Annotated in this window: 46 protein-coding genes and 2 tRNA genes; 24 read left to right on the plus strand and 24 right to left on the minus strand. The window is 64.4% G+C overall.

Annotated features, from left to right (window positions below):
- A partial coding sequence (gene secA, locus B3E91_RS11750; RefSeq protein ID WP_287029575.1) for a preprotein translocase subunit SecA occupies nucleotides 1-2,426 on the minus strand: 2,426 nt, incomplete at its 3' end.
- 223 nt (nucleotides 2,427-2,649) lie between these two features.
- On the opposite strand from secA, the gene B3E91_RS11755 reads away from it, so the two are divergent.
- Nucleotides 2,650-3,105 carry a DciA family protein gene (locus B3E91_RS11755; protein ID WP_287029577.1) on the plus strand — a complete coding sequence of 152 codons (456 nt, stop codon included), beginning with the start codon at nucleotides 2,650-2,652 and terminating at the stop codon, nucleotides 3,103-3,105.
- Nucleotides 3,106-3,222: 117 nt separating this feature from the next.
- Here the strand turns inward: B3E91_RS11755 and B3E91_RS11760 are convergent, their stop codons facing one another.
- From B3E91_RS11760 to hemA, 6 genes are all read right to left on the minus strand, one after another.
- Nucleotides 3,223-3,741, minus strand: a complete 519-nt coding sequence (locus tag B3E91_RS11760; RefSeq protein WP_273233580.1) for an acyloxyacyl hydrolase — start codon at nucleotides 3,739-3,741, stop codon at nucleotides 3,223-3,225.
- A 94-nt stretch (nucleotides 3,742-3,835) separates the two neighbouring features.
- Nucleotides 3,836-4,627, minus strand: a complete 792-nt coding sequence (gene murI, locus B3E91_RS11765) for a glutamate racemase (protein ID WP_287029578.1) — start codon at nucleotides 4,625-4,627, stop codon at nucleotides 3,836-3,838.
- Nucleotides 4,620-5,375, minus strand: coding sequence for a molybdopterin-synthase adenylyltransferase MoeB (locus tag B3E91_RS11770; RefSeq protein WP_287029579.1), 756 nt, complete (start codon nucleotides 5,373-5,375; stop codon nucleotides 4,620-4,622). Before B3E91_RS11770 ends, murI begins: the two co-directional genes overlap by 8 nt.
- Before the next feature lie 15 nt (nucleotides 5,376-5,390).
- Nucleotides 5,391-6,218: a peptide chain release factor N(5)-glutamine methyltransferase gene (prmC, locus tag B3E91_RS11775; protein ID WP_287029580.1), complete on the minus strand. Its 828-nt coding sequence runs from the start codon at nucleotides 6,216-6,218 to the stop codon at nucleotides 5,391-5,393.
- Nucleotides 6,219-6,270: 52 nt separating this feature from the next.
- On the minus strand, nucleotides 6,271-7,353 hold the full coding sequence (prfA, locus tag B3E91_RS11780) for a peptide chain release factor 1 (RefSeq protein ID WP_287029581.1): 1,083 nt from the start codon (nucleotides 7,351-7,353) through the stop codon (nucleotides 6,271-6,273).
- Nucleotides 7,350-8,627: a glutamyl-tRNA reductase gene (gene hemA / locus B3E91_RS11785; RefSeq protein ID WP_273233588.1), complete on the minus strand. Its 1,278-nt coding sequence runs from the start codon at nucleotides 8,625-8,627 to the stop codon at nucleotides 7,350-7,352. Before hemA ends, prfA begins: the two co-directional genes overlap by 4 nt.
- Nucleotides 8,628-8,836: 209 nt before the next feature.
- Between hemA and B3E91_RS11790 the strand changes: the two genes are divergently transcribed.
- The 8 genes from B3E91_RS11790 to ychF all read left to right on the plus strand — a co-directional run bounded on the left by B3E91_RS11790 (nucleotide 8,837) and on the right by ychF (nucleotide 15,687).
- Nucleotides 8,837-10,567, plus strand: a complete 1,731-nt coding sequence (locus B3E91_RS11790) for a tetratricopeptide repeat protein (protein WP_287029582.1) — start codon at nucleotides 8,837-8,839, stop codon at nucleotides 10,565-10,567.
- Between the two features lie 3 nt (nucleotides 10,568-10,570).
- Complete coding sequence (gene lolB, locus B3E91_RS11795) at nucleotides 10,571-11,206, plus strand: lipoprotein insertase outer membrane protein LolB (protein WP_287029583.1); 636 nt, start codon at nucleotides 10,571-10,573, stop codon at nucleotides 11,204-11,206.
- Nucleotides 11,206-12,054 carry a 4-(cytidine 5'-diphospho)-2-C-methyl-D-erythritol kinase gene (gene ispE / locus B3E91_RS11800; protein ID WP_287029584.1) on the plus strand — a complete coding sequence of 283 codons (849 nt, stop codon included), beginning with the start codon at nucleotides 11,206-11,208 and terminating at the stop codon, nucleotides 12,052-12,054. The genes lolB and ispE overlap by 1 nt, the downstream gene beginning before the upstream one ends.
- 11 nt (nucleotides 12,055-12,065) lie before the next feature.
- Nucleotides 12,066-12,140: transfer RNA gene (locus tag B3E91_RS11805), tRNA-Gln, on the plus strand.
- A 96-nt stretch (nucleotides 12,141-12,236) separates the two neighbouring features.
- Nucleotides 12,237-13,178, plus strand: a complete 942-nt coding sequence (locus B3E91_RS11810; protein WP_090228905.1) for a ribose-phosphate pyrophosphokinase — start codon at nucleotides 12,237-12,239, stop codon at nucleotides 13,176-13,178.
- A 126-nt stretch (nucleotides 13,179-13,304) separates the two neighbouring features.
- Nucleotides 13,305-13,928 (plus strand): 50S ribosomal protein L25/general stress protein Ctc, encoded by a 624-nt coding sequence (locus B3E91_RS11815; protein WP_273233597.1) that lies wholly within the window; start codon nucleotides 13,305-13,307, stop codon nucleotides 13,926-13,928.
- Nucleotides 13,929-13,961: 33 nt separating this feature from the next.
- Nucleotides 13,962-14,546, plus strand: coding sequence for an aminoacyl-tRNA hydrolase (gene pth / locus B3E91_RS11820; protein ID WP_287029586.1), 585 nt, complete (start codon nucleotides 13,962-13,964; stop codon nucleotides 14,544-14,546).
- A 40-nt stretch (nucleotides 14,547-14,586) separates the two neighbouring features.
- A complete protein-coding gene (gene ychF, locus B3E91_RS11825) occupies nucleotides 14,587-15,687 on the plus strand; it encodes a redox-regulated ATPase YchF (RefSeq protein ID WP_090228913.1) in 1,101 nt (366 codons plus the stop codon).
- Between the two features lie 93 nt (nucleotides 15,688-15,780).
- Here the strand turns inward: ychF and B3E91_RS11830 are convergent, their stop codons facing one another.
- Nucleotides 15,781-16,479 (minus strand): hypothetical protein, encoded by a 699-nt coding sequence (locus B3E91_RS11830; protein WP_287029587.1) that lies wholly within the window; start codon nucleotides 16,477-16,479, stop codon nucleotides 15,781-15,783.
- Between the two features lie 347 nt (nucleotides 16,480-16,826).
- Between B3E91_RS11830 and B3E91_RS11835 the strand changes: the two genes are divergently transcribed.
- Nucleotides 16,827-16,903: transfer RNA gene (locus B3E91_RS11835), tRNA-Met, on the plus strand.
- Nucleotides 16,904-16,984: 81 nt separating this feature from the next.
- Here the strand turns inward: B3E91_RS11835 and B3E91_RS11840 are convergent.
- Both B3E91_RS11840 and B3E91_RS11845 read right to left on the minus strand, forming a co-directional pair.
- On the minus strand, nucleotides 16,985-17,290 hold the full coding sequence (locus B3E91_RS11840; RefSeq protein ID WP_273234790.1) for a HigA family addiction module antitoxin: 306 nt from the start codon (nucleotides 17,288-17,290) through the stop codon (nucleotides 16,985-16,987).
- 12 nt (nucleotides 17,291-17,302) lie between these two features.
- On the minus strand, nucleotides 17,303-17,581 hold the full coding sequence (locus tag B3E91_RS11845; RefSeq protein ID WP_287029588.1) for a type II toxin-antitoxin system RelE/ParE family toxin: 279 nt from the start codon (nucleotides 17,579-17,581) through the stop codon (nucleotides 17,303-17,305).
- 246 nt (nucleotides 17,582-17,827) lie between these two features.
- On the opposite strand from B3E91_RS11845, the gene B3E91_RS11850 reads away from it, so the two are divergent.
- Genes B3E91_RS11850 through B3E91_RS11860 form a run of 3 tightly spaced genes read left to right on the plus strand, consistent with a single transcriptional unit; the run spans nucleotide 17,828 to nucleotide 19,161 of the window.
- Nucleotides 17,828-18,163 carry a hypothetical protein gene (locus tag B3E91_RS11850; protein WP_287029589.1) on the plus strand — a complete coding sequence of 112 codons (336 nt, stop codon included), beginning with the start codon at nucleotides 17,828-17,830 and terminating at the stop codon, nucleotides 18,161-18,163.
- Between the two features lie 15 nt (nucleotides 18,164-18,178).
- Entirely contained in the window at nucleotides 18,179-18,820 is a 642-nt protein-coding gene (locus B3E91_RS11855) for a BRCT domain-containing protein (RefSeq protein WP_287029590.1), read from the plus strand.
- A 14-nt stretch (nucleotides 18,821-18,834) separates the two neighbouring features.
- Nucleotides 18,835-19,161, plus strand: a complete 327-nt coding sequence (locus B3E91_RS11860; protein WP_287029591.1) for a hypothetical protein — start codon at nucleotides 18,835-18,837, stop codon at nucleotides 19,159-19,161.
- Nucleotides 19,162-19,310: 149 nt separating this feature from the next.
- Here B3E91_RS11860 and B3E91_RS11865 read toward each other — a convergent pair whose 3' ends face one another.
- The 5 genes from B3E91_RS11865 to B3E91_RS11885 all read right to left on the minus strand — a co-directional run bounded on the left by B3E91_RS11865 (nucleotide 19,311) and on the right by B3E91_RS11885 (nucleotide 22,036).
- The gene (locus B3E91_RS11865; protein ID WP_273234796.1) at nucleotides 19,311-19,718 is read right to left on the minus strand and encodes an ASCH domain-containing protein; all 408 of its coding nucleotides are present in this window, start codon (nucleotides 19,716-19,718) and stop codon (nucleotides 19,311-19,313) included.
- Nucleotides 19,696-20,748 (minus strand): N-acetyltransferase, encoded by a 1,053-nt coding sequence (locus tag B3E91_RS11870; protein WP_287029592.1) that lies wholly within the window; start codon nucleotides 20,746-20,748, stop codon nucleotides 19,696-19,698. The genes B3E91_RS11865 and B3E91_RS11870 overlap by 23 nt, the downstream gene beginning before the upstream one ends.
- A 9-nt stretch (nucleotides 20,749-20,757) precedes the next feature.
- Nucleotides 20,758-21,288 (minus strand): ATP-binding protein, encoded by a 531-nt coding sequence (locus tag B3E91_RS11875; RefSeq protein ID WP_287029593.1) that lies wholly within the window; start codon nucleotides 21,286-21,288, stop codon nucleotides 20,758-20,760.
- 180 nt (nucleotides 21,289-21,468) lie between these two features.
- Complete coding sequence (locus B3E91_RS11880) at nucleotides 21,469-21,738, minus strand: type II toxin-antitoxin system RelE family toxin (RefSeq protein WP_414708250.1); 270 nt, start codon at nucleotides 21,736-21,738, stop codon at nucleotides 21,469-21,471.
- Nucleotides 21,739-21,757: 19 nt separating this feature from the next.
- Nucleotides 21,758-22,036 carry a type II toxin-antitoxin system Phd/YefM family antitoxin gene (locus B3E91_RS11885; RefSeq protein WP_287029595.1) on the minus strand — a complete coding sequence of 93 codons (279 nt, stop codon included), beginning with the start codon at nucleotides 22,034-22,036 and terminating at the stop codon, nucleotides 21,758-21,760.
- A 348-nt stretch (nucleotides 22,037-22,384) separates the two neighbouring features.
- On the opposite strand from B3E91_RS11885, the gene B3E91_RS11890 reads away from it, so the two are divergent.
- From B3E91_RS11890 to B3E91_RS11905, 4 genes are all read left to right on the plus strand, one after another.
- On the plus strand, nucleotides 22,385-23,320 hold the full coding sequence (locus B3E91_RS11890) for a LysR family transcriptional regulator (RefSeq protein ID WP_287029596.1): 936 nt from the start codon (nucleotides 22,385-22,387) through the stop codon (nucleotides 23,318-23,320).
- Between the two features lie 160 nt (nucleotides 23,321-23,480).
- Nucleotides 23,481-24,935: an FAD-dependent tricarballylate dehydrogenase TcuA gene (gene tcuA / locus B3E91_RS11895; RefSeq protein WP_287029597.1), complete on the plus strand. Its 1,455-nt coding sequence runs from the start codon at nucleotides 23,481-23,483 to the stop codon at nucleotides 24,933-24,935.
- Complete coding sequence (gene tcuB / locus B3E91_RS11900) at nucleotides 24,922-26,079, plus strand: tricarballylate utilization 4Fe-4S protein TcuB (RefSeq protein ID WP_090228964.1); 1,158 nt, start codon at nucleotides 24,922-24,924, stop codon at nucleotides 26,077-26,079. Before tcuA ends, tcuB begins: the two co-directional genes overlap by 14 nt.
- A 45-nt stretch (nucleotides 26,080-26,124) precedes the next feature.
- Nucleotides 26,125-27,426, plus strand: coding sequence for an MFS transporter (locus tag B3E91_RS11905; protein ID WP_287029598.1), 1,302 nt, complete (start codon nucleotides 26,125-26,127; stop codon nucleotides 27,424-27,426).
- 122 nt (nucleotides 27,427-27,548) lie between these two features.
- Here the strand turns inward: B3E91_RS11905 and B3E91_RS11910 are convergent, their stop codons facing one another.
- Nucleotides 27,549-27,833 (minus strand): BrnA antitoxin family protein, encoded by a 285-nt coding sequence (locus B3E91_RS11910; protein WP_090228969.1) that lies wholly within the window; start codon nucleotides 27,831-27,833, stop codon nucleotides 27,549-27,551.
- 353 nt (nucleotides 27,834-28,186) lie between these two features.
- On the opposite strand from B3E91_RS11910, the gene B3E91_RS11915 reads away from it, so the two are divergent.
- The 3 genes from B3E91_RS11915 to B3E91_RS11925 all read left to right on the plus strand — a co-directional run bounded on the left by B3E91_RS11915 (nucleotide 28,187) and on the right by B3E91_RS11925 (nucleotide 30,464).
- Entirely contained in the window at nucleotides 28,187-28,528 is a 342-nt protein-coding gene (locus tag B3E91_RS11915) for a hypothetical protein (RefSeq protein WP_139210726.1), read from the plus strand.
- Nucleotides 28,529-28,729: 201 nt separating this feature from the next.
- Complete coding sequence (locus tag B3E91_RS11920) at nucleotides 28,730-29,383, plus strand: DJ-1/PfpI family protein (RefSeq protein WP_090228975.1); 654 nt, start codon at nucleotides 28,730-28,732, stop codon at nucleotides 29,381-29,383.
- Nucleotides 29,384-29,471: 88 nt separating this feature from the next.
- Complete coding sequence (locus tag B3E91_RS11925; protein ID WP_287029600.1) at nucleotides 29,472-30,464, plus strand: GlxA family transcriptional regulator; 993 nt, start codon at nucleotides 29,472-29,474, stop codon at nucleotides 30,462-30,464.
- 3 nt (nucleotides 30,465-30,467) lie between these two features.
- Here B3E91_RS11925 and can read toward each other — a convergent pair whose 3' ends face one another.
- The 3 genes from can to otsB form a co-directional block, all read right to left on the minus strand.
- A complete protein-coding gene (gene can, locus B3E91_RS11930) occupies nucleotides 30,468-31,106 on the minus strand; it encodes a carbonate dehydratase (RefSeq protein WP_090228980.1) in 639 nt (212 codons plus the stop codon).
- Nucleotides 31,107-31,183: 77 nt separating this feature from the next.
- A complete protein-coding gene (gene otsA, locus B3E91_RS11935; protein ID WP_090228984.1) occupies nucleotides 31,184-32,593 on the minus strand; it encodes an alpha,alpha-trehalose-phosphate synthase (UDP-forming) in 1,410 nt (469 codons plus the stop codon).
- Nucleotides 32,590-33,372: a trehalose-phosphatase gene (otsB, locus tag B3E91_RS11940; RefSeq protein WP_287029601.1), complete on the minus strand. Its 783-nt coding sequence runs from the start codon at nucleotides 33,370-33,372 to the stop codon at nucleotides 32,590-32,592. Before otsB ends, otsA begins: the two co-directional genes overlap by 4 nt.
- Before the next feature lie 118 nt (nucleotides 33,373-33,490).
- Here otsB and B3E91_RS11945 point away from each other — a divergent pair, with 118 nt between their 5' ends.
- Nucleotides 33,491-34,024, plus strand: coding sequence for a phosphotransferase system, HPr-related protein (locus B3E91_RS11945; protein WP_287029602.1), 534 nt, complete (start codon nucleotides 33,491-33,493; stop codon nucleotides 34,022-34,024).
- Nucleotides 34,025-34,103: 79 nt separating this feature from the next.
- On the opposite strand, the gene rimI is transcribed toward B3E91_RS11945, so the two are convergent.
- Nucleotides 34,104-34,559, minus strand: a complete 456-nt coding sequence (gene rimI / locus B3E91_RS11950) for a ribosomal protein S18-alanine N-acetyltransferase (RefSeq protein WP_287029603.1) — start codon at nucleotides 34,557-34,559, stop codon at nucleotides 34,104-34,106.
- Nucleotides 34,560-34,566: 7 nt separating this feature from the next.
- Nucleotides 34,567-35,361: an energy transducer TonB gene (locus B3E91_RS11955; RefSeq protein WP_287029604.1), complete on the minus strand. Its 795-nt coding sequence runs from the start codon at nucleotides 35,359-35,361 to the stop codon at nucleotides 34,567-34,569.
- Between the two features lie 233 nt (nucleotides 35,362-35,594).
- Here B3E91_RS11955 and mksB point away from each other — a divergent pair, with 233 nt between their 5' ends.
- The 3 genes from mksB to mksF all read left to right on the plus strand — a co-directional run bounded on the left by mksB (nucleotide 35,595) and on the right by mksF (nucleotide 40,469).
- A complete protein-coding gene (gene mksB, locus B3E91_RS11960) occupies nucleotides 35,595-36,833 on the plus strand; it encodes an Mks condensin complex protein MksB (protein WP_090228998.1) in 1,239 nt (412 codons plus the stop codon).
- 154 nt (nucleotides 36,834-36,987) lie between these two features.
- Entirely contained in the window at nucleotides 36,988-37,665 is a 678-nt protein-coding gene (gene mksE / locus B3E91_RS11965) for an Mks condensin complex protein MksE (RefSeq protein WP_287029605.1), read from the plus strand.
- A complete protein-coding gene (gene mksF, locus B3E91_RS11970; protein ID WP_287029606.1) occupies nucleotides 37,662-40,469 on the plus strand; it encodes an Mks condensin complex protein MksF in 2,808 nt (935 codons plus the stop codon). Before mksE ends, mksF begins: the two co-directional genes overlap by 4 nt.
- 141 nt (nucleotides 40,470-40,610) lie before the next feature.
- Here mksF and B3E91_RS11975 read toward each other — a convergent pair whose 3' ends face one another.
- The 3 genes from B3E91_RS11975 to B3E91_RS11985 all read right to left on the minus strand — a co-directional run.
- Nucleotides 40,611-42,902: an intermembrane transport protein PqiB gene (locus tag B3E91_RS11975; RefSeq protein ID WP_287029607.1), complete on the minus strand. Its 2,292-nt coding sequence runs from the start codon at nucleotides 42,900-42,902 to the stop codon at nucleotides 40,611-40,613.
- Nucleotides 42,895-43,518 (minus strand): paraquat-inducible protein A, encoded by a 624-nt coding sequence (locus B3E91_RS11980; protein ID WP_287029608.1) that lies wholly within the window; start codon nucleotides 43,516-43,518, stop codon nucleotides 42,895-42,897. Before B3E91_RS11980 ends, B3E91_RS11975 begins: the two co-directional genes overlap by 8 nt.
- Nucleotides 43,505-44,019, minus strand: a 515-nt coding sequence (locus B3E91_RS11985) for a paraquat-inducible protein A (protein WP_287029609.1), incomplete at its 5' end; no start/stop codon positions are given. The genes B3E91_RS11985 and B3E91_RS11980, both read right to left, overlap by 14 nt.

Below are 44,019 nucleotides of genomic sequence, written 5' to 3' on the forward strand. Positions count from 1 at the left end.
GTGAACGACTCGCGCTTGTACTCCTGCTTCGGGTTCTTCTGCGCGTAGCCACGCAGGTGGATGCCGTGGCGCAGGTGGTCCATGGTCGACAGGTGGTCCTTCCACAGGTCGTCCAGCACGCGCAGGACGATCTGCTTCTCGAAGCTGCGCAGCGCGTCGGCGCCGGCCATTTCTTCCTTCTCGCGGTAAGCGACCAGCAGATGCTCCTGGATCTTCTCGCGCAGGTTCTCTTCGTGCAGGTGATCGTCTTCGTCGAGCCACTGCTGAACCGGCAGCTGGATGCCGAAATCGCTGTTCAGCGCAGCTTCCAGGCCGGCGACGTCCCACTGCTCGGGAAGCGATTGCGGCGGAATGTGCTGGGCGACGGTGGCGGCCAGCGCTTCCTCGCGGAATTCGGCGATGGTGTCGCCGATGTTGTCCGCGGCCAGCAGGCTGTTGCGCATGTGGTAGATCACCTTGCGCTGTTCGTTGGCCACGTCGTCGAACTCGAGGAGCTGCTTGCGGATGTCGAAGTTGCGACCCTCGACCTTGCGCTGCGCCTTCTCGATGGCGTTGGTCACCATGCGGTGCTCGATCGCCTCGCCGGGCTGCATGCCCAGGGCCTTCATGAAGTTCTTCACGCGGTCGGAGGCGAAGATGCGCATCAGGCTGTCTTCCAGCGACAGGTAGAAGCGGCTGGAGCCGGCGTCACCCTGGCGACCGGCACGGCCACGCAGCTGGTTGTCGATACGGCGGGACTCGTGGCGCTCGGAGGCGATCACGTGCAGGCCGCCGGATTCCAGCACCTGCGTGTGACGCTTCTGCCAGTCGGCCTTGATCTGCGCGATCTGCTCTTCGGTGGGGTTCTCCAGCGCCGCGACCTCGACCTCCCAGTTGCCGCCGAGCAGGATATCGGTACCCCGACCGGCCATGTTGGTGGCGATGGTCAGCGCGCCGGGACGGCCCGCCTGGGCGATGATCTCAGCTTCCTTCTCGTGGAACTTGGCGTTGAGGACCTTGTGCTCGATGCCTTCCTGGGTGAGCAGGCGGGACATGTGCTCGGAGGTTTCGATGGTGGCCGTACCGACCAGCACCGGACGCCCCTGGGCCAGGCTTTCCTTGATGTCGGTGATGATCGCCGCGTACTTCTCTTCCTGGGTCAGGTAGACCAGGTCGTTGAAGTCCTGGCGCGCCAGCGGACGGTTGGTCGGGATCACCACCACGGCCAGGCCGTAGATCTGGTGGAACTCGAAGGCCTCGGTGTCGGCGGTGCCGGTCATGCCGGCCAGCTTGGTGTAGAGGCGGAAGTAGTTCTGGAAGGTGGTCGAGGCCAGCGTCTGGCTTTCTGCCTGGATGTTCACCCCTTCCTTGGCCTCGATGGCCTGGTGCAGGCCCTCCGACAGGCGACGGCCCTGCATGGTGCGGCCGGTGTGCTCGTCGATCAAGACGACCTGGCCATTCTGCACGATGTACTCGACGTTGCGCTGGAACAGCGTGTGCGCACGCAGGGCCGCATAGACGTGGGTCAGCAGGCCGAGGTTGTGCGCCGAGTACAGGCTCTCGCCCTCGGCCAGAAGGCCCACCTGGGTGAGCATGTCCTCGATGTACTGGTGGCCCTGTTCGTTGAGCTCGACCTGGCGGCTCTTCTCGTCGACCTTGTAGTGGCCTTCCTGGGTGACGACGCCCTCTTCTTCCTCGATGTGCTGCTTGAGGCGCGGAATCAGCTTGTTGATCTCGATGTACAGCTTGGAGCTGTCTTCGGCCTGGCCAGAGATGATCAGCGGGGTACGCGCTTCGTCGATGAGGATGGAGTCGACTTCGTCGATCACGGCGAAGTTGAGTTCGCGCTGGAACTTGTCCTCGACGCTGAACGCCATGTTGTCGCGCAGGTAGTCGAAGCCGAATTCGTTGTTGGTGCCGTAGGTGATGTCGCACGCGTAGGCGGCGCGCTTTTCTTCCGGCGGCTGAAACGGGCTGACGATGCCCACGCTAAGGCCGAGGAATTCGTACAGCGGGCGCATCCAGTTGGCATCGCGGCGGGCCAGGTAGTCGTTCACCGTGACCACGTGGACGCCCTTGCCTTCCAGGGCGTTGAGGTACACCGCCAGGGTGCCGACCAGGGTCTTGCCCTCGCCGGTACGCATCTCGGCGATCTTGCCTTCGTGAAGGGTCATGCCGCCGATCAGCTGGACGTCGAAGTGGCGCATGCCCATGACGCGCTTGCCGGCCTCGCGGGCCACGGCAAAGGCTTCCGGAAGCAACTGGTCGAGGGTTTCGCCTTTGCTCAGACGAGCCTTGAACTCCTCGGTCTTGGCCCGCAGTTGCTCGTCGGTGAGAGCCAGCATCTGCTCTTCGAACCCGTTGGCAACCTGTACCGTCTTGAGCATGCGTTTGACTTCACGCTCATTCTTGCTTCCGAAAAGTTTTTTCAACAAAGGCGCAAACATATCGACAGGATCTTCCACGCGTATGGATTGAGGACGCCCTGAACAGGACGCCCGGGCAGCCTCATGGCTGCATGCGAAAGGACGCATTCTACTCGGAAACGAACATGAGGAAAGCGGCGTCGTTTCGCGGTGCCATCATGGCCCGACGCCAGCGACAGGCCGTCGGCGCTGCGCATATCGGGGTTCTGCTACTATCGCCCACCCACCCTGCCGACGACCCGCCATGTCCTTTCGCCCACTGCCAGGTCGCACGCCCGCCGCGCTGTTGCGCGAGGCGAAGCCGCTCAGAGCGCTGCTCGGTGCGGCGCTTCGTCTCGACCAGTTGCAGCGCCTGCTGGAAAGCCAGCTGCAGCCGGCGGCACGCGAGCACTGCAAGGTGGCGAGCTGGCGCGAGGGCTGCCTGCTGCTGATCGTCACCGATGGCCACTGGGCGACGCGCCTGCGTTACCAGCAGCGCCGCCTGCAGCGCCAGTTGCAGACCTACGAGGCGTTCGCCGGGCTGACCCGCATCCTGTTCAAGGTGCAGCCACCGGCCAGCGCCACCCCGCCGCGGCGCAACAGCATGGTGCTCTCCACTGCCGCCGCCGAGAGCATCCAGGCGACTGCCGACAACGTCAGCGACCCGAACCTGCGCGCCGCCCTCGAACGCCTGGCCAGCCACGTTCAAACCAAGCGCTGAGCTCCGCGCAGGCATGAAAAAACCGGGCACATGGCCCGGTTTTTTTTCGCTCGCCCAATGCGGCGACCTGCTCAGGATATCGCGTGCCGGAGCCCGCGAGAGAGCCTGAGCGGACGCTTAGAAGGACATGCGGTAGTACAGCGAGTACGCCTCCACGCCATCGTTGGGCTGGCTGATGCCGGCGTTGGAATAGTGGATGGCGCGCACGCCGACGTCGTGGCCGCCCGCGAAGCGCAGGCCGGCGCCGATGCGGTCCTCGAACTGGAACGAGGAACCCAGGTCGTTGCTTTCCAGCTCGGTGCTGGCGAACGCGGCGACGCCGATGCCGGCTTCCACGTAGGGCTTCACCGTATCGCCGGCGAACTCGTAGACGAACACCGGGGCGAAGGAAAGGCTGTGGTTGCTGGCGGTATCGTCGCCTTCCCAGTAGGAGTAGGCGGCGTCCCAGTATCCGGTGAGGCGACCGACGTCGCTCTGGAACCAGCTTTTGCCGAAATCGAACTGGGTGCCCAGGCGGTAAACCATGGTCGAGTCCCCGGTCACACCGACCGACAACGTGACGTCGGCCGCCTGCGCGGTCATGGCCTGCCCCAGGGAGAGAGCCACGGCAGCCGCCAGGGAGAGCATTTTCTTCATCAGGAACGTCCTTAAAAGGTCTTGGAAATTATTAGTTAGCACGGCGTATAAATACTCGCGACGCCGACAAGAATCCAGCGCCAATCGAGACTTCTTAGGCAAATGTTTCAACGTCGCTACGTTCGCCCCACAGCACGGGCAACAAAGCCTCCAGCGCCGTCGGGTCGCCGCTGGTGAAGAACCTGGCGCTCGCCGGCCCTTCGGCGCGGCGCAAGCCATGCTCGTCCAGCAGGTGCTCCAGTCGCCGCGCCACCGCCTCGCCGGTATCCACCAGCGCCACCGAAGGCGGCAGCAACTGCGCCAGCAGCGGGCGCAGGAAGGGATAGTGGGTGCACCCGAGGATCAGCGTGTCGCAACCCTCGGCCAGCAGCGGCTCGACGTAGCGCGACAACAGCGCGCGGGTCGCCTCACCCTGCAATTCGCCAGCCTCGATCAGCTCGACCAGCCCGGGACAAGGCTGCGTGACCACCCGCACGTCGGTGGCGAAGCGGTCGAGCAGCGCGGCGAACTTGGCGCTCTTCAGTGTGCCACTGGTCGCCAGCACACCGACCACGCCGCTGCGCGTCGCCCGCGCCGCCGGCTTGACCGCCGGCTCCATGCCGACGATGGGCAGCCCTGGATAGCGCTCGCGCAGATCGGCCACCGCCGCCACGGTGGCGGTGTTGCACGCCAGCACCAGGGCCTTGGCGCCGCGGGCGAGCAGAAACTCGGTGATCCGCCGGCTGCGCTCGCGGATGAACTCCGGGGTCTTTTCGCCGTAGGGCACGTGGCCGCTGTCGGCGACGTAGAGCAGCGACTCGGCCGGCAGGCGCGCGCGAATCTCGCGCAGCACGGAAATCCCGCCGACGCCGGAATCGAAGACCCCGATGGGCGCCACGTCAGTCATTTGGTCCTCCGCAGACCGGACATTCGGGGTCGCGACGCACCCTGAGTTCGCGAAAGCGACTGCCGAAGGCGTCGATCAGCAGCAGTCGACCCACCAGCGGCTCGCCGAAACCGGCCAGCAGCTTCAACGCCTCCAGCGCCTGCAGGCTGCCGACCACGCCGACCAGCGGACCGACCACGCCGGCCTCGCTGCAGGTCAGCTCGGCTTCGCTACCGTGGCCATAGAGGCAGTGGTAGCAAGGGCTGTCGGCCTGCCGGGGATCGAACACCGAGAGCTGCCCCTCGAGACGGATCGCGGCGCCGCTGACCAGCGGCCTGGAGGTCGCCACGCAGGCGGCGTTTACCGCCTCGCGGGTGCCGAAGTTATCCGAGCAGTCCAGCACCAGGTCGACCGCAGCCACGGCGTCGGCCAGGCAATCCGCGTCGAGCGCCGTACGGTGCGCGAGCAGCCGCACCTCGGGGTTGAGCGCATGCAAACGCGCCATCGCCGAATCGACCTTGGTCCGGCCGATGCTGACGCTGTCGTGGGCGATCTGTCGTTGCAGGTTGGTCAGGTCCACGGTGTCGAAATCCGCAAGGTGCAGCTCGCCCACGCCGGCCGCGGCCAGGTACAGCGCCACCGGCGAGCCGAGCCCGCCGAGGCCGACGATCAGCACGCGGCTCTGCTTGAGTCGCAGTTGGCCGTCGACATCGATCTGCTTGAGCAGGATCTGCCGGCTGTAGCGCAGCAGTTCGTCGTCAGTGAGCATCCAGCGCCCTCCCGTTCATGCTCGTCGCCCCAGGCTGATGCGTTCGTGGCCGGCGAGGTCGCGGCGGCTGTCCACCTCGGCGAAGCCTGCTACGCAGAGCAGCTGGCGCACCGCATCCGCCTGCTCGAAGCCGTGTTCGAGCAGCAGCCAGCCATCCGGCTGCAGGTAGGCCGGCGCCTGCGCGACGATCAGGCGGATGTCGTCCAGCCCGTCGGCGCCGGACACCAGCGCGCTGGCCGGCTCGAAGCGCACGTCGCCCTCGCCCAGGTGACGGTCGTCCGCGGCTATATAAGGTGGGTTGCTGACGATCAGCTCGAAACGCTGCCCGGTCAGCGCGGAAAACCAGTGGCTTTGCGCGAAGCACGCATTGCCCAGCGCAAGACGCTGCCGGTTGCGTTCGGCCAGCGCCACGGCATCGGCTACGCGATCGACGCCGATCACCGACCAGCCCGGGCGCTCGCTCGCCAGCGCCAGGGCGATGGCGCCGCTGCCGGTGCCGAGGTCGAGCACCCGCTGCGCCGTCGCGGGGAGCAATTCGAGCGTGGTTTCCACCAGCAGTTCGGTGTCCGGCCGCGGGATCAGGGTGTCCGGCGCCACCTCCAGCTCCAGGCTCCAGAAGCCCTGGCGGCCGAGGATGTAGGCCACCGGCTCGCCGGCCCGGCGACGCGCCAGGTCGCGGGAAAAGCGCTCGACCGCCACCGCGTCGACGTCCTTCTCCGGCCAGGTGCGCAGATGGCTGCGCGGCTTGCCCAGCGCGGCGGCGAGCAGCAGCTCGGCGTCCAGGCGCGCGCTCGGCGAGTCGGGCAGGTCGGCGTTGGCGAGCAGCGATTGGATGGTCGGCATCTGTCCCTCGTGGCGTGGATCGCGTGCAACCGATCCCTCGTGCGGCGACCCGTCAGTCGCCCAGCGCGGCCAGTTGATCGGCCTGGAACTCCAGCAGCAGCGGTTCGATGACCTGCTCGAGGGTGCCGGCGATGACTTCGTTGAGCGAGTACAGGGTCAGGTTGATGCGGTGATCGGTGACCCGGCCCTGGGGAAAATTGTAGGTACGGATGCGCTCGGAGCGATCGCCGGAGCCGACCAGCAGGCGCCGGGTGTCGGAGATCTCCTTGTGCGCGGCAGCGTCCTGCTGGTCCTGCAGCTTGGCCGCCAGCCAGGCCATCGCCTTGGCGCGATTCTTGTGCTGCGAGCGCTCCTCCTGGCATTCGACGACGATGCCCGACGGCAAGTGGGTGATGCGGATCGCCGAGTCGGTCTTGTTCACGTGCTGGCCACCGGCGCCCGAGGAGCGGTAGGTGTCGACGCGCAGGTCGGCCGGATTGATCTCGATGGCAGCCTGCTCGTCGGGCTCGGGCAACACCGCCACGGTGCATGCCGAGGTATGGATGCGGCCTTGCGATTCGGTCTCAGGAACGCGCTGCACGCGGTGCGCGCCGGACTCGAACTTGAGCTTGGCGAAAACGTTGTCGCCCTCGACGCGGGAAATCACCTCCTTGTAACCGCCATGCTCGCCGACGCTTTCGGAGAGAATCTCGACGCGCCAGCCCTGGCGCTCGGCGTAGCGCGAATACATGCGGAACAGGTCGCCGGCGAAGATCGCGGCCTCGTCACCACCGGTGCCGGCGCGTACTTCGAGGAACACGTTGCGACCGTCGTTCGGGTCGCGCGGCAGCAGCATGCGCTGCAGGCGCTCTTCGAGGGCGACCAACTGCTCCTTGGCCGAGGCGACTTCCTCCTCGGCCATCTCGCGCAGGTCCGCGTCGCTGTCCTTGAGCAGCGCCTGCGCGCCCTCCAGGTCGTCCTGCACCTTGCGGAACTCGCGATAGGCCTGGACCACCGGTTCGACCTCGGCATATTCGCGGGAATAGGCGCGGAAGCGGGTCTGATCGGAAATCACTTCGGCGTCGCCGAGCAACGCGGTGAGCTCATCAAAGCGGTCGTGGAGGATGTCCAGCTTGTTCAGCAGCGAAGCTTTCATTGCGGGCTCTTGTTCGGCGCGCCCTCGTCGAGGGCGAAGAGTTCCTGGGCCACGGTCAGCGCGTCGATGCGCCCTTCGGCGGAGAGTTTCTTGAGTTGCACGCTGGGCGCGTGCAGCAGTTTGTTGGTCAGCCCGCGCGCCAGCTGTGCCAGCACCTCCTCGGCGCTGCCGCCGTTGGCAAGCAGGCGCTGGGCCTTGAGCAGTTCCTCGTCGCGCAGCCGTTCGGCCTGCTGGCGATAGGCGCGCAGCACGTCCACCGCGGCCAGCTCGCGCAGACGCAGCATGAAGTCGCCGGCGCCCGAGCTGACCAGATCCTCGGCGGCCATCGCCGCGCCCTGGCGGCTCTTGAGGTTCTCCGCGACCACTTCGTGAAGGTCGTCGACGGTGTACAGGTAAACGTCGTCCAGTTCGCCGACCTGGGCTTCGATATCCCGCGGGACGGCGATGTCGACCATGAACATCGGCTTGTGCTTGCGCAGGCGCAGGGCGTTTTCCACCGCGCCCTTGCCGAGGATCGGCAACTGGCTGGCGGTGGAGCTGATCACGATATCGCTGTTGATCAGCTCCTGCGGAATCTCCGAAAGCAGCACCGCATGGGCGCCGAACTGCTCGGCGAGGACGCTGGCGCGCTCCAGCGTGCGGTTGGCGACGACGATGCGCTTGATGCCCTGCTCGTGCAGGTGGCGGGCGACCAGGGTGATGGTCTCACCCGCACCGATCAGCAGCGCCTGGCTGCGGTTGAGGTCACTGAAGATCTGCTTGGCCAGGCTCACCGCGGCGAAGGCCACCGACACCGGGTTCTCGCCGATGGCGGTATCGGTACGCACGGTCTTGGCGGTACTGAAGGTGGCCTGGAACAGCCTGCCGAGCAGCGGCCCGACGGTGCCGGCCTCGCGCGCGACGGCGTAGGCGGACTTCATCTGGCCGAGGATCTGCGGCTCGCCGAGCACCATCGAATCGAGCCCGGAGGCGACACGCATCATGTGCCGCACCGCCTCGTCGTCGGTGTGCACGTAGGCGCAGGCGCGCAGTTCGTCGAGACTCAGGCGGTGGTAGTTGGCCAGCCAGGCGAGCACCGCGTCGGCTTCGAGCTGGTCCTGTTCCAGGTACAGCTCGCTGCGGTTGCATGTGGAGAGGATCGCGGCCTCGCGGCTCGGGGTGATCCGACACAGCTGCTGCAGGGCCTCGACCAGTTGCTCGGGCGTGAACGCCACGCGCTCGCGCACGTCCACCGAGGCGGTCTTGTGGTTGATACCAAGAGCGAGGAAGGCCATGCAGGGTCGCTAAGCAGATCGGAAGGCGCGCAATTGTCCTACTTCGCCCTGCGCGGGACAACCTCCTCCGATGGATTGGCTCGATAGACGCCCGCCAACCCGTGCGCCGACGCCGTGGCAGAGCGTGCCGGCCGTTCACCGGCGGCCATGGGCTTGCCTGGCGGCATGTGTCATGATGCCCCGACCGCAGGTTAGTCGCATTTTCCTCTATGAATAGATCCTTCGCGTTGCTGGCCGCCCTGGCTTTCATCGGTGGCTGCCAGTCCATGGCTCCAACCTCGACCGACAAACCGTCGACCGAGGATACCCGCAGTCCCGCCGCCGCGCCGGTCAAGCCGCAGGTCTACGGCTCGTTCGACGAAGAGACCCTCTACTCGCTGCTGGTCGCCGAGCTGGCCGGGCAGCGCAATCGCTTCGACCTGGCACTGGGCAACTATGTGCAGCAGGCGAACGCGACCCAGGACCCGGCCGTCGCCGAGCGTGCCTTCCGCATCGCCGAATACCTGGGCGCCGAACAGGCCGCCCTGGACAGCGCGATGATCTGGGCCACCAATGCCCCGGACAACCTCGACGCCCAGCGCGCCGCCGCCATCCAGCTCGCCCGCGCCGGCAACTACGACGAGTCCATGACGTACATGGAGAAAGTCCTGCAGGGCCAGGGCGACACCCATTTCGACTTCCTCGCGCTGTCCGCCGCGGAAACAGACCCCGACACCCGCGCCGGCCTGCTGCAGAGCTTCGAGCGCCTGCTGACCAAGTACCCGGCCAACGGCCAGCTGCTGTTCGGCAAGGCGCTGCTGCTGCAACAGGACGGCCGCCCGCAGGAAGCCCTGCAACTGCTCGAGGACCAGCCGGCGACCACCGACGAAGTCGCCCCGCTGCTGCTTCGCGTGCGCTTGCTGCAAAGCCTGAAACGTGGCGATGAAGCCGTGCCGCTGCTGGAAAAGGCCCTGCGCCAGCATCCGGACGACAAGCGCGTGCGCCTCACCTACGCCCGCGTGCTGGTCGAAGAAGGGCGCATGGACGACGCCAAGCGCGAGTTTTCCGCCCTCGTCCAGCAATTCCCCGATGACGACGACCTGCGTTTCTCCCTGGCGCTGGTGAGCATGGAGGCCGGCGCTTGGCCGGAGGCCCGCAGCTACCTGCAGGAGCTGATCGAGCGCGGTAGCCATGTCGACGCCGCGCACTTCAACCTGGGCCGCGTGCTCGAGCAGCTCGGCGACAGCGACAGTGCGCTGGTCGAGTATTCGCTGGTCGGCCCGGGCAACGACTACCTGCCGGCACAGGTGCGCCAGGCGGAAATCCTCTTCGACCAGAAGCGCTATGACGAAGCCTCCGCACGCCTGGCCAAGGCACGCGACGAGCAACCGGACTACGCCATCCAGCTCTACCTGATCGAATCCGAGTCGCTGAGCAAACGGCAGTTGCAGGATCGCGCCTGGACGCTGATGCAGCAGGCGCTGAAGCAGTATCCGGACGACTCCGACCTGCTCTACACCCGCGCCATGCTCGCGGAGAAGCGCAACGACCTGGCGCAACTGGAGAAGGACCTGCGGCTGATCATCCAGCGCGAGCCGGACAACGCCATGGCGCTCAACGCTCTCGGCTACACCCTCGCCGACCGCACCACGCGCTTCGAGGAAGCCCGCCAGTTGGTCGAGCAGGCGCACCAGCTCAACCCACAGGACCCGGCGATCCTCGACAGCCTCGGCTGGGTGAATTACCGCATGGGCAACCTCGACGAGGCCGAGCGTCTGCTGCGCCAGGCGTTGCAGCAGTTCCCCGATCACGAAGTCGCCGCTCATCTGGGCGAAGTGCTGTGGGCGCAGGGCAAACAGAAAGAAGCGAAGAAAATCTGGTCCGATGCGCTGAAAGCCCAACCCGACAGCCCGGTGCTGCGCGAAACGCTGCAGCGCCATTCCGGATCCGAGACGCCCTGACTTATGCCTGCCGTTCGTTTAGTCCTGATTGCCAGCCTGATCACCCTGCTCGCCGGCTGCGCCGGCCTGACCTCCCGCGAAGCCGTGGAAGGCAGCGGTAACGCCGCCACCTGGAAAGCCCACAAGGAACGCGTGACCCACCTCGACGGTTGGCAGATCGACGGCAAGGTCGGCATCCGCGCGCTGCGCCCGTCCGCCGGCAGCCAGAGCGGCAGCGGCACGCTGTTCTGGCTGCAACGCCAGGACTACTTCGACATCCGCCTGTCCGGTCCGCTCGGCCGCGGCGCCGCCCGCCTCACCGGGCGCGAAGGCGCGGTGACGCTGGAAGTCGCCAACCAGGGTCGCTATCAGGCCGAGTCGCCGGAAGCGCTGCTCGAACAGCAACTCGGCTGGCGCCTGCCGGTGTCCCATCTGCTCTGGTGGGTTCGCGGCCTGCCCGCCCCGGACAGCAAGAGCCGCGTGACCCTGGACGGCAAAAGCCACCTGGCGCGACTGGAGCAGGACGGCTGGCAGGTGGAATATCTGAGCTACGCCGAACAGGACGGCTACGCATTGCCGGAGCGGATCAAGCTGCACGGCAGCGACCTCGACGTCACCCTGGTGATCAAGGACTGGCAACCGCGCCAGCTCGGCCAGTGATGCAGGACCGCCTGACCCTGCCGGCGCCGGCGAAACTCAACCTGATGCTGCATATCCTCGGCCGCCGCGCCGACGGTTATCACGAGTTGCAGACGCTGTTCCAGTTCCTCGATTACGCCGACGAGCTGAGCTTCCGGGTTCGCGAGGACGGCGAGATCCATCTGCACAGCGACATTCCCGGCGTCCCCCACGACAGCAATCTGATCGTGCGCGCCGCCCGCCAGCTGCAGCGCGACAGCGGCACCTCGCTGGGCGCCGACATCTGGCTGGAAAAGCGACTGCCGATGGGCGGCGGAATAGGGGGTGGCAGCTCCGATGCGGCCACCACCCTGCTCGGCCTTCACCACCTCTGGCGGCTCGACTGGAGCGTCGATAGCCTCGCGGCGCTGGGCCTGAGCCTGGGCGCGGACGTACCGGTGTTCGTCCGCGGCCATGCGGCATTCGCCGAGGGCGTTGGCGAAGCGCTGACCCCGGTCGAGCTGGAAGAACCCTGGTTTCTCGTCGCGATTCCGCAAGTCGCTGTCAGCACAGCAGAAATTTTCAACGACCCGGAGTTGACACGAAATACTCCCGCCATTACAGTGCGCACCGTTCTCGAACAGGGCGGTCGTAATGACTGTCAGTCGGTTGTCGAGAAGCGTTACCCGGATGTTCGTAACGCTTTGATCTTGCTAAACAAATTTGTTTCGGCTAGATTAACCGGCACTGGTTGTTGCGTGTTTGGGTCCTTCCCAAGCAAAGCCGAAGCTGATAAAGTCGCGGCCCAACTTCCAGCCTCCCTGCCAGGATTTGTAGCGAAAGGCAGCAACGTTTCGATGTTGCAGCGCAAGCTTCAGAGCCTGTCCTGAGAAGCAGATACAGGGGCGTCGCCAAGCGGTAAGGCAGCAGGTTTTGATCCTGCCATGCGTTGGTTCGAATCCAGCCGCCCCTGCCATATTTTATGAAGCTGTTCAAGATCGCCGCTTCGGCAGCCAGATTTTGAACAGCTTTTTAATTCATCAGGTCCACCCTCAGCCGGCAGGTACTGCGCGTGTCCAAGATGATGGTCTTCACGGGGAATGCCAACCCCGATCTGGCGCGTCGCGTCGTACGTCAACTGCATATCCCCCTTGGTGACGCCTCCGTAGGCAAGTTCTCCGATGGCGAAATCAGTGCGGAAATCAACGAGAACGTTCGCGGTAAGGACGTCTTCCTGATCCAGCCGACTTGCGCTCCGACCAACGACAACCTGATGGAACTGGTGGTGATGGCCGATGCCTTCCGCCGTTCCTCGGCTTCTCGTATCACCGCCGTGATCCCCTACTTCGGCTATGCCCGCCAGGATCGCCGCCCGCGTTCCGCCCGCGTGGCGATCAGCGCGAAAGTCGTGGCCGACATGCTGACCGTGGTGGGCGTCAACCGCGTCCTCACCGTCGACCTGCACGCCGACCAGATCCAGGGCTTCTTCGACATCCCCGTGGACAACATCTACGGCTCGCCGGTACTGGTCGACGACATCGAAGACCAGCGCTTCGAAAACCTGATGATCGTTTCCCCGGACATCGGCGGCGTCGTCCGCGCCCGCGCGGTCGCCAAGACCCTCGGCGTCGACCTGGCAATCATCGACAAGCGTCGGCCGAAGGCCAACCAGTCCGAAGTCATGCACATCATCGGCGATGTCGAAGGCCGCACCTGCGTGCTGGTCGACGACATGGTCGATACCGCCGGCACCCTCGGGCATGCCGCCAAGGCCCTCAAGGACCACGGCGCAGCCAAGGTCTACGCCTACTGCACCCACCCGGTGCTGTCCGGCCGCGCCATCGAGAACATCGAAAATTCCGTGCTCGACGAGCTGGTGGTGACCAACACCATCCCGCTGTCCGCCGCTGCACAGGCCTGCTCGCGTATCCGCCAACTGGATATCGCGCCGGTCGTGGCTGAAGCGGTTCGCCGCATCAGCAATGAAGAATCGATCAGTGCGATGTTCCGCTGAGGGCTCTGCCCGCCGCGAACATTCACCGAACGAAATGTGCCCCGCCTCCGTGCGGGGCTTTTTGCCCAACCGCCCGAGCGCTGGTCGCAAGCGTCGCGGGCGGTTTGGTTTTATTGGAGAACTGCAATGACTGATTTCACTCTGAATGCCGAAGCGCGTTCCGACCTGGGGAAAGGTGCGAGCCGCCGCCTGCGTCGTAACGCTAGCCAGATTCCCGCGGTGATCTACGGTGGCGAGAAAGCGCCGCAATCGATCAGCCTGGTCGCCAAGGACCTGGCCAAACTGCTGGAAACCGAAGCCGCCTTCAGCCACGTCATCACCCTGACCATCGCTGGCGCCAAGGAAAGCGTTCTGATCAAGGCCCTGCAACGTCATCCGGCCAAGGGTTTCGTTCTGCACGCCGACTTCCTGCGCGTCGTCGCCGGCCAGAAACTGACCGCTCTGGTTCCGCTGCACTTCATGAACCAGGAAACCGCAGTTGGCGTCAAAACCGGCGGTGGCGAAATCTCCCACACCCTGAGCGAAGTGGAAGTTTCCTGCCTGCCGAAAGACCTGCCGGAGTTCATCGAAGTCGACATGGCCAAGGTCGAAGTCGGCCAGATCGTTCACCTGTCCGACCTGAAACTGCCGAAAGGCGTCGAGCTGGTTGCTCTGGCCCACGGCAGCGATCTGCCGGTCGCCAACATCCACATGCCGCGCGTCCAGGCGGCTGAAGAAGGCGAAGGCGCAGGTGAAGGCGCAGCCGAATAAGGCTGAGTCCGCACCAAGCGAAGGGCTCCCGTCGTGACCGCCGTGCAACTGATCGTTGGCCTGGGTAATCCAGGCCCCGAATACGACCAGACCCGGCATAACGCGGGGGCCCTTTTCGTTGAGCGCCTGGCCACCCAGAAAGGCGCCAGCCTCAGCGTCGATCGCAAGTATTTCGGCCTGGTGGGCAAGTTCAGCCACCAGGGTCGAGACGTCCGCCTGCTGATCCCCACCACCTACATGAACCGCAGCGGCCAGGCCGTGGCGGCCTTGGCGAATTTCTTCCGGATAGAGCCGGACGCGATTCTGGTGGCGCACGACGAACTCGACATGCCTCCGGGCGTCGCCAAGCTCAAACAGGGCGGCGGCCACGGTGGCCACAACGGCCTGCGCGACATCATCGCCCAGCTCGGCAACCGCAACGATTTCCACCGGTTGCGCCTCGGTATCGGCCATCCCGGCCATGCCAGCCTGGTCTCCGGCTATGTCCTGGGTCGCGCCCCGCGCAGCGAACAGGAAATGCTCGATACCAGCATCGATTTCGCGCTCGGCGTCCTGCCCGATATCCTCGACGGCAACTGGACCCGTGCCATGCAGCAGCTGCACAGCCAGAAGGCTTAACCTCCACTTCGCTCCGCGACCATTTCGCGAGGGACACACCATGGGATTCAACTGCGGCATCGTCGGCCTGCCCAACGTCGGCAAGTCCACCCTGTTCAACGCCCTCACCAAGTCCGGTATCGCCGCGGAGAACTTCCCGTTCTGCACCATCGAGCCGAACAGCGGCATCGTGCCGATGCCCGACGAACGCCTCGCTGCGCTGGCGGAGATTGTCAAGCCCGAACGCATCCTGCCCACCACGATGGAGTTCGTCGACATCGCCGGCCTGGTGGAAGGCGCCTCCAAGGGTGAAGGCCTGGGCAACAAGTTCCTCGCCAACATCCGCGAGACCGATGCCATCGCCCATGTGGTGCGCTGCTTCGACGACGACAACGTGATCCACGTGTCGAACTCGGTCGACCCCAAGCGCGACATCGAGATCATCGACCTGGAACTGATCTTCGCCGACCTCGACAGCTGCGAGAAACAGCTGCAGAAAGTGACCCGCAACGCCAAGGGCGGTGACAAGGACGCCGTGGCGCAGAAGGCGCTGCTGGAAAAACTGATCCCGCACTTCACCGAAGGCAAGCCGGCTCGCACCCTGCTGCGTGGCCTGGGTGACGACGAGAAGGCTCTGGTGCGCGGCTTCCACCTGCTCACCAGCAAGCCGGTGATGTATATCGCCAACGTCGCCGAGGACGGTTTCGAGAACAACCCGTACCTCGACGTGGTGAAGGCCATCGCCGACGCCGAGGGCGCCCTGGTGGTGCCGGTGTGCAACAAGATCGAGGCGGAAATCGCCGAACTCGACGACGGAGAGGAGAAGGACATGTTCCTCGAATCCCTCGGCCTCGAAGAGCCCGGCCTGAACCGCGTGATCCGCGCCGGCTACCAGATGCTCAACCTGCAGACCTACTTCACCGCCGGGGTGAAGGAAGTCCGCGCCTGGACCGTCAAGGTCGGCGCCACCGCACCGCAGGCCGCCGCCGTGATCCACACCGACTTCGAGAAAGGCTTCATCCGCGCCGAAGTCATCGCCTACGCCGACTTCATCCAGTACCGCGGCGAAGCCGGCGCCAAGGAAGCCGGGAAATGGCGCCTGGAAGGCAAGGAGTACATCGTCAAGGACGGCGACGTGATGCATTTCCGCTTCAACGTCTGAGCCCTGCTCGACGACGAAAAAGCCCGGCCTCGCGCCGGGCTTTTTCATGGGCCGGATTCGTCGCCCATGGTCACGGACAAACCGCAGCGCCGGTCACCAGGCCAGCGGCTGGTCGACCTTGCGCTGGTTCGGCGTCAGCAGGCCGAAATCGCTGCCCAGGCGCGACAGCGAGCTGCCCGGGACCAGTTCGCCCTTCACCAGGCCACGCGCGGTTTCCAGGTCGAGCTGGAACGCCAGTTCGTGCTCGCCGCGGCGGACCAGGTCCAGACGCACCGGATATTCGTCCGCACAATCCAGGCGGAAGCGCGCCGAGCCCAGCGTCATCGGCGGAAAAGCCACCGCGGCGTTGCTGGTCTGCAGTTCGCCACTGGAAGCGGTGCAGCCCTCGGTATTGCCGCGCAGGCTCAGCTGCCCGCTGAAACGCCCTTGCAGCAACCCCAGCTGGCCGTTCTGCGCCCACAGCAGGTCGCCGCCGGAAACCTCCAGCCACCAGGCCGGCGGCCAGCCGCCCAGGCGCAGGTTCCACTCGCCCTGCCCCAGCGCGCCCAGGCGCAGGTCGACCTGGTCCGCGCCGGTCATCCGCCACGTCCACGGCCCGAGTGGCTGCCCACGCCAATACAGACGATCACCGGCACCCTTGATCAGCGAACCGCTGACGCCCTCGACGCGCATGTCGTCCGGCAGAACCTTAGGCAGCCACTGCGCCGCCGGCCAGAACAGCGCGGCCAGCACCAGCAGCAGGACGACCACCAGCACGCCGATCAACCCACGCAACAGCCCCGAAACGCTCATGGCCGCACGCACCCTGCCTTGGCGCCCCTCGACACGCAATGCGCCCCCAGCCATGGCCGGCAGACGACCGGCGCGCAGTGATAGGGACGGTGGGTGGAAAGCGCTGGCATCGAAGGCTCCTCATTCATGGCGAAACGCGCACCTAAGTGCAGCGCCGGATAGCTAACAAGACAGCGCCACAGGGCAAAAACGCCAGCAAGACACTGAAAAAACCCGCCTCGCCCATGCCTCCGCAGACCATTTGCCCGCAACGGACGCAGCTGAACGCTAAGCGCTTGATAGCACTTCGAAAAAAACGCTCATGGGGTTGACAGCAAGGAGCTAGCTGAGAATAATGCGCGCCACTTGGCTACGTAGCTCAGCTGGTTAGAGCATAGCATTCATAATGCTGGGGTCCGGGGTTCAAGTCCCTGCGTAGCCACCATACACATCAAGGGCTTACCGAAAGGTAGGCCCTTTTTGTTTTTGGGGCTGTTATTACGAAATGACTACAGCCTGCCTGCGCTCACGATGCATGAGCCAGCGGCTCGACAGCCTGCTCAATTTCTTCGCCATGCTCGGCCATCGCCGTTGAAAGCGAGTACTCGGTTTGCAGGTTCATCCAGAACTGTGCCGACGTATCAAAATAGCGACTCAGGCGAAGCGCCATATCGGCAGTAATCCCCCGGCGTTCGCGGACGATATCGTTCACGGTAGGAGCGGACACATCCAACGCGCGAGCAAGGGCAGCCGCGGTGATATCCAGCGGCTCTAGAAACTCTTCACGCAAGACTTCGCCAGGATGGATGGGACGCATGCCATTGGTTGCCATGATGCAACCTCCTCAGTGGTAGTCGACGATTTCAACGCCCTGCGGGCCTAGATCCGTCCACACAAAGCAGATTCGCCATTGATCGTTGATCCGGATGCTGTGCTGACCCGTCCGGTTGCCTTGCAGCAATTCCAATCGGTTTCCCGGTGGCGATCGCAAGTCTCGCAATTCCACGGCGGCATTGAGCATCGCCAGCTTTCGGGTCGCTACAGACAGAATGTTTTTCCAGCGCCTGGAATCACCTGTCTCGAACAGAGACCGAGTGTCAGCGCATCTGAAATCTATAATCAAGGCTGTTAACCATTAACGTTAATCGTTAATCTATTTATCAAGACTGCCTCAGTCAAGCGCCGCCTTCCAAAAGAATGTCCGGAATCCATTTGCCCGACACCGCTCAAGCATCTACTCATCCAGACAGCCAACCTGTCCATTCGAACAGTAATGGCACTCGGCCCGCATACGCTATGCTGCACCTTCGGTTTCGGCTCGACTGATTCGCGCCGATGCATTCCCGGAAGTCGAGGACACGCCGCTCAGATGGCCATTCCGCTCGTGATCGCGCGCCGCCTTGTGACGCTCCTCGTGCTGTTTGAGTTGACCCAAAACTGCCTGGCGGCCAACCAGCCCTGCTCCGGCAGCAAGGGCGGCATCGCTCGCTGTGACGGCGAGCTGTTCCTCTGCAACGACGGCTCGATCAGCGGCTCGAAGCGCAACTGCAGCGCCGAGCGAAACGGCGGCAACTCGACACCGCTGCGGATAATCGACAACAGCGCCAGCGCGTGTGCATGCGGTAGCGGCACGCTGTGCACCGGTCCCAGGGGCGGCCAGTACTGCGTCACGGCGAGCGGTAAAAAGAGCTACAAACGAAAGTAATCAAGGAGAAAGCAGATGGATCTGCATCAGGAGTTCCGCAACAGCCGTTTCTTCCACGAAGCACGTATAGACCGCCGCTCCGCCGATGCCCTGGTCGGTCTGGCCGCCGGCATAAGCGCCGATGGCAGGGTCAACCAGCAGGAAGCCGAATTCCTCGAGAACTGGATCGCCACCCACCTCGTCCATCTCGATGACCCGGTAGTGAACCTGCTCTACCGCCGCCTGGCAGACATGCTGGCGGACGGCATCCTCGATGCGCAGGAGTCGGCAGAGCTGCTGGCCATGCTGCGCAGCTTCACCGGCCTAAACGTCGGCAAGCTCCGCCCCAGCGACAACGCCTTCACCGCGCCCAACGACCTGCCGCTGTGCAAACCCGCTCCGGAACTGCAGTGGGACGGCCGGCTGTTCGTCTTCACCGGCATCATGGCCTACGGCCCGCGCAAGGCCTGCGAAGCCCTGGTGCTCGAGCGCAACGGCCAGATCGGTGCCGGTATCAGTAAAAAGCTCGACTACCTGGTGGTCGGCACCATCGGCAACGACCAATGGCTGCACAGCACCTATGGCACCAAGATCAAGAAGGCCGTCGAACTCCGCGAGATGGGCGCACCGGCGTCTATCGTCAGCGAGGAGCACTGGCAGAAAGCGGTGTTCGGTTGAAGAAGGTGAAAGCGGTGGCGTTCACCCTGACGGCGCTAGCAGTCGGCGTAGTAGCTGCAGCCGAAGAACCCAAACCAATCGCAACCCAGACCGCCGAAGCAATGGCTCCGGTGGCCAACGCTATTGGCTCGACGTTCACTCGGACCCTTACCGAATTCATGGCGGGAAGCGATGGCATGCTGGGCGAGGCCGCAAGGTCCAACCTGAAGATGCAGGACAAACGCGAACGGATAGCCAACCGAGGCGTGCGCAAATCCATGAAGGAATGCATCAAGCCCGGAAATATCATCGACGATGACGTAAAGGAATGCACCGAGGGGCTTAAGGAGAAAAGCTGGTGAGCGCGCCGACACAACAACTTGCTCACTACCAAGACGGCTGTCGGAGTGAAATTTTAATAAGGCAGTGACGACTGCCTTAAGCTTATGGTTTTTTTGCTCAGGATAACGTTATACGGATAATAGAAAGGAGACGCATGCCTCCTTTGTGATTAAAGTGCGAGAGCCTCTTGAAACGATGTGGGATCATCAAGGTAGCGGTAAGATTGCGGTGCGCTTCCGCTCGGGACTAAATTCTTGAGTGGAAGGGGCGTCTCATAGCGTCGAACCTCCCGAACCTTTATTGCGTGCGCTGTCTTACGGCCGCTGAAATAAGAGTTAAAGAAACGCTTGGTGATTCCAGAGTAGCTGCTTGTTTCGCTCCAAATCACACTGGGGCTATCGGACAGAACTTCATCAAAGTCGAATTCGCCAACGACTTTTCCAACAGGCATGGTCGCGTAAATTACAACGGTTTTTACGTTGGGGTTCTTAAATATCGCTTTGCGGAACTCATACTTCTTCTCGCCTTGAAGAATCTTTTCCGCATATTCTGGCTTAATCGATAATAAGACTTTCATCAGCTTCCCCTTTATTCGCAATGGCTCTCAATTGACCATGGGAAATCTCAAAAAATCCCCAGTACTGCTCTGTGCCTGGGAGCCCGAGCTCCTCAATCATTACAGCGCGAGTGACTTTACGCTTAAAGGAAAGATTGTACATAAATTTAAAGACAAATGGGTAGTTTCTTCTGCGCCATAGGTCTTCCAGCTCATGCCGAGTAAATACGCTGTATGGACGACAGTACCTGAAAAATTCTTCTGCGGAAGCGAAGCTATCAAGGTGGCGGTATTCTTCAACTACGCCTATCGAAGTCACAACTGACCGATAGTGAGCAGGCCCTTGGCCATCCGAGGTTCGATAGATAGCGAGAATATCGCCTTGGCGCAAAGCATCAACGCCATGCATTTTGGTTAAGTAAACTTTATGGATGCTGTTTGCGGACGATGTATCTTCCACAATATCATTTGTTTCGTTCCGTAAAATAGAATCCGGCAGTAGCCGAGTGTGCCATTGAGGGTAAAGAGAAAGAATGTATGCCTTGTTTTGACCAAGCTTTACAAGTGGATAGCCACTATACATACCCAAGTAATTGGCATGAATATTTTTCGCCAAGACAAGTTCGATGCCGTTATTACTTGTTTTAGTTCCTATCTGCTCAAAGCCGTAACGCCGAAATAGGGTGATTAGCGCTTCATGCTGCTCAAAAACAGTTACATATATTTGTTCGGTTTGTTCTCCCACGGCATGATCAATTATCTTTTTAATGAACCGCTCGCCCATTCTCGTTCCATGAGGATTAACCTTCATGGTTCCGACTTTCAGTCGTCTAGCGCGACCTTGTTGCGGGGTAATGTTTAGCAATGCTTCGTCTTCAACTTTCAGATATAGGAAGCCATCAATGGAGCCGTCAGGTTGCTCAAAAACATAAGCAAGATCATCGGCTTTTCGAGCAAACCAATCGGGGAACTCGGCATAGCCTTCTTTTAGCGAGTCGAAGAATAGGTCTGCAAGATTGATATCTCGAAATGGCTTGTATGCAAGTTCCATTTGCTTTTCCTATTGGGCGGCGTTGAAGAGACTGGAAACCGTTTCAGTGAATGATTCTTCGTTGGGCGCATGTAGTATGTGTAAGGCTGCGCCAATTTCTTTGCAGACTAGCCTTGCCTGTTCTCTTTCGGCTTCAATGAATTTTACGATATCGACAGCGCTTTGCGTAGAGTCTCGGCTCTTTAAGCGGCTAGATATTATTTTTGGGGAAACCTCAATAAGGACCACTCCAGTTATGACTAGATCTTTAAATACGGAAGGGGGGAGGCGTATAAATTCAGAGTAAGGGTCGATTAGAACAAAATGACCGTCAAGAAGTAGTAAGTGGCCCTGTTCTGAGATTCGGTGCACTGCAGATGCTAGAGCTACCTGATTGTCGTCAACATTGGCGACCTTCTTATCAGCACTCCAATTGAGTTGATCCTTTTCTTTACGAATCAGGCCGCTGGCACTCTCATGTAGGACGTCATGCGTTTGCGCATATTTTTCGCATAGATAGCTTTTACCAACACCGTGTACCCCAGCGACGAAAACGGTCATGACGCATCCCTGTGAAATGTGAGGTTCATGGATGCTAGTTGGCCATCACGAAAGAAGTAAAGGGCTGCGGAGACTACGATTGGCCGAAGTTTCTGAAAAGGACTGGTCTGGCCAGCGTAGATGGTGGCTGGAAGCTCCGCTTTAAGGGTGATCAGGCTTAGCGGGGCGATTAGTAGAGGACTACGGCTGCTCTATCCTTTTCTGAACAGCTGTATAGGCCTGAGAGCGTTCACGCTTACCAACAGCCACAACCGTTATCACCAGCTTGTTATCGACAACCTGATAGACAAGACGGTAACCGGCAGAGCGGAGCTTGATCTTGTAGCAGTCAGCCATGCCGCTGAGCTTGTCAGCCTCGATGCGGGGCGAGGTCAGGCGCTCTTTAAGCTTCTTGGCAAACTGGAGACGAATGGTGGCATCGAGCTTGTCCCATTCCTTGCGGGCCTTCACGTGAAACTCAAGTGTGAAGCTAGGCACGAATGCCCGCCTCAGCTTCGGCGATAAGGTCGTCGATATCTACAGGGACGGTTGCGCCACCCCGGCGAGCACGAACGGTTTCGGCCAATCGCAGATCATCGAGCATTTCGAGCATGGCTTGATAGCGAGCGGGTGGTACGGCATAGAAGGCCGGTTCGTTACGGTTGAGGATGACCACGGTTTCGCCATGACCTTCACGGATGGTACCCATCGGGTCGCGCTTGAGATCAGTAATCGAGGCGGCTACATCAGCCAATACGGGAAAGGTCATGAAAACACCTCTTGAAGCATCATGAAAAGCACGTTTAAAAGCACTTATAGCGTATGCCGAACGGGTGACTACGAGAAGCCTTTTTCTGGAAACACTGCGGCAGCCGGCCAGCCAGTACGCCAAATGAGTCTGGTTATTGAGCGATCTTCGTCATCCGAACGGCGCCGCAAAATCGCTTTACCGACGTCCGCTCGAAACGTAGGGTCCCCTCTCGGGCGGCGTCCCTATCGGGTGAAACGGTAACCACGGACTCGCCATTTCGCCCAAGAGCGGCGGGCAGAAGCCGGCCTGGAACAGGCACTCGACATGCCGGGCAGCCGAACAACGGACTCACAGGAAGCAGCCACCTTGGAATTGAGACAACTGCGCTATTTCATAAAGATCGTCGAGCTGGGCAGCCTGGGGCGTGCGGCGCTTGAGCTGGAGGTTGGCGTGTCGGCCCTCAGCCAGCAGGTTTTCAAGCTGGAAAGCGAACTCTGCACCCGTCTGCTGAACAGGACCTCTACCGGCGTCATGCCCACCAGCGCCGGGTTCGCGTTTCTGCACCATGCCCAACTGACGCTGCGCCAGGCGGAAAACGCGATCATGGCGGCCCACCGCGGGCGAATGAGCGGGTATGTCAGTGTCGGCCTACCGCCAACCACCGCGACGGTGCTCGCCCTTCCGTTGATCAACGCCATGCGCGCGCGCTACCCGGACATCCAGCTGCATGTGGTGGAGATGCTTTCCGGCCACCTGGCGGCGCAGCTCAACGCACGGCAAATCGACCTCGCCATCCTGTTCCATCTCGAAGGGGGGAAACGCTGGAGCGTGACGCCGCTGCTGGACGAAAAGCTGTTCGTCATCGCCTCGCCCGAGCTGCCCCAGGCGCCGACGGGTGACAGCGGGCAGCTGGCCGAGCTGGGCGGGCTGCCGCTGGTGATGCCCAGCGCCCAGCATGGGTTGCGCTCGGCATTGATGAGCGCGTTCGAGCGGGTCGGACTGACACCGAATGTCATCATGGAGGTCGACGGCCTCGCCGTGTTGATGAACGCCGTTCGGGCCGGTCACGCGGCGACCATACAACCGGGCGCGGCCGCGGCATTGAAAGACGGGTCTGGACTTTCGCTGATCCGGATTGCCGATCCGCATGTGGGCCGGCGCAACCTCCTGGCCACACTGGCCGATGATGAACTCTCGCCGGCGGCGCTGGCCGCGCGATTGGTCATCCTTGACGTGGCGCGACAACTGGTCGTCGACAAACAATGGCCTGGCGCTACCTGGCTGGAAGGAGTCGAGGCGTAACCCTGTTCACCCGTAGAAGACCTTCCCTGCCGGCAAGCCTTTAGAAAAACTAAACACCCCGCATCAAAAGCCGCCTTTCGACCCCTTATTCCCCGCCCTATCGTTCACCCCGCTCGCAAGGAGCACTCGTTTCCGCCTCCTTGCACATCGAGGAACGGTAATGATCGACGTCTTAGTCATAGGGGGTGGCAACGCTGCCTTGTGCGCCGCTCTGATGGCGCGAGAAACAGGCGCCAGCGTAATGCTGCTGGAGGCTTCTCCGAAAACCTGGCGTGGAGGCAACTCCCAACACACCCGCAACCTGCGCTGCATGCACGACGAACCGCAGGACGTGCTGGTCGATGCCTACCCGGAAGAGGAGTACTGGCAGGACCTGCTGAAGGTCACCGGTGGCCTCACCGATGAAAAGCTCGCCCGCATTGCCATCCGGGCGTCGTCCTCCTGTCGCGACTGGATGCGCTCGCACGGCGTGCACTTCCAGCCGCCGCTGTCCGGCGCGCTGCACGTGGCGCGGACCAATGCCTTCTTCATGGGCGGCGGCAAGGCGCTGGTCAATGCGTACTTCCGCAGCGCCGAGCGCCTGGGGGTAAAGATTCGCTACAGCGTGCCTGTGACCGACATCGAGCTGGATGACGGCAGGTTCGTCGCCGCCCATGTGGGCGAACGTGAGGTCGACGGTCAGCGCTTCCCGGCGGAACGCATCGAAGCCCGCGCCTGCGTGCTGGCGGCCGGCGGCTTCGAGTCCAACCGTGAATGGCTGCGCGAAGCCTGGGGCCAGAACGAACGCGGCGAATGGCCGTCGGACAACTTTCTGATCCGCGGCACCCGATTCAATACCGGCATCCTCCTGCGCCGCATGCTCGACCTCGGCGCCGATGTGATCGGCGATCCTACGCAAGCGCACATGGTCGCGATCGATGCCCGCGCGCCCCTCTACGACGGCGGCATCTGCACCCGAATCGACTGCGTATCCCTAGGTGTGGTGGTCAATCGCGACGGCGAGCGCTTCTACGACGAGGGTGAGGATTTCTGGCCGAAGCGCTACGCCATCTGGGGGCGTCTGGTGGCCGGGCAACCCGGTCAGCAGGCGTACTCGATCATCGACCAGCAGGCCATCGGCCGCTTCATGCCGCCGGTGTTTCCCGGAACCAGCGCCAACACCCTGCACGATCTCGCCCGCCTGCTGAAGCTGCCGCAGGAGCGATTCGTCAAGACCGTCGAGGACTACAACGCCGCCTGCCGCGTCGGCACCTTCGATCACACGGCGCTGGACGACTGCCACACCCAGGGCCTGCTGCCCGCCAAGACCCATTGGGCGCGGCCGCTGGTGAAACCTCCGTTCTACGCCTACCCGCTCAAACCGGGCGTCACCTTCACCTACCTTGGCCTCGCCACCGACGAAACCGCCGCCGTGCACTTCAACGGCAAGGCGAGCCCCAACCTGTTCGTCGCGGGAGAAATGATGGCCGGCAACGTCCTCGGCAAGGGCTACACCGCCGGCATCGGCATGGCCATCGGCACCGCGTTTGGCCGCATCGCCGGCGTGCAGGCGGCCGCTTCGGCCGGCTGTGGCGTTTCATCTGCACACACGGAGCCTCGCCATGCAGCTGTTTGATCCACACATGTCGGGCGGGCTGATCCCGTTGCTGAATCTGGACGAACGTGAAGTCCAGCGGCAGATGACCATCTGCAATGCCTGCCGCTACTGCGAAGGCTTTTGCGCGGTGTTTCCGGCGATGACCCGTCGCCTGGAGTTCGCCCAGGCAGACATTCATTACCTGGCGAACCTGTGCCACAACTGCGGTGCGTGCCTGCACGCCTGCCAATACGCCGCCCCCCACGAGTTCGACGTCAACGTACCCAAGGCCATGGCCAAGGTGCGCCTGGACACCTACGCCGAATACGCCTGGCCGCGGGCGATGGGCAAGCTGTACCAGCGCAACGGCCTGACCCTGGCGCTGGCGTCCGGTGGGGGACTGGCGCTGTTCCTGTGCCTGACCCTGATGCTCATGGGCAACCTGTTCACGGTCGTTCCCGGCGGCGACTTCTACCGGATTTTCCCGCACAACACCCTGGCGCTGATGTTCGGCTCGGTGTTCGGCTTCGCGGTACTCGCACTGACGCTGGGTGTGCGGCGCTTCTGGCGCAACGTTTCACCGCCGGCGGCGCCAGTGCCGCTGAAAACCTCCGCGGCCCTTGAAGCCACGGCCAACGTCGCGACGCTCAAGTACCTGGATGGCGGCCACGGCGAAGGCTGCAACAACGCCGACGATCGCTTCACCTTGTGGCGCCGCCGGTTCCACCACCTGACCTTCTACGGCTTCATGCTGTGCTTCGCCGCCACCGGCGTCGCCACGCTCTTCCACTACCTGCTGCAGTGGTCGGCGCCTTATCCGATCTTCAGCGCGCCGGTGATGTTGGGTATCGCCGGCGGCATCGGCCTGCTGATCGGCCCGGCGGGCCTCCTCTGGCTGAACCTGCGCCGCGACCCCGCGCACGGCGACGAGAAGCAGAAACCCATGGATCGCGGTTTCATCGCACTGCTGTTTCTGGTCAGCGCAAGCGGGCTGGCGCTACTCGCCCTGCGCGACACCAGCGCCCTGGGCGCGATGCTCGCCCTCCATCTCGGCCTGGTCATGGCGTTTTTCCTGACCATGCCCTACAGCAAGTTCGCCCACGGCATCTTCCGCAGCGCAGCGCTGCTCAAGCACGCCATCGAAAAGCGTCAACCCAACCCGATCAACGCCGCAAGCGACTGACGGTCGAGGCACTCATTTCAAAAACAATAGTGAGCAACGGTAGCCATGATGAAAACGACAACGGCAACAACCCCGTCCCGCGGGTCCAAACTGGGCGCCATCCTGCGGGTCACCAGCGGCAACTTTCTCGAGCAGTTCGACTTCTTTCTGTTCGGCTTCTACGCCACCTACATCTCCCAGACCTTCTTTCCTGCCACCAGCGAGTTCGCCTCGCTGATGATGACCTTCGCGGTCTTCGGTTCCGGATTCCTGATGCGTCCGCTGGGCGCCATCGTGCTGGGGGCGTACATCGACGAACTGGGCCGGCGCAAGGGCCTGATCGTGACGCTTTCGATCATGGCCAGCGGGACCGTACTGATCGCCCTGGTGCCGGGCTATGCCAGCATCGGCGTGGCCGCGCCGATCCTGGTGCTGTTGGGCAGGCTGCTGCAGGGCTTCTCCGCCGGCGCGGAACTGGGCGGCGTCTCCGTGTACCTGGCGGAAATTTCCACGCCCGGTCGCACCGGCTTCTATACCAGTTGGCAATCGGCCAGCCAGCAGGTGGCCATAGTCGTCGCGGCGGCCTTGGGTTACACCCTCAACGCTACGATGCAAACCACCGAAATCGCCGCCTGGGGCTGGCGTATTCCGTTCTTCATCGGCTGCGTGATCATCCCCTTCATCTTCGTCATTCGCCGTTCGCTGGAAGAAACCGCGGCCTTCAAAGCCCGCAGCCATCGCCCGACGACCCGCGAAGTCTTCCGCTCGATGCGGGACAACTGGAGCACCGTGTTGGCCGGCGGCCTGCTGGCGTCGATGACCACCACCACCTTCTACCTGATCACGGTCTACACCCCGACATTTGGCCGGACCGTGCTGAACCTGAGCGCGACCGACAGCCTGATGGTCACGCTGCTGGTCGGCGTCAGCAACTTCATCTGGCTGCCCATCGGCGGCACCCTCTCCGACCGCATCGGCCGCCGTCCACTGTTGCTGGCGATATCGCTGCTGTGCATCTTCACCGCCTACCCCGCCATGCACTGGCTGGCGGAGGCGGCGAGTTTCGAGCGGCTCCTCGCCGTGCTGCTGTACTTTTCGTTCTTCTTCGGCATCTACAACGGCGCGATGGTCGCCGCGCTCACCGAGGTCATGCCGCAGAACGTGCGGGTAGTCGGGTTTTCATTGGCGTTCAGCCTGGCCACCGCGGTGTTCGGCGGTTTCACCCCGGCGATCTCGACGCTGCTCGTCCAGGCGACGGGCGACAAGGCGTCCCCGGCCTGCTGGCTGATGTTCGCGGCGGTGTGCGGGTTCACGGCGACGACGATTCTGTATCGTCGGCAAAAAGCGCTGGCGGTCGGGGCCGTCTAGTTGTCCGGTCGCCTGTCGCTAGCCGGACGGGCGTGAACCGAGGTCCACCCGGACAGACCGAGGGCTTGCCGAAAGGCAGGCCCTTTTCCTTGGAGGCGTTGCCAACGTTGTCAGCAGCCGACTCACGCCCGGCTCAGCTCCTTCGGATCATGCTCGGCCAGCCAGTGGGCGAGGGCCTTGTTGATGCGGGTTTGCCAGTCGGTGCCGGTTTCCTGAAAGGCGGCGAGGACTTCGGTGTCGAGGTGCAGACTGACTTCCTTGCTAGGGGCTGGCCTTGCGCCGATGTCGGCCCCCTCGCCATCGGCACTACCGAAGAGTTCGGCCAGCAGGCGTTCGGTAGCGAGCTCCCTGGCCTGTTGCCGCGCGAGCGGCATGGGAGCTTCGGTCGGTCGGTTTCTTCTGTCCATCTGCTCTGCTCCAGTTTTCTTTGCGCTACCGGTTCGGACAAGTCAGAGCGCTGAGGAATTCCCTAGGCCGCCAAATTCGCGGCTTTCGAGGGCGACAAGCCCGTTCGGACGGCGCCGTTGGCAGCGCCGACACGTTTCACGAATCCTTCACATTGCGCCCTGTAACGTCTCTTCCTGACGCAAGTGACTCCTTTGTGTTTGTTACGGCTTGAGCCCGCCCTCCCGCGGGCTTTTCTTTGTCCGCCAATCGGCGATCCGCCCGTTCCCCCTGCGAAGTTTGCTGCCGCCCTGCGGTCGGCGCGGCATAATTGCCGGCCTACGGCTGAGCAGCCGGTTACCGCGAAGAGATCAGGATGCAAGCAGAAAAGAACGACGCCCCCTCGCACCTGCGTCGAAGAAAGAGCGCCCCCTGGGGTTTGATCGCCGCCCTGGCACTGGTAGTGGCCGCCGGATGGGTCTTCGTCTCGCATTTCTCCGGACAGTTGCCGCCGACCTTCAGCGAATTCCTCCAATCGGTGCGCTTCAACGGCAAGCCGGTCTTCGGCAGCGACGCACCGCCGCCCGCCCCGGCGTTCGCGCCAGCACCGATCACGCCGCCCGCGCCGGGTTCGGCGCCGCCCGCCGCGACGCATTACGAGTTCCAGGAAGAAACGGTGAAGAGCATCCAGCTCGGCAAGCCGGCAGAGAAAAAATAGCCCGGCGACCGTGACCAGCTGTTGAAAGGGCTTCCGAGGAAGCCCTTTTTTATGCCCGCCGTTCGGCTCGGGGATGGGTCCTTCATTCGTCGCCGTCCCTGTTCGCGATGAGTGAATGGCCATTTCCGTGGGCCTATTGTCATTCTCGCCAACCGCAGGCGGAGGGATGATCGCAGCCATGAATCTTCTGCGGAGCTGCCCATGCACAATTCACACGAATCCCTAGCCCAAACCGTTACCGGTCGTCCTCTGGAGGTCGGCATCCTGCTGTTCCCCGGTGTCGAGGTGCTGGATTTCGCCGGTCCGTTCGAAGTGTTTTCCGTGGCGTCCCGCGTCGCGGCGCGCGACGGGTTGCTCGGCCACCCCGCGTTCCGCGTGACCACCGTCGCCGCGACTCCGGAACCGGTCGCCGCGCGGCATGGCCTGCACGTGGTGCCCGGTGCGGCATTCGGCGAGCACCCGGCGCTGGACCTGTTGATCGTGCCCGGCGGCGTGGTCAGCCAACCGCTGGAGGATGCTGCGACCCTGGGCTGGATCGGCGAGAACGCGGGCCGCGCGGCGATCACGGCCTCGGTCTGCACCGGCGCATTCCTGCTGGCCAAGCTCGGCCTGCTCGACGGCCTGACCGCGACCACCCACTGGGAGGACCTCGACGACCTGCGCGCGAGCTTTCCAGCGCTGGAGGTGATCGGCTCGGTGCCCTTCGTCGACCACGGAAAGCTGCTCACCTCCGCCGGAATCTCCGCCGGCATCGGCATGAGCCTGCACCTGGTCGGTCGTGTGCTCGGGTTGGCGGCGGCCAAAGCCACCGCGCGGCAGATGCAGTATGACTGGGACGCCGACGCGCGCAGCTGAAGGCAGACGTGAAGGTGGCGATAATCGTGGGCTGTCCACAAATATAACCACGCGGCATACTCGGTCACCGCTCACGAGGAAACCTGCGATGAATCCGCCGCGACAGATTGCCTGCCTGATCTTTCCCCAGGTGGTCGGGCTGGACGTCACCGGCCCGCTGCAGGTGTTCGCCTCGGCCAACGAGGAGCGTCGTCGCCACGGTCTGCCGCCGGCCTATGCCCTCAGCCTGCTGGGCGCCGACCTGCAGCCGGTCGCCACGTCCGCCAGCCTGCGCCTGTGCGTCGACCGCGCCTGGCCCGAGGTCGACCCCGGCGAACTGGACACCCTGCTGGTGCCCGGCGGCATGGACATCCACACGCCCTGCGCCGACGCCGCCCTGCTCGCCTGGCTGCGCCTTGCCGAAAGCCGGGTGCGCCGGCTCGGCTCGGTGTGTTCCGGCGCGCTGATCCTCGCCTCCGCGGGAGTGCTCGACGGCCATGCAGCGACCACCCACTGGGACGACCTCGACGCCCTGCGCCAGTACCCGGGCGTGCGCGTGCAGGGCGAGCGGCTGCACACCTACGACCCACGCAACCGCGACGGCGATGGGCATATCTTCACCTCGGCCGGCATCACCGCCGGCATCGACCTGGCGCTGGCTCTGGTGGAGGCCGACCTCGGCCGGCCGCTGGGCCTGGCGGTGGCGCGAAGGCTGGTGATGTTCCTGCGCCGGCCCGGCGATCAGGCGCAGTTCAGCCCGCTGCTCGCCGAGCAGAACCGCACGGTGCCGCGCCTGGCGGCCCTGCTGGAGTGGATTCCGGCGCACCTGGGCGAAGACCTCTCGCTGGAGGCGCTGGCCGACCGCGCGAGCATGGCGCCGCGCACGCTGTCGCGGGTGTTCGTCCGCGAGCTGGGCATGGGGCCGGGGCGTTATGTGGAGAAGATTCGCCTGGAGGCGGCGCGCGCGCTGTTGCAGGACGCCAGTTGCTCGATCGGCAGCGTGGCGCGGCTGACCGGATTCGGCCACCCGGAGAACCTGCGCCGCACCTTCCAGAAGCACCTGTCCGTCAGCCCGCAGGCCTACGCGGAGCGCTTCGCCTAGCCGTCAGGCTTGCGGCCGCAGGCGATATTGCGGGGGCAGCTGCTCCAGACCGGCGACGGTCACGTTGAGGTCCTTCCAGCGTCCATCCTTGATGCCGTAGATGCAGCCGTGCACCGACAGGCTCTGGCCGCGGTGCCAGGCGTTCTGGACGATGGTGGTGTGGCTGACGTTGGCCACCTGCTGGATCACATTCAACTCGCAGAGGCGGTCTACCTTCTGTTCCTCGGTGGGGAACTGGGCGATATGCTCGCGCTGTTCGTAATAGAGGTCACGGATGGTGCGCAGCCAGCCGTCGATCAGGCCCAGCTGGTCATCGCGCATCGCCGCGCGCACGCCGCCGCAACCGTAGTGGCCGGTGACCAGGATATGTTTCACCTTGAGCACGTCGACCGCGTACTGGACCACCGAGAGGCAGTTGAGATCGGTGTGCAGCACCACGTTGGCGACGTTGCGGTGGACGAACAGGTCGCCGGGCAGCAGACCGACGATCTCGTTGGCCGGCACGCGGGCGTCGGAACAGCCGATCCAGAGGTACTCGGGCGCCTGCTGCTTGGCCAGCTTGGCGAAGAACTGCGGGTCCTCCTCCTTGATCGCCTCGGCCCAGCGTTCGTTGTTGTCGAACAGCTGCTTTAGATCGCTCATCGTCGCTACCCCTGTCGTCGCCGGAATCGCCTCTTGCGAACCGGTCGCGGGCTTTGACAAGCCGCGGCCGGCAGGCGTCACACCGCGCGGGCGGGCGTCTGGCGCAGCAGCACGGGGCGCGAGGCGGGGCCGCGCAAGTCGCGCAGGAAATTGTCGCGCCAGCCGGCCAGGTCGTTCTGCCGGATCACCCGCATCATGCTTTCGTAGCGGTCCTTGCGCTCCTCCAGCGGCATGCGCAGCGCGCGGTCCAGCGCCTCGGCCATGCCGACCCGGTCGTACGGGTTGACGATCACCGCCGAGCTCAACTCGCGGGCCGCTCCGGCGAAGCGCGATAGCACCAGCACGCCGGGGTCATCCGGGTTCTGCGCGGCGACGTATTCCTTGGCGACCAGGTTCATGCCGTCGCGCAGCGGAGTGACCAGGCCGATCCTCGCCGCGCGGAACAGCCCCATGAGGATCTTCCGCTCGTGGCTCTTGTTCAGGTAGTGCAGCGGCATCCAGTCGAGGTCGGCGTAGCGGCCGTTGATGTGGCCGGCCTGGGTCTCGAGTTGCTGGCGGATGTGCTGATAGGTCTTCACGTCGGAGCGCGAGGTCGGCGCGATCTGCAGGAACTGCACCTGGCGACGGTGCTCGGGGAAGCGGTCGAGCAACTCTTCGTAAGCGCCGAAGCGTTCAACCAGTCCCTTGGAGTAATCCAGGCGGTCGACGCTGATGATCGTCTCGCACGGCTCGCCGGACTCGCGCCGGCCGATCATGTTGCGGCGGCCGCGGTAGGACTCGGCGGTCTTGCGGATTTCGTCCGGCATCACGCCGATCGGGTAGTGCTTGGCGCGGAAATCGTGGCCATAGGCGGTCATGGCGTTGTCCGCGCCGATCAGCCCGCGCACCTCGCGGGCGATGTAGTCCTCGAAGGCCTGGCGGTCGACCTCGGTCTGGAAACCGATCAGGTCGTAGGAGCAGAAGGTCTTGAGCAGCTCGTTGTGCGGCGGGATCGCGGTGAGGATCTCCGGCGCCGGGAAAGGAATGTGCAGGAAGAAGCCGATGCGGTTGCGAATGCCCAGCTGGCGGCATTCCTCGGCGAACGGGATCAGGTGGTAGTCGTGGATCCAGAGCACATCGTCCGGCTGCAGCAGCGGCTTGAGCTGTTCGGCGAGCATGCGGTTGACCCGCCGGTAGCCTTCGTATTCGTCGCGGTTGTAGCGCGCCAGATCGATGCGGTAATGGAAGATCGGCCACAGCGTGGCGTTGGAAAAGCCCCGGTAATACTGGTCGTAATCGCGCTTGTTCAGGCCGATGGTGGCGTAGGTGATGCTGCCCACGGTCTCGCAGACCAGCTTGGGCTGGCTGGTGACTTCGCCGTTCCAGCCGAACCACACGCCACCGGAATCGCGCAGGGCGTCGAACACGCCCACCGCCAGCCCGCCGGCCACGGCCTTGCCTTCCTTGATCGGGGCGACCCGGTTGGATACCACCACCAGACGACTCATAACCGTTTCTCCGAATAATTCTTGTCGATGTCGCTAAGGGGTTGGGTAAGGCGTGCGGCGATCCACTCGCCGACCGCGGCGACCGAGGGCAACCGCCGCTGCGCCACACTGGCGCCCTCGCCGACCTTGATCGACAGCCCGCCCAGCGCGTTGACCACGGCGAAACCGGCCTCGTCGGTGAGGTCGTCGCCGACGAACACGGGCACACGGCCACGAAAGGGCTCCTCGGCCAGGAAGCTACGGATCACCTCGCCCTTGTTCGCGCCTTTCGGCTTGAGTTCGTACACGCACTTGCCCGGCTGCAGGCTGAGCAGGCGTGGATATCGGGCGACGAAGGATTCGGCGATCTGCCGGGCGACGTCCTCCAGCTCGGGGGCCTCGCGGTAATGCAGGGCGAAGGCGATGCCCTTGTTCTCCAGGCGCAAAGCCGGGTACTCGGTGCACGCCGCCTCCAGTTCGCCCTCGACGCCGTCGAGCGCCGCCAGATCGAGATCCGACGCCTGCAACTGGCCATCCGCCCGCCGCCGTTCGGCGCCATGCACGCCGGCGGCCGGCAACTCGAGCGACTGCAGGAGCCGATCGATCTGCGCCAGCGGGCGGCCGGAAATCACCGCCACCGCGGCGCCGCGGCGCTGCAGTTCAGCCAACGCTTCAAGGGTGGTTTCGGGAATGAAAACGAGCTCGGGGCGGGGCTGAATGTCTGCCAGCGTGCCGTCGACGTCGAAGAAAAAAGCCCAGCGGTCGAAGTCCGATCCGCTGCTTGGGGAAAAATCGTTCATGTGGGTGTGACTGCCCGCAAGCCCGGGTTGTTCCGGGGTTCGCCGTCCGGCTGGCTGCCTGAATCTTCAACGCCCCTCCCGGTCACAGCCTCGACAGCGCCAATCCGAGGAGAACGCCATGAGTACCGAGCGCAAACCCTACGTACCCCAGGAAATCGACGATACCGAGGACCGCATGGGCTCCGTCCACCCGCTGGACTTCAACGATGACGATCAGCACGAAGGCCGCGCCGGCGACACTCGCCCCGCCGCCGAGCTGGAGCGCGAATTCCCCGACAAGCGCGTCCGCGAGGCGGGCATGACCGGCGGCGAGGCGCTCGGCCCGGACGAGCACGAAGACGGCGTGACGATGGACGACCTGAGCCCGGATACCCTGCTCGACGAGACCGGCGCCCGCGATCCCTACGAGCCTGGCAGCGGCGATCCGGCCGACTACGACCTGAGCATCGTCGACGAAGAGGAGATCGGTGCCGGCGGCGGGCTCGACGAAGCCCAGGAAGCACGCGTCCATCCACTCGACGGCAAACCCTGGAAGCCCAGCGAGCCCCTGCGCAGCGAGCGCGACGAGCGCACCGACGAACTGGGCATGAGCGACGAGGAACTGGCCGGCGAAGCGCCGTTGGACTCGGCGCGGGACGTGAAACCGGAGTGACGATCCGCCGATGCAAAAAGGGCCGCTTAGCGGCCCTTTTTCGTTTTCTGCGCCTGCGCGAGGCGGAAGACGGCCTCGCTCAATCGAGCAGCGTGCAGGCCATCACCAGCGCATCTTCGCGCCCACCGCCTTCGGCAGGGTAATAGCCGCGGCGCCGGCCGATCTCATTGAAGCCATAGCGCTCGTACAGGCGATACGCCGGCAGGTTGGAGGCGCGCAGTTCGAGGAAGCACTCGTTGGCCGAGCACTCGCGGGCGCGCCGCATCAGCCGCTCCAGCAGGTGCAGGCCAAGGCCGCGGCCCTGGAACTGCGGGCCGATGGTGATGTTCAGCAGGTGCGCTTCATCGAGGATCATGTTGATCACGCCGTGGCCCACCTGGCGGTCGCCCTCGAACATCATCCAGCACTCGTAGGACCTGATGCTGTCGAGGAAGATGCCGCGGGTCCACGGATGGCTGAACGCGGCGTTCTCGATCTCCAGCACGGCGTCGAGGTCCGCCTCGGTCATCCGGCGGAAGGTCAGCGTGTCGCTCATGGCGCTCTCATTCAGGCTGCGACAGCCAGCGCGGCATGAGCCGGCGCATGGCTTTCCACAGTTCGCCCTTGCGGGCCGGTTCGTCGATCAGCAGTTCCAGCCCCGGCAGTGCCCAGAGCACGCCGAGGCCGTCGACCTGCACCTCGCGGTTGTACGCGGTTTCGTCCACTTCGCCGGCGAAACGCAGCGCCGGCGTGCCGATCAGCCAGGTGCAGCGCCCGCCCTGCTCGAGTTCGCCGGCGAGTACGCCCTGCACGTAGTCGCGCGCGGCTTCCGGGCCCTGGTCCATGCCGCCGCGCACCAGCAGCGGCCAGCGGATCGGTTCGCCGTCGCCGACCTGCAGCGGGCTGTCCGGCAGGCCGGCGGCGCGCAGCATGTCCCGAAGCAGCAGGTAGGCCGGGTCGCGACTCTGGAACGGCTCGCCGGTGGGCAATTCGACCAGCAGCAAACAGTCGCCGGCGCGCAACAGTTGCAGGGCGAAACGCGGCGGCGGCAGAACGGCGGGCGCGCTCGGCGTTTCGCTGCGGGTTTCCACCGGTGCAACGGCCGGACGCGGCATCTCCACGCGGGGGCGCGGCGCTTCGCTCGGCAGCGGCGCGGCGGCGGACGGCGTAGCGGGCGCCGCGGCGCTCGGCGCGACAGCCACCGCAGGCGCAGCCTCCTCGCCCAGTTCCACCGCTTCGTCCTCGGGTTCCAGCAGCGGCAGGCGCGACGGCGCGGCGAACGGCAGTTCGACACGCGGCAGCCAGACGCCCACCTGCATGGCGCTGAGGTAGGCGCGGCGGCGCTGCTCGGCGATCACGGCGCGGGCACCGGGCGGACGGAAAGAGGACGGTTGCAGCTCATGGCGATTTCCTGGCGGTCGCGACGCGGCCTGACACGGGCGGCGATTGTCGCCGGAAACCCTGGCGCACGGAAAGTCCGCGGCATGGATGGTCGCAATGAACGCCCCGCTTTTCGTCACCGGCGTACCGACCCGGAGGGTGCATTGCAGTACAATCGCCGGCCTTATTCGTGACGTTTGAACCGCTTTCGATGATCGATCCCAAGCGCGTGCTGCGCGCCCTCGCCGAACACTGGACGTTGCTCGAACCGCTCTGCGAGCGCTTCGATGCCGGCACCCTGAGCCTGGTCGAGCTGCGCCTGCAGCTCACCGCGCAACTGCCCGAAGGCACGCCCACCGACGTCACCGCCCTGCTCGACCAGTGGATTCGCCTGGACATCCTGGTGCCGGTCGCCAAGAGCCCGAACCGCTTCGAGCTGAACGCGCAGATCCACGACTTCCTCGCCTACCTGCGCCGCGAGCACCGCCTCGGCCTGTGCCTGGAGATCGAGGCCTACCTGCGCCATCTGGAACGCCTCGCCGGCTACATCCAGGACGCCTTCGAGGTCCGCGACGGCCAGGACCTGGCGCGCCAGTTGCGCCTGCTCGACATGCGCGTGCGCGACGTACTGAAGAAGCTCGCCAACGACGAACAGGCGCTGGTCGGCGTGGCCGACCGGGCGAAGACCAGCGACCGGCAGATTCCGCTGCGCCAGCGCTATGCCGAAGTGCTGGCGACTTGGGACGAATACGTCGAACCGATGATCCAGCTGGTCGCCGCCGATGGCGCCTTCGAGCAGGGCGTCCGACGCGTCGAGCAGGTGCTGCTGCGCCTGCTCGGCGAACAGCAGCGCCTCGGCCAGTTGGTCGACGACGACCTGCTGCTGCGCACCCACGCGCGCATCCTGGAGATGCAGACCACCGCCCAGCTGACCCTGCGCCGCGCTCGCGAGCTGCTGCTGCCACTGCGCGAGGAAGCGCGCCGGCACAACGCGGTGACGCGTGGCGCCGCGCTGGCGCTGTCGGCGATCCGCAAGAAAGGCCTCGACGCCGTGCCGCAGGCCTCGCTGCCGTTGCACAGCAGGCCACAAAGCACCTTCCTCGGCAGCGCTTCGCAGGTCGAGGCCTACGTCTACGCGCTGGCGCGCTTCGAGCCGAAGCCGGCGCAGTTCCCCCGGGCCAGCGGCACGCGCAAGGGCGACTCGCCGCGCGCGCCACGCACCGCGCGGGAGATGCTCGAACGCTGCGAGGACGCCCTGCCGCTGCCGGACCTGATGCTCTGGCTGCTGGAACAGGAGCCCGAAGGCGCCACCGACGAGCTGCTCTACTGGTTCTCGCGCCTGTCGCGCGACGCCCGCTTCCAGCGCGAACGCCTGGAGCGCCGCGATTACCTGACCGCCGAACACCGCGTCAGCCTCAGCTCATTCGCGCTCATCGGAGCCGCGCCCTGAACACTCCACCGAATCGACCGACCGCCGGCGGCGCCGCCCGCGGCTCCATGGTGCGCACGGCGCACCCTACACAGCCCGCAGGGTGCGCTGTGCGCACCGCAACCGACGACAGGGTGCGCACGGCGCACCCTACGACTGCCCGTGAGCATTGCGTATGAATATCGATCTAAAGGAAATGACCCAGCTGGCGCCGATCTTCCGCGAGCTGTTCAAGGGCTACCATGTCAGCCGCCGCGACCCGGAGCTGTACGCCCAACTGTCCAACCTGCAGGACGCCTACCGCGCGCTGTTCAAGGCGCTCGGCTTCGAGCTGGTCTGCGACACCCGCGGCTTCTACTACTTCGTGCCCGAGCAGATGGGCGCGCAGGTGAACAAGACCGCCCAGCGCCTGGCGCTGTTCACCTTCATCCTCGTCGAGCATCTGGCCGACGGCGGCCGCGACCCGCTCGCCGTGCTCGACGGGGGCAGCCTCGGGCGCGACGAGCTGCCGCCCCTTCTGGAGAAGTACAAGGACCTGTTCCTCCAGGCCGAAGTCACCACCCAGGAAGAGCTCGAAGAGAAGGTCATGCGCCGCCTGACCCAGCTCGGCTTCGCCAGCGAGGACAACGGCGTGTACCGCTTCCTCGCGCCGATGCACCGCTTCCTCGACGTGTGCCTCGCCGTGCAGCAGGACCGCGACCTGGCCGCCGCGCTGCACAGCGACCTGCCGCTGCCGGCGCCGGTGCTGGTGGCCGAGGAGGAAGACGAGATCCTGGTCATCGAGACCGCGGAAGAATCCGAAGAAGAAGCGCTGGCCCGCGCCATCGCCGCCGAACAGGAGTTTGAAGCATGAGCCAGGAACGCTACGGCATCCGCCGCTTCGCCCTGCTGAACACCGCCGGGTACAGCCTCGGCCTGTTCCCGCTTGAGAACCCGCTGTCGGTCTACGGCGCCAACAACCTGGGCAAGTCGGCGTCGATCAACGCGCTGCAGTTCCCGATCCTCGCGCGCATGTCGGACATGAGCTTCGGCAAGTACAGCCTGGAACAGTCGCGGCGCTTCTACTTCGCCTCCGACACCAGCTACATCCTCGTCGAGGTCGCCCTGCCCCACGGGCCACACGTCATCGGCGTGGCCGGGCGCGGACCGGGCGGCGGCTTCGGCCACCAGTTCTTCGCCTATGCCGGCTCGCTGGACCTGGCGCACTACCAGAAGGACGGCACCTGCCTCAGGCAGCGCGAGCTGTTCCACGCGCTGGAGCGCGAGGGCATCAAGGCCTACGAACTCAAGCCTGAGGAGCTGCGCCGGCTGCTGGTCGGCGGGCACACCTCGATTCCGCTGGACCTCACGCTGATCCCGCTGCGCTCCACCAGCGAGCAGAGCCTGAAGACCTTCCGCGCGCTGTTCATCAACCTGCTGCACATGCGCGAGATCACCGCGGCCAAGCTCAAGCAGCTGTTCCTCGATGCCTTCGAGCACAGCCTGCGCTCGGGCAGCGTCGACTACATCGCCGCCACCGAGGAGGCGTTCCGCGACGTGCGCCGCATGGAGGGCGACTACCAGGCGCTGGTGGCCGCCGGCCCGCTGGTCGAGGCGCTGGCCGCCGGCGTGGCGCAACGCGAGCTGCTGCGCGGCAAGCTGCACCGCGTCTCGCCGCTGCTCGACAACCTGCTGGGCGCCTGGCACGACTATGCCGACGCGCGCAAAGAGGAACTGGTGATCCAGGCCGAGCACTACCGCGGCGAGCAGGACAACCTGCAGCACGCGCAGCGCGGCGACACCAGCGAACTGATGCGCCTGGAGCGCGAGATCAGCGAGATCCAGCGCTGGCTCGGCGAACTGGCGGTACTGAAGAACCGTTTCGCCCTGGTGGACAGCGCGGCGCCGCTGGAACAGCAGCTGCTCGCCGCCAAGGACGCGCATGACGAGCTGGCCGGCGCACTGGCGCAGGCCCGGCAGTTCAGCAGCGAGGATCTGGTGGAGCGTCTCGCCGACCTGGAGAAACGCCTGAAGTCGGTGAAGCAGCAGCTCGACCATGCGGACAACAACAGCTATTCGCGGTTGCGCGAGGAGTTCTCCCAGGCCGATGTCGATCGCCTGATGCGCCTGTTCAACGGCCAGCTGTTCAGCCTGCCGCTGGGCGAAAAAGGCATCCGCGTGGACGATGGCGACGCCTGGGTGAAATCCGTCGAGGCGGTGCTGGACGCCTTCAAGGGCGAGCGCTTCGAAGTGCCCGGCCTGTCCATCGATCTCTCGCACATCGAACCGCCGGCGCTGCAGGCGCTGGCCGACCGCGCCGCCCTGCGCGACCAGAAGGACCGCCTCGAGCGCGAGCTGAAGCAGCTCAAGACCCAGCAGGCCGTCGCGGCCGACCGCGCCGCGAGCAAGGCGCAGGCCGAGGCGTTGTACCAGGCGGTGCTGGATGCGCAGAAGGCCCTGGAGGATTTCCGCCGCAGCCAGACACTGGCCGCCGAGGAGCACGCCAAGCTCGAGCAGCTCGCCCAGCACGAAGCCGCGCAGGACGAACTCAAGCGCTCCAGCGATGCCTTCACCGAGCGCGTCCAGCAGCTGTCGGCCAAGCTGCAGTTGATCGGCCGCCAGCTCGGCGACCTGGAAGCCAAGGAACGCACCCTGGAAGACGCCCTGCGCCGCCGCCAGCTGCTACCGGCCGACCTGCCGTTCGGCACGCCGTTCATGGACCCGGTGGACGACTCGCTGGACAACCTGCTGCCACTGCTCAACGACTATCAGGACAGCTGGCAGGCGCTGCAGCGCATCGACGGCCAGATCGAGGCGCTCTACGCCCAGGTACGGCTCAAGGGCGTGGCGAAGTTCGACAGCGAGGAAGATGTCGAGCGACGCCTGCACCTGCTGATCAACGCCTACGCGCACCGCCAGGACGAAGCCCTCACCCTGGCGAAGGCCAGGCGTGCGGCGGTCACCGACATCGCCCGTACCCTTCGCAACATCCGCAGCGACTACGACAACCTCGAACACCAGTTGGCGCTGTTCAACCGCGAGATCAACAAGCGCCAGGTCTCCAACCTGCAGAGCTTCCGCATCGTGCTGGCGCCGAACAAGGACGCGCTGCGGCACATCGACCAGATCATCCACAGCGCCGGGCAGTACGAGGAAGGCGAAACGCTGTCGGTCTTCGACCTGCAGCACAGCGGCGACCAGGATGCGAAGAACGAGGAAGCCAAGGAGTATTTGGCGCGACTGGTGGCGGCGAATCACAACCAGCTCGGCCTGAAGGACCTGTTCGAGCTGGCGTTCGAGATCACCAAGGTCGGCGGCCAGCCGGTGATCCACACCGACATCGACGGCGCGGCGTCCAACGGCACCACCATGACCATCAAGGCCCTGACCAACATGTACCTGCTGCTGCACCTGATGGACCGCGAGCAGGCCGGGCGCGTGCGCCTGCCGTACTACCTCGACGAAGCCGCGGACATCGACGAACGCAACCAGCAGGCGCTGATCGAGACCAGCCTGCAGCTCGGCTTCGTGCCGATTCTCGCCTCGGTGAAACCACAGGTCTCGGCGCACTGCGCCATCGACCTGGAAGGCGGCAGCGGCCCCAATGGCATCTACATCGACGAAGCCGACTGGAAGTTCATCGCCCGCCGCGAGCCGGTGGCTGCCGAGCCGGCCTGAACCGTTGCTCAACCGTAGGGTGGGCTTCAGCTCACCCTCCCACCACCTGACGGCCCCCCAGGCGATAGGCTGAAGCACTTTGCAGGCGTGATCCGACACCGGCCCCACGCTCACCGCGTCACGACGGATCGCTCGGCAGCCCTACTTCTCCAGCTTGATCTTCGGCGCCCACTGCAGCCAGGCGTCCTCCGCACCGTCGAACAGCGCGAAGGTCTGTCCCGGCGTGGCCGGACCGCCCATTTCCGGGTTGTTCGGCGTGGCGAAGGCGATACCGCTCTCCAGCATCGCCTCGAAGGACTCCGTGCGCACCTGCACGCCCTTGAACAGGCTGGCGTCTACGCCGAACCCGCTGGCATTCCAGAAGCGGCTCCCGCTGCGAACCAGAGGCGCATAGCGCGGCTCGATGAGCGCGTGGATCAGTACGCGGTCGGAGGTCGGGCCCAGCTCGAAGTCGGTCACCTTGCCCACCGGAACCTGGCGATAGCTGATGATCGCGCCCGGCTTCAACGACCCGCGACGCGCCGCGCTGAGCACCAGGTGCAGGCCTTCCTCGCGGACCGCGTCGAGCGACGGCGCCTTGCTCAGCGTGAAGCGCGTCTGCGGCGCACCGGGGCGCTGGGCGGGCTGCACTTCCAGATACTGGCCGCCGATCAGCGTATCCAGGTTGGCCGTGCGCGCCAGGCCGAACTCCGGCTTGACCACCCAGAACTTCGTGCCCTCTCGGGCGATACGCGCTTCGGCCTCGGTGATCCGCGCCTTGAGCAGCACGCCGCTGAGGTCCTTGTTCAGGGTCAGCGATTCCACCTTGCCGACTTCGAGCCCCTTGAAGCGGATCGGCGTCCCTTCGCGCAGGCCCTCCGCGTTCTCGACACCGATCTCCAGCACGGTGCCCACCGCCAGCGCCTTGGCCTCGTCCTCGAACAGGTCGAAGCGCCGCACACCGGTCACCGCCTTGGCCTTGGAGTCCGGGGTGGCGAAGGCGATGCCGCCGGTGACCAGCGTCTGCAGGGACTCGCTCTTCACTTCGATCCCGGACAACCCACCCTTGAGCGAAACCCCACTGGCGTTCCAGAAGCGCGTCGAGTCGTTGACCAGGTGCATGTATTCCGGCTCGATGTGCACGCCCACCACCACGCGCTGCTGGTCCCGCGACAGCTGGTAGCTCTGCACGCTGCCGACGCGCATCTGCTTGTAGAGCACCGCGCTGCCGATATCCAGCGAACCGAGGCGGTCGGTGGTCAGCACCAGATGCAGGCCGGGCGCATCGGTGTTCAGCGGCGGCGCCTTGGCGCGGATGGTGAACTCGCGCGACGGCGAATCACCCTTGCCGAACCGCACGGCGATGTAATTGCCCTTCACCAGCGCTTCCAGGCCGGTGATCCCGGCGAGGGAGATCGAGGGTTTCACCCCCCAGAACTCGGTGTTCTCGTTGAGCATCTCCTCGGTGCGTGGATCCATGCTCAACTCGGCGGTCGCCTCGGTGAAGTGCTCGCCCATTTCCAGTTTCTTCAAGGTGCCGACCTGTACGCCATTCAGCATGACGGCGGTACGACCTTCCTGCATGCCGCTGACATCGCGGATGTGCAGCTTGACCTTGACGCCGGCCTCGGCGGCCTCGTAGTCCTCGTACAGGCGGAATGGCAGACGGGGGTCGGTGGGCGGGCTGTCCTGCCGATGGTCCGGGGTGGCGAAGGCGATGCCACCGGCGGCGATGCTGAGCAGCGACTCGGTGCGCACCTTGAAGCCCGATAATCCTCCCGACACCGTTACCCCACCGGCATTCCAGAAACGCGTGTGCTTGCGCACCAGTTGCGCGTACTCGGGATCGATGTGGACCTTCACCTCGATGGTCTTCTGGTCCGCACCCAGGGCATAACTCTTCACCTGGCCGACCTGGATCTGTTTGTAATAGACCGGGCTGCCCTGCTCGAGGGAACCGAGGCGCTCGGCCTTCAAGGTGATGTGCAAGCCGGGCAGGTCATCGGACATTCCCGGCGGCTCCTTCAACGCGACGAACTCGCGCTCCGGCTCGCCCTGGGCCGGCTCGATGGCGATGTAGACGCCCGAGACCAGCGTCTCCAGCCCGGTCACCCCGCCCAGGGAGATGCGCGGCTTGACCAGCCAGAAGCGCGTGCCCTTGCTGAGGTAGGGCTCGGCCTCCTTCTTGATCTCGATGGTGGCGATGACGCCCTTCATGTCGTCGGCAATATGCAGGTCGGTCACCGTGCCCACCGAAATGCCGCGATAGATCAGCTCGGTCTTGTTGGCCTGGATGCCGTCGCCACTCTCGAAGTGGACCTTGATTTCGATGCCGGCCTCACTGAAGGCTCGGTAGGCGAGCCATCCGCCGATCAGCAACGCGATCAGGGGCAGTACCCAGATCACGGACCAGTTGGAGGCGGGGCGAATCCTGGCTTTGGGCAGATCACTCATGGTCTTGGTACGGCTCCGTGTTATCCCAGATCAGGCGAGGGTCGAAGGTGATCGCGGCGAGCATGGTCAGAACCACGACGCAGGCAAAAGCGACCGCGCCCGGATTGGCTTCCACCCGCGCGAACGCGCCGAAATTCACGGCCGTGACGAGGATGGCGATGACGAAAATATCCAGCATCGACCAGCGGCCGATCCACTCGATGAAGCGATACATCAGGATGCGCTTGCGCGCCGAAAGCGGTTGGTGGCGCTGCACCGAATAAAGAAGCAGCGCGATGCCGACCAGCTTGAAGGTCGGCACCAGGATGCTGGCGATGAACACCAGGGCGGCAATCGGGAACATGCTGTGATGCGCCAGCTCTACCACACCGGACATGATCGTCGAGGGCGCGCCATTGCCGAAGGTGCTCACCGTCATGATCGGCAGCACGTTGGCGGGGATGTAGAGGATGGTCGCGGTAACCAGGAGCGCCCAGGTACGCGCCAGGCTGTTGATCCGTCGCGGCGTGACGTGCGCACCACAACGCGAGCAATATTGCCGTTCCTGCTCGTCGTCACGCGCATTCAAGTGATGACACTCGGTACAGACGAGGATGCCGGCATCAAGCGCGCGCATGGCCGTCCTCCTCGCCCGCCAGGGCTTCCCATATCTGGTGCGGCGACATCACGACCTCGAGCCAGACCTGTAGCAACAGCAGCGAAACGAAGCACACGAGCCCGGTGCCTACGGCCAGGTGCGCGATATCGCCCAGCTTGACGATCGCCACCAGGATGCCCAGCAGGTACACCTCGAGCATCCCCCACACGCGCAGCTCGTGGTAGATGCGATAAAGCACCAGGCCATAGCTGCGCCCCACCTTCAAACGAATGCTCAGTAGCACCAGTAGCTGACAGAGCAACTTGAGCAACGGAACGCCCATACTGGAGAGGAACACCAGCACCGCCACTTCCGGCATGTCGGCGCCGTATAGACCGAGCACGGCACCCCACATGGTGTCGATGCTCGACTGGCCGAGCAGATCCAGCCGCATGATCGGCAGGAAGTTGGCCGGGAAGTAGAGGAGCAGCGCCGCCAGGACCAGCGCCAGGCTGCGCGACACGACGCTGTGGCGGTGGG

The sequence above is a fragment of the Pseudomonas sp. UBA6310 genome, from assembly GCF_002438225.1.
GTDB classification, from domain to species: domain Bacteria; phylum Pseudomonadota; class Gammaproteobacteria; order Pseudomonadales; family Pseudomonadaceae; genus Pseudomonas_O; species Pseudomonas_O kuykendallii.

Bases quoted from the DNA above. Each gene is read 5' to 3' on its own strand.
- B3E91_RS11815 (WP_273233597.1), top strand. From the start codon at position 13,305: ATGACTGATTTCACTCTGAATGCCGAAGCGCGTTCCGACCTGGGGAAA.
- B3E91_RS11875 (WP_287029593.1), bottom strand. From the start codon at position 21,288: ATGACCGTTTTCGTCGCTGGGGTACACGGTGTTGGTAAAAGCTATCTA.
- B3E91_RS11925 (WP_287029600.1), top strand. From the start codon at position 29,472: ATGAATCCGCCGCGACAGATTGCCTGCCTGATCTTTCCCCAGGTGGTC.
- B3E91_RS11870 (WP_287029592.1), bottom strand. From the start codon at position 20,748: ATGGAACTTGCATACAAGCCATTTCGAGATATCAATCTTGCAGACCTA.
- tcuB (WP_090228964.1), top strand. From the start codon at position 24,922: ATGCAGCTGTTTGATCCACACATGTCGGGCGGGCTGATCCCGTTGCTG.
- ychF (WP_090228913.1), top strand. From the start codon at position 14,587: ATGGGATTCAACTGCGGCATCGTCGGCCTGCCCAACGTCGGCAAGTCC.
- can (WP_090228980.1), bottom strand. From the start codon at position 31,106: ATGAGCGATCTAAAGCAGCTGTTCGACAACAACGAACGCTGGGCCGAG.
- B3E91_RS11865 (WP_273234796.1), bottom strand. From the start codon at position 19,718: ATGAAAGTCTTATTATCGATTAAGCCAGAATATGCGGAAAAGATTCTT.
- mksB (WP_090228998.1), top strand. From the start codon at position 35,595: ATGATCGATCCCAAGCGCGTGCTGCGCGCCCTCGCCGAACACTGGACG.
- B3E91_RS11885 (WP_287029595.1), bottom strand. From the start codon at position 22,036: ATGACCTTTCCCGTATTGGCTGATGTAGCCGCCTCGATTACTGATCTC.
- B3E91_RS11920 (WP_090228975.1), top strand. From the start codon at position 28,730: ATGCACAATTCACACGAATCCCTAGCCCAAACCGTTACCGGTCGTCCT.
- B3E91_RS11975 (WP_287029607.1), bottom strand. From the start codon at position 42,902: ATGAGTGATCTGCCCAAAGCCAGGATTCGCCCCGCCTCCAACTGGTCC.
- B3E91_RS11905 (WP_287029598.1), top strand. From the start codon at position 26,125: ATGATGAAAACGACAACGGCAACAACCCCGTCCCGCGGGTCCAAACTG.
- B3E91_RS11980 (WP_287029608.1), bottom strand. From the start codon at position 43,518: ATGCGCGCGCTTGATGCCGGCATCCTCGTCTGTACCGAGTGTCATCAC.
- B3E91_RS11855 (WP_287029590.1), top strand. From the start codon at position 18,179: ATGGATCTGCATCAGGAGTTCCGCAACAGCCGTTTCTTCCACGAAGCA.
- mksF (WP_287029606.1), top strand. From the start codon at position 37,662: ATGAGCCAGGAACGCTACGGCATCCGCCGCTTCGCCCTGCTGAACACC.
- prmC (WP_287029580.1), bottom strand. From the start codon at position 6,218: ATGCCGACCATCCAATCGCTGCTCGCCAACGCCGACCTGCCCGACTCG.
- B3E91_RS11830 (WP_287029587.1), bottom strand. From the start codon at position 16,479: ATGAGCGTTTCGGGGCTGTTGCGTGGGTTGATCGGCGTGCTGGTGGTC.
- prfA (WP_287029581.1), bottom strand. From the start codon at position 7,353: ATGAAAGCTTCGCTGCTGAACAAGCTGGACATCCTCCACGACCGCTTT.
- B3E91_RS11910 (WP_090228969.1), bottom strand. From the start codon at position 27,833: ATGGACAGAAGAAACCGACCGACCGAAGCTCCCATGCCGCTCGCGCGG.
- rimI (WP_287029603.1), bottom strand. From the start codon at position 34,559: ATGAGCGACACGCTGACCTTCCGCCGGATGACCGAGGCGGACCTCGAC.
- lolB (WP_287029583.1), top strand. From the start codon at position 10,571: ATGCCTGCCGTTCGTTTAGTCCTGATTGCCAGCCTGATCACCCTGCTC.
- B3E91_RS11770 (WP_287029579.1), bottom strand. From the start codon at position 5,375: ATGCTCACTGACGACGAACTGCTGCGCTACAGCCGGCAGATCCTGCTC.
- B3E91_RS11850 (WP_287029589.1), top strand. From the start codon at position 17,828: ATGGCCATTCCGCTCGTGATCGCGCGCCGCCTTGTGACGCTCCTCGTG.
- otsA (WP_090228984.1), bottom strand. From the start codon at position 32,593: ATGAGTCGTCTGGTGGTGGTATCCAACCGGGTCGCCCCGATCAAGGAA.
- tcuA (WP_287029597.1), top strand. From the start codon at position 23,481: ATGATCGACGTCTTAGTCATAGGGGGTGGCAACGCTGCCTTGTGCGCC.
- otsB (WP_287029601.1), bottom strand. From the start codon at position 33,372: ATGAACGATTTTTCCCCAAGCAGCGGATCGGACTTCGACCGCTGGGCT.
- B3E91_RS11840 (WP_273234790.1), bottom strand. From the start codon at position 17,290: ATGGCAACCAATGGCATGCGTCCCATCCATCCTGGCGAAGTCTTGCGT.
- B3E91_RS11915 (WP_139210726.1), top strand. From the start codon at position 28,187: ATGCAAGCAGAAAAGAACGACGCCCCCTCGCACCTGCGTCGAAGAAAG.
- hemA (WP_273233588.1), bottom strand. From the start codon at position 8,627: ATGGCCTTCCTCGCTCTTGGTATCAACCACAAGACCGCCTCGGTGGAC.
- mksE (WP_287029605.1), top strand. From the start codon at position 36,988: ATGAATATCGATCTAAAGGAAATGACCCAGCTGGCGCCGATCTTCCGC.
- ispE (WP_287029584.1), top strand. From the start codon at position 11,206: ATGCAGGACCGCCTGACCCTGCCGGCGCCGGCGAAACTCAACCTGATG.
- B3E91_RS11755 (WP_287029577.1), top strand. From the start codon at position 2,650: ATGTCCTTTCGCCCACTGCCAGGTCGCACGCCCGCCGCGCTGTTGCGC.
- murI (WP_287029578.1), bottom strand. From the start codon at position 4,627: ATGACTGACGTGGCGCCCATCGGGGTCTTCGATTCCGGCGTCGGCGGG.
- B3E91_RS11945 (WP_287029602.1), top strand. From the start codon at position 33,491: ATGAGTACCGAGCGCAAACCCTACGTACCCCAGGAAATCGACGATACC.
- B3E91_RS11760 (WP_273233580.1), bottom strand. From the start codon at position 3,741: ATGAAGAAAATGCTCTCCCTGGCGGCTGCCGTGGCTCTCTCCCTGGGG.
- B3E91_RS11790 (WP_287029582.1), top strand. From the start codon at position 8,837: ATGAATAGATCCTTCGCGTTGCTGGCCGCCCTGGCTTTCATCGGTGGC.